This is a genomic window from Micromonospora marincola (assembly GCF_056150385.1).
The window spans coordinates 110,812-168,482 of sequence record NZ_JAXCFT010000007.1; the positions used below are offsets into that span (position 1 = coordinate 110,812).

Annotated in this window: 50 protein-coding genes (2 of these 50 only partly in view); 22 read left to right on the plus strand and 28 right to left on the minus strand. The window is 72.7% G+C overall.

Going from position 1 to position 57,671, the window contains the following annotated elements; translation table 11 throughout:
* Together SM450_RS17890 and SM450_RS17895 are read right to left on the minus strand one after the other, a co-directional pair.
* Window positions 1–153, minus strand: partial view of an acyltransferase gene (locus SM450_RS17890; RefSeq protein WP_474620868.1) — the 5' portion only. It extends 366 nt beyond the left edge of the window; 153 of the gene's 519 nt are visible here — the first part of the coding sequence; the start codon lies at window positions 151–153; the stop codon falls past the left edge of the window.
* Window positions 154–291: 138 nt separating this feature from the next.
* Complete coding sequence (locus SM450_RS17895; RefSeq protein WP_474620869.1) at window positions 292–1,506, minus strand: glycosyltransferase family 4 protein; 1,215 nt, start codon at window positions 1,504–1,506, stop codon at window positions 292–294.
* A 112-nt stretch (window positions 1,507–1,618) separates the two neighbouring features.
* On the opposite strand from SM450_RS17895, the gene SM450_RS17900 reads away from it, so the two are divergent.
* A complete protein-coding gene (locus tag SM450_RS17900) occupies window positions 1,619–2,347 on the plus strand; it encodes a NeuD/PglB/VioB family sugar acetyltransferase (protein ID WP_474620870.1) in 729 nt (242 codons plus the stop codon).
* Here SM450_RS17900 and wecB read toward each other — a convergent pair.
* Together wecB and SM450_RS17910 are read right to left on the minus strand one after the other, a co-directional pair.
* A complete protein-coding gene (gene wecB / locus SM450_RS17905) occupies window positions 2,276–3,400 on the minus strand; it encodes a non-hydrolyzing UDP-N-acetylglucosamine 2-epimerase (RefSeq protein WP_474620871.1) in 1,125 nt (374 codons plus the stop codon). The two genes, SM450_RS17900 and wecB, sit on opposite strands and share 72 nt — an antisense overlap.
* Window positions 3,397–4,566 (minus strand): glycosyltransferase, encoded by a 1,170-nt coding sequence (locus SM450_RS17910; protein ID WP_474620872.1) that lies wholly within the window; start codon window positions 4,564–4,566, stop codon window positions 3,397–3,399. The genes wecB and SM450_RS17910 overlap by 4 nt, the downstream gene beginning before the upstream one ends.
* A 324-nt stretch (window positions 4,567–4,890) precedes the next feature.
* On the opposite strand from SM450_RS17910, the gene gmd reads away from it, so the two are divergent.
* From gmd to SM450_RS17925, 3 genes are read left to right on the plus strand one after another with little or no spacing between them, the layout of a single operon-like run.
* Entirely contained in the window at window positions 4,891–5,904 is a 1,014-nt protein-coding gene (gene gmd / locus SM450_RS17915) for a GDP-mannose 4,6-dehydratase (protein ID WP_474620873.1), read from the plus strand.
* A complete protein-coding gene (locus tag SM450_RS17920; protein ID WP_474620874.1) occupies window positions 5,901–7,103 on the plus strand; it encodes a glycosyltransferase in 1,203 nt (400 codons plus the stop codon). The genes gmd and SM450_RS17920 overlap by 4 nt, the downstream gene beginning before the upstream one ends.
* Window positions 7,100–8,224 carry a DegT/DnrJ/EryC1/StrS family aminotransferase gene (locus SM450_RS17925; RefSeq protein ID WP_474620875.1) on the plus strand — a complete coding sequence of 375 codons (1,125 nt, stop codon included), beginning with the start codon at window positions 7,100–7,102 and terminating at the stop codon, window positions 8,222–8,224. The genes SM450_RS17920 and SM450_RS17925 overlap by 4 nt, the downstream gene beginning before the upstream one ends.
* A 9-nt stretch (window positions 8,225–8,233) precedes the next feature.
* Here SM450_RS17925 and SM450_RS17930 read toward each other — a convergent pair whose 3' ends face one another.
* The 5 genes from SM450_RS17930 to glgC form a co-directional block, all read right to left on the minus strand.
* Entirely contained in the window at window positions 8,234–9,568 is a 1,335-nt protein-coding gene (locus SM450_RS17930) for an MATE family efflux transporter (protein WP_474620876.1), read from the minus strand.
* Entirely contained in the window at window positions 9,565–10,800 is a 1,236-nt protein-coding gene (locus SM450_RS17935) for a hypothetical protein (RefSeq protein ID WP_474620877.1), read from the minus strand. The genes SM450_RS17930 and SM450_RS17935 overlap by 4 nt, the downstream gene beginning before the upstream one ends.
* The gene (locus tag SM450_RS17940) at window positions 10,800–12,086 is read right to left on the minus strand and encodes a hypothetical protein (RefSeq protein WP_474620878.1); all 1,287 of its coding nucleotides are present in this window, start codon (window positions 12,084–12,086) and stop codon (window positions 10,800–10,802) included. The genes SM450_RS17935 and SM450_RS17940 overlap by 1 nt, the downstream gene beginning before the upstream one ends.
* A gap of 145 nt (window positions 12,087–12,231) precedes the next feature.
* Window positions 12,232–13,869, minus strand: a complete 1,638-nt coding sequence (pgm, locus tag SM450_RS17945) for a phosphoglucomutase (alpha-D-glucose-1,6-bisphosphate-dependent) (protein WP_474620879.1) — start codon at window positions 13,867–13,869, stop codon at window positions 12,232–12,234.
* A 32-nt stretch (window positions 13,870–13,901) separates the two neighbouring features.
* The gene (gene glgC, locus SM450_RS17950; RefSeq protein ID WP_474620880.1) at window positions 13,902–15,134 is read right to left on the minus strand and encodes a glucose-1-phosphate adenylyltransferase; all 1,233 of its coding nucleotides are present in this window, start codon (window positions 15,132–15,134) and stop codon (window positions 13,902–13,904) included.
* A 93-nt stretch (window positions 15,135–15,227) separates the two neighbouring features.
* Here glgC and glgA point away from each other — a divergent pair, with 93 nt between their 5' ends.
* Window positions 15,228–16,433 (plus strand): glycogen synthase, encoded by a 1,206-nt coding sequence (gene glgA, locus SM450_RS17955; protein ID WP_474620881.1) that lies wholly within the window; start codon window positions 15,228–15,230, stop codon window positions 16,431–16,433.
* A gap of 152 nt (window positions 16,434–16,585) precedes the next feature.
* Here glgA and SM450_RS17960 read toward each other — a convergent pair whose 3' ends face one another.
* The 5 genes from SM450_RS17960 to SM450_RS17980 form a co-directional block, all read right to left on the minus strand.
* Window positions 16,586–16,981 (minus strand): type II toxin-antitoxin system VapC family toxin, encoded by a 396-nt coding sequence (locus SM450_RS17960; protein ID WP_474620882.1) that lies wholly within the window; start codon window positions 16,979–16,981, stop codon window positions 16,586–16,588.
* 49 nt (window positions 16,982–17,030) lie between these two features.
* Complete coding sequence (locus tag SM450_RS17965) at window positions 17,031–17,267, minus strand: AbrB/MazE/SpoVT family DNA-binding domain-containing protein (protein WP_474620883.1); 237 nt, start codon at window positions 17,265–17,267, stop codon at window positions 17,031–17,033.
* A gap of 79 nt (window positions 17,268–17,346) precedes the next feature.
* Complete coding sequence (locus SM450_RS17970; protein ID WP_474620884.1) at window positions 17,347–17,652, minus strand: hypothetical protein; 306 nt, start codon at window positions 17,650–17,652, stop codon at window positions 17,347–17,349.
* Window positions 17,592–18,449, minus strand: a complete 858-nt coding sequence (locus SM450_RS17975) for a helix-turn-helix domain-containing protein (protein WP_474620885.1) — start codon at window positions 18,447–18,449, stop codon at window positions 17,592–17,594. The genes SM450_RS17970 and SM450_RS17975 overlap by 61 nt, the downstream gene beginning before the upstream one ends.
* Window positions 18,446–18,604: a hypothetical protein gene (locus SM450_RS17980; protein WP_474620886.1), complete on the minus strand. Its 159-nt coding sequence runs from the start codon at window positions 18,602–18,604 to the stop codon at window positions 18,446–18,448. Before SM450_RS17980 ends, SM450_RS17975 begins: the two co-directional genes overlap by 4 nt.
* 197 nt (window positions 18,605–18,801) lie before the next feature.
* Between SM450_RS17980 and SM450_RS17985 the strand changes: the two genes are divergently transcribed.
* The 6 genes from SM450_RS17985 (at window position 18,802) to glgB (ending at window position 26,226) form a co-directional block, all read left to right on the plus strand.
* Window positions 18,802–19,029 (plus strand): winged helix-turn-helix domain-containing protein, encoded by a 228-nt coding sequence (locus tag SM450_RS17985; RefSeq protein ID WP_474620887.1) that lies wholly within the window; start codon window positions 18,802–18,804, stop codon window positions 19,027–19,029.
* 137 nt (window positions 19,030–19,166) lie between these two features.
* Entirely contained in the window at window positions 19,167–19,817 is a 651-nt protein-coding gene (locus SM450_RS17990) for a DUF433 domain-containing protein (RefSeq protein WP_474620888.1), read from the plus strand.
* A complete protein-coding gene (locus SM450_RS17995; RefSeq protein ID WP_474620889.1) occupies window positions 19,780–20,193 on the plus strand; it encodes a PIN-like domain-containing protein in 414 nt (137 codons plus the stop codon). Before SM450_RS17990 ends, SM450_RS17995 begins: the two co-directional genes overlap by 38 nt.
* Before the next feature lie 162 nt (window positions 20,194–20,355).
* Window positions 20,356–21,951 (plus strand): FAD-binding oxidoreductase, encoded by a 1,596-nt coding sequence (locus SM450_RS18000; RefSeq protein ID WP_474620890.1) that lies wholly within the window; start codon window positions 20,356–20,358, stop codon window positions 21,949–21,951.
* A gap of 88 nt (window positions 21,952–22,039) precedes the next feature.
* On the plus strand, window positions 22,040–24,136 hold the full coding sequence (locus SM450_RS18005) for an alpha-1,4-glucan--maltose-1-phosphate maltosyltransferase (RefSeq protein ID WP_474620891.1): 2,097 nt from the start codon (window positions 22,040–22,042) through the stop codon (window positions 24,134–24,136).
* Window positions 24,124–26,226 (plus strand): 1,4-alpha-glucan branching protein GlgB, encoded by a 2,103-nt coding sequence (glgB, locus tag SM450_RS18010; protein ID WP_474620892.1) that lies wholly within the window; start codon window positions 24,124–24,126, stop codon window positions 26,224–26,226. Before SM450_RS18005 ends, glgB begins: the two co-directional genes overlap by 13 nt.
* Before the next feature lie 328 nt (window positions 26,227–26,554).
* Here glgB and SM450_RS18015 read toward each other — a convergent pair whose 3' ends face one another.
* Entirely contained in the window at window positions 26,555–27,592 is a 1,038-nt protein-coding gene (locus SM450_RS18015; RefSeq protein ID WP_474620893.1) for an App1 family protein, read from the minus strand.
* A gap of 79 nt (window positions 27,593–27,671) precedes the next feature.
* Here SM450_RS18015 and SM450_RS18020 point away from each other — a divergent pair, with 79 nt between their 5' ends.
* From SM450_RS18020 to SM450_RS18035, 4 genes are all read left to right on the plus strand, one after another.
* On the plus strand, window positions 27,672–29,300 hold the full coding sequence (locus SM450_RS18020; RefSeq protein WP_474620894.1) for a hypothetical protein: 1,629 nt from the start codon (window positions 27,672–27,674) through the stop codon (window positions 29,298–29,300).
* A gap of 21 nt (window positions 29,301–29,321) precedes the next feature.
* The gene (yaaA, locus tag SM450_RS18025; protein WP_474620895.1) at window positions 29,322–30,119 is read left to right on the plus strand and encodes a peroxide stress protein YaaA; all 798 of its coding nucleotides are present in this window, start codon (window positions 29,322–29,324) and stop codon (window positions 30,117–30,119) included.
* Window positions 30,120–30,215: 96 nt separating this feature from the next.
* Window positions 30,216–30,869 carry a hypothetical protein gene (locus tag SM450_RS18030; RefSeq protein ID WP_474620896.1) on the plus strand — a complete coding sequence of 218 codons (654 nt, stop codon included), beginning with the start codon at window positions 30,216–30,218 and terminating at the stop codon, window positions 30,867–30,869.
* Window positions 30,870–30,923: 54 nt separating this feature from the next.
* Window positions 30,924–31,877: a TAXI family TRAP transporter solute-binding subunit gene (locus tag SM450_RS18035; protein ID WP_474620897.1), complete on the plus strand. Its 954-nt coding sequence runs from the start codon at window positions 30,924–30,926 to the stop codon at window positions 31,875–31,877.
* A gap of 6 nt (window positions 31,878–31,883) precedes the next feature.
* Here the strand turns inward: SM450_RS18035 and SM450_RS18040 are convergent, their stop codons facing one another.
* Both SM450_RS18040 and SM450_RS18045 read right to left on the minus strand, forming a co-directional pair.
* A complete protein-coding gene (locus SM450_RS18040; RefSeq protein WP_474620898.1) occupies window positions 31,884–33,344 on the minus strand; it encodes an ATP-binding protein in 1,461 nt (486 codons plus the stop codon).
* A gap of 10 nt (window positions 33,345–33,354) precedes the next feature.
* A complete protein-coding gene (locus SM450_RS18045) occupies window positions 33,355–34,011 on the minus strand; it encodes a response regulator transcription factor (protein ID WP_474620899.1) in 657 nt (218 codons plus the stop codon).
* Between the two features lie 169 nt (window positions 34,012–34,180).
* On the opposite strand from SM450_RS18045, the gene SM450_RS18050 reads away from it, so the two are divergent.
* Complete coding sequence (locus tag SM450_RS18050) at window positions 34,181–34,723, plus strand: acyltransferase (RefSeq protein WP_474620900.1); 543 nt, start codon at window positions 34,181–34,183, stop codon at window positions 34,721–34,723.
* Window positions 34,724–34,780: 57 nt separating this feature from the next.
* Here SM450_RS18050 and SM450_RS18055 read toward each other — a convergent pair whose 3' ends face one another.
* The 4 genes from SM450_RS18055 to SM450_RS18070 form a co-directional block, all read right to left on the minus strand.
* On the minus strand, window positions 34,781–36,529 hold the full coding sequence (locus tag SM450_RS18055; RefSeq protein ID WP_474620901.1) for a CDP-glycerol glycerophosphotransferase family protein: 1,749 nt from the start codon (window positions 36,527–36,529) through the stop codon (window positions 34,781–34,783).
* A 204-nt stretch (window positions 36,530–36,733) separates the two neighbouring features.
* Window positions 36,734–38,017 (minus strand): nucleotide sugar dehydrogenase, encoded by a 1,284-nt coding sequence (locus tag SM450_RS18060; protein ID WP_474620902.1) that lies wholly within the window; start codon window positions 38,015–38,017, stop codon window positions 36,734–36,736.
* Window positions 38,014–39,594 (minus strand): glycosyltransferase family 2 protein, encoded by a 1,581-nt coding sequence (locus tag SM450_RS18065; protein WP_474620903.1) that lies wholly within the window; start codon window positions 39,592–39,594, stop codon window positions 38,014–38,016. The genes SM450_RS18060 and SM450_RS18065 overlap by 4 nt, the downstream gene beginning before the upstream one ends.
* On the minus strand, window positions 39,591–41,186 hold the full coding sequence (locus SM450_RS18070; RefSeq protein WP_474620904.1) for a glycosyltransferase family 4 protein: 1,596 nt from the start codon (window positions 41,184–41,186) through the stop codon (window positions 39,591–39,593). The genes SM450_RS18065 and SM450_RS18070 overlap by 4 nt, the downstream gene beginning before the upstream one ends.
* Window positions 41,187–41,358: 172 nt before the next feature.
* Here SM450_RS18070 and SM450_RS18075 point away from each other — a divergent pair, with 172 nt between their 5' ends.
* Entirely contained in the window at window positions 41,359–42,528 is a 1,170-nt protein-coding gene (locus SM450_RS18075; RefSeq protein ID WP_474620905.1) for a hypothetical protein, read from the plus strand.
* Window positions 42,529–42,541: 13 nt separating this feature from the next.
* Here the strand turns inward: SM450_RS18075 and SM450_RS18080 are convergent, their stop codons facing one another.
* The 4 genes from SM450_RS18080 to SM450_RS18095 all read right to left on the minus strand — a co-directional run bounded on the left by SM450_RS18080 (window position 42,542) and on the right by SM450_RS18095 (window position 49,137).
* A complete protein-coding gene (locus SM450_RS18080; RefSeq protein WP_474620906.1) occupies window positions 42,542–44,398 on the minus strand; it encodes a hypothetical protein in 1,857 nt (618 codons plus the stop codon).
* 75 nt (window positions 44,399–44,473) lie between these two features.
* On the minus strand, window positions 44,474–45,730 hold the full coding sequence (locus SM450_RS18085; protein WP_474620907.1) for a nucleotide sugar dehydrogenase: 1,257 nt from the start codon (window positions 45,728–45,730) through the stop codon (window positions 44,474–44,476).
* A gap of 79 nt (window positions 45,731–45,809) precedes the next feature.
* A complete protein-coding gene (locus SM450_RS18090) occupies window positions 45,810–47,399 on the minus strand; it encodes a glycosyltransferase (RefSeq protein WP_474620908.1) in 1,590 nt (529 codons plus the stop codon).
* A 76-nt stretch (window positions 47,400–47,475) separates the two neighbouring features.
* The gene (locus SM450_RS18095) at window positions 47,476–49,137 is read right to left on the minus strand and encodes a glycosyltransferase family protein (RefSeq protein WP_474620909.1); all 1,662 of its coding nucleotides are present in this window, start codon (window positions 49,135–49,137) and stop codon (window positions 47,476–47,478) included.
* A gap of 473 nt (window positions 49,138–49,610) precedes the next feature.
* Between SM450_RS18095 and SM450_RS18100 the strand changes: the two genes are divergently transcribed.
* Together SM450_RS18100 and SM450_RS18105 are read left to right on the plus strand one after the other, a co-directional pair.
* The gene (locus SM450_RS18100) at window positions 49,611–51,032 is read left to right on the plus strand and encodes a glycosyltransferase (protein ID WP_474620910.1); all 1,422 of its coding nucleotides are present in this window, start codon (window positions 49,611–49,613) and stop codon (window positions 51,030–51,032) included.
* The gene (locus SM450_RS18105) at window positions 51,029–51,883 is read left to right on the plus strand and encodes a hypothetical protein (RefSeq protein ID WP_474620911.1); all 855 of its coding nucleotides are present in this window, start codon (window positions 51,029–51,031) and stop codon (window positions 51,881–51,883) included. The genes SM450_RS18100 and SM450_RS18105 overlap by 4 nt, the downstream gene beginning before the upstream one ends.
* Before the next feature lie 78 nt (window positions 51,884–51,961).
* Here the strand turns inward: SM450_RS18105 and SM450_RS18110 are convergent, their stop codons facing one another.
* The 3 genes from SM450_RS18110 to SM450_RS18120 all read right to left on the minus strand — a co-directional run bounded on the left by SM450_RS18110 (window position 51,962) and on the right by SM450_RS18120 (window position 54,865).
* Window positions 51,962–52,990, minus strand: coding sequence for a Gfo/Idh/MocA family protein (locus SM450_RS18110; RefSeq protein WP_474620912.1), 1,029 nt, complete (start codon window positions 52,988–52,990; stop codon window positions 51,962–51,964).
* Window positions 52,987–54,099 (minus strand): DegT/DnrJ/EryC1/StrS family aminotransferase, encoded by a 1,113-nt coding sequence (locus SM450_RS18115; RefSeq protein WP_474620913.1) that lies wholly within the window; start codon window positions 54,097–54,099, stop codon window positions 52,987–52,989. The genes SM450_RS18110 and SM450_RS18115 overlap by 4 nt, the downstream gene beginning before the upstream one ends.
* Before the next feature lie 133 nt (window positions 54,100–54,232).
* Window positions 54,233–54,865: a TetR/AcrR family transcriptional regulator gene (locus SM450_RS18120; protein WP_474620914.1), complete on the minus strand. Its 633-nt coding sequence runs from the start codon at window positions 54,863–54,865 to the stop codon at window positions 54,233–54,235.
* Between the two features lie 154 nt (window positions 54,866–55,019).
* On the opposite strand from SM450_RS18120, the gene SM450_RS18125 reads away from it, so the two are divergent.
* From SM450_RS18125 to SM450_RS18135, 3 genes are all read left to right on the plus strand, one after another.
* Complete coding sequence (locus SM450_RS18125; RefSeq protein WP_474620915.1) at window positions 55,020–55,922, plus strand: ABC transporter permease; 903 nt, start codon at window positions 55,020–55,022, stop codon at window positions 55,920–55,922.
* Window positions 55,915–56,715, plus strand: a complete 801-nt coding sequence (locus SM450_RS18130) for an ABC transporter ATP-binding protein (RefSeq protein ID WP_474620916.1) — start codon at window positions 55,915–55,917, stop codon at window positions 56,713–56,715. The genes SM450_RS18125 and SM450_RS18130 overlap by 8 nt, the downstream gene beginning before the upstream one ends.
* A gap of 124 nt (window positions 56,716–56,839) precedes the next feature.
* Window positions 56,840–57,671 carry the 5' portion of a D-ribitol-5-phosphate cytidylyltransferase gene (locus tag SM450_RS18135; protein WP_474620917.1) on the plus strand. It continues 671 nt past the right edge of the window, so 832 of the gene's 1,503 nt are visible here — the first part of the coding sequence; its start codon is at window positions 56,840–56,842; its stop codon lies beyond the right edge, outside the window.

The following is a 57,671-nucleotide window of genomic DNA, read 5'->3' on the forward strand; positions in this document are numbered from 1 at the left end:
GTCGCCGATGGTGATGAGCCACGGTTCCGAGCCGAACATCGCCCGGTTGACCCCGTAGAACCTGACCCGACCGGTCAGGTTGACCCCCAGGGACCTGACGAACGCCTCGGGGTCACGCGACGCGGCCAGATGGTCCCGTACGCGGCGGGCCATCGTACGAACACGACTGGGCACTGACTGTCCTCGATCGCAGGGTCGGCTGTGGAGAACCGGACCGGGCCGGTGGGTCCGGTCACCGGGAAAACGAGTCGGCTCCGGCCACGGTGACGGCGTCACCGCCGGGCGCGGGGATCAACGGCAGAAGCGGCGGGCGTGCTCCAGCACGTTGGGTTCCCGGCGGCCCTGCCGCCAGCGCCGGTACCGCCGCCCGGCGGTCTCCTTCGCCTCGGCCCGCTCCTCGGGCGTCCGGTCGGCAAGCAGGTCGAGCACCCGGCTGAGGCCGGCCGCGGTCGCCGGCCGGACCACCGTCCCGCCGGTGTCGAGGATCAGCTCGCTGAACGGCGTGTTGTCCGAACAGACGACCGGGCAGCCGGACGCCAGGCTCTCCAGGATCACGTGGCCGAAGTTCTCCCCGAGGGTGGGGAAGAGGAAGGCGTCGTACCGGCTGAACGTCGGGATGACCTCCGCCGCCGCGAGTTCGCCCAGGTAGCGGACCCGGACGTGACCCGGCATGGCCGCGATGATCCGCTGGCAGCGTGACCAGTAGTGCGCGTCCTCCGGTGGGCCGAAGATGTCGAACTCCACCGGCCGGGTGGTGCCGGCCACTGCTTCCAGCGCCCCGGACAGGTTCTTCATCGGCGAGATCCGACCGACGAAGACCAACCGCAACGGCCCGTCGTGCGCGACGACAGGCGGGGCCGGTTGCGCCGGGATCGGGCTCTCGTTGCCGTTCACCATCACCCGCGCCCACGGCACGTTGGCGCGGATCTGTTGTTCCTCCAGCCGGCTGCACGCCTGCCAGCGCACCCCGAGCCGGCGCAGCATCGGCGCCCACAGCGCGAGGAAGAGCCGCTTCTTGGCGGCCCTGATGGCGAGGGCGCCGGGCGACAGCTCACCGCGCGGGGCGACCAGGATGGCCCCGACGCGCACCAGCCGCAGCGCCACCGCCAGGATGGACAGCACCGAGAACAGCGACCAGACGCTGTTGACGTAGAGCAGGTCGACCGGGCGGGCGCGGACGTGCCGGATCAGTCGGGCCCAGTGCCGCGGCGCACCCGGATTCAGGTAGAAGACGGCGGAACGCTCGTCGCGCCGCAGCAGCCGTCCGGACAGACCGGGGTACGGTGCAGACGAGCCGAGGTCCCGGTCCCGGGTGACCAGGGTGACGTCGAGGTCCCCCGGGAGGGTGTCCAGGATGAACCGCAGGGAGCGGATCGGGCCACCGCCCCGGAAGCCCGGCTCGAACACCCCCGCGGTGGCGATCACCCGGTAGGCGCCCACCGCGCCGGCGGACGGTCGCGGCGTCGCGGCGTCGTCCAGGGAGGGCGTCCTTGTCAGCTTGCGCACTACCGGCCCACCTCCGCCGTGCCGCTCGGAGGCCGGCACCCCACAGGAATGTCTGGAACGTATGGACAGCGATGGGGGCGAGCGGCGTTCACCATGGTCGAGGGAGAACCGGGTGACCACCGACGTGGTGATCGTAGGCGCGGGTGGAATGGGCCGTGAGGTTTTCGGGGTAATTCGGCTGCTGAACGCCCAGGCGGTCGACGGGGCGCGGTGGCGTGTCCTCGGCTTCGTCGACGACTATCCCACCGACTCCAATGTGGCGCGGGTGCGGCGGCTCGGTGTGCCCTTCCTCGGCCCGACCCGCTGGCTGGCCGGGCGGCCGGCCAGTACCCGGGTGGCGCTTGCCGTGGGGGATCCGCGGCGGCGCCGCGAGACGGACCACGTCCTCGCCGGGTACGGCCTCCCCGCCGCCACAGTGGTGCACCCGGCGGCGGAGATCGGCCCGGACTGCGTCTTCCAGGAGGGTCTGTTCGCCGCCGGTGGCGCGCGGGTGACGACGAACGTGGTGCTGGGCCGCCAGGTGCACCTCAACCAGAACTGCACCGTGGGGCACGACACCGTCCTCGGTGACCATGTCTCGGTGAACCCGCTCGCCGCGGTTTCCGGCTACTGCCGGCTTGACGACGGCGTGATGGTCGGCACCACCGCCGCCGTCCTGCCGGGACTGCGGGTCGGCCGGGACGCCGTCGTGGGCGCGGGCGCGTGCGTGACCCGGGACGTCCCGGCGGGCACTGTGGTGACGGGCGTGCCCGCCCGGCCGATGCGCCGGTCAGCGGCGGATGCCGGCCCAGTCGTGATGCCGGCGTACGGTCGAGAGGATGAAGTCGACCACCCGGCGTGACGTGTCCGGCACCTGGTAGTCGCGCGGGCAGGTGACCGGGCCGGCCGCCGTCTGGGCCAGCACGACCCGGACGGCCTCCACCACCCCGACCGGGTCCAGCCCCGTCATCACGATCGCACCGCAGTCCAACGCCTCCGGGCGCTCGATGGACTCCCGGAGGGTCACCGCCGGAAATCCGAGGATCGCCGCCTCCTCGCTGACGGTGCCACTGTCGGACAGCGTGCACCGGGCGTGCCGTTGCAGGGTCACATAGTCGAAGAAGCCGAACGGCTCGTGGAAGGTGATCCCGTCCAGGAGCGTGCCGTCGACGGCGAGCGACTCCAGCCGCTTGCGGGTACGCGGGTGGGTGGAGACCAGCAGCGGCAGTCGCCACTCGTCCCGTACGGCGCAGAGGCAGTCGAGAAGGCGGCGGAGCCGGTCCGGGTGGTCGACGTTCTCCTCCCGGTGCGCGCTGACGACGAAGTAGCCGCCCGGTTCGAGGGCGAGCTGCGCCAGGATGGTGGACCTGTCGACCTGTGGCCGGTAGTGGTCGAGCACCTCCCGCATGGGTGAGCCGGTGTGCAGGATCCGGCGGGGGTGCAGACCCTCGGCGAGCAGGTTGCGCCGGGCGTGCTCGGAGTAGACCAGGTTGAAGTCGGCGACGTGGTCGACAAGCCGCCGGTTGGTCTCCTCCGGGACGTTGAGGTCGAAGCAGCGGTTGCCCGCCTCCATGTGGTACACGGGAACCTTCATCCGCCGCGCCATCAACGCCGAGATGGCGCTGTTGGTGTCGCCGAGCACCAGCAGCGCGTCCGGCCGCAGCTCGCCGATGGCCTTCTCGGTGCCGACCAGGACCGCGCCGAGCAGGCTGCCGAGCGATCGGGTGTCGGCCCGCAGGAAACGGTCGGGTGCCCGTACGCCCAACTCGGTGAAGAAGATGTCGGACAGCGCGGGGTCCCAGTTCTGTCCCGTGTGCACAAGCGTGTGCTCCACGGTCCGGTCCAGCATGTCGATCACCCGGGCCAGGCGGATGATCTCCGGCCTGGTCCCGACGACTGTCATCACCCGGGTCACGTACGCCTCCTCGTGGTTGCTCGGGGTTCTTCGGACACCGCCCGGTGGACGGCTCGGCCGGCGTCCCCCGGGGTCCGGCCCTGTGGGGGCATCCGGCGCCCGGGGATGGTGATCGCCTGCCACGCCTCGTCGAGGGCGCTGACCCGGGGTCGGCCGAGCCGCCACCGGCGATAGGCCTCCCCGGCCGCCACCCGGGCCGCCCACCGCTGTGCGGGCGGGGCGGCGGCGACGCGGGTGACGAGCGCGCCCAACGCCTCCGGGGTCAGCTCGGTGAGGACCTGCCCGCCGCCGTCGCGCAGCACTGACGTCCACGGTGTCCGGTCCGAACAGATCACCGGGCAGTACGCCGCCAGGCTCTCCGCGATCGCGTGGCCGAGGTTCTCACCCCGGGTCGGCTGGACGGACGCGTCGTACCGGGAGAAGGTCTCGCCGACCTCCCCGGGGCGCAACTCACCCCGGTAGGTGACCACGGAGGGGTCCGGCAGGACCGCCCGCAGGTCCAGACACCGCTGCCAGTATCTCGGGTCCTCCACCGGGCCGTAGATGTCGAGCCGGACCCCCGCCCGGACATGGGCGAGCGCGGCGAGCACCAAGTCGAGGTTCTTCATCGGTGAGATCCGACCGATGAAGACGAGGCGCGTGTCGTCGCCGGCCGGCGGTTCGGCCGGAGCGTGGCGCGGTTCGGGGCCGACGCCGGCCGCCTCGACGGCGATCCGCGCCCCGGGCAGCATCCGCCGGATGTCACTGGCCTCCTGCGGACCGGTGGCGTGCCACCACACCCGGGGTCCCCGCAGCATCCATCGCCAGCCGGCCAGGAACACCCGCTTGCGGGCCCGGTGCAGGCCAAGGGCGGCGGCGCCGAACTCGCCCCGGGGGGCCACCAGGATGCGGTCCACCCGCAGCAGACCGAGCCGGGCCGCGACGATGGGCAGGATCGAGAAGACCGACCAGACGCTGTTCACGTAGAGCAGGTCGAACCGCGTCGACCGCAGCGCCCGCCAGAGCCTCCACCAGTGCGCCGGACGCCGCGTCCCGAGATAGAAGACATTCGTCCGGCCGCGTCGCACCCAGGTGCCGGACAGCCCGGGGTAGGCGGCGCGGTCACCGAGATCCCGGTCGCGGGTCAACAGGGTGGTGGAAACGTGGGCGCTGGCCGTTTCGAGCACGTCGGAAATGGATCGGACGGGCCCGCCGGCACGCCAGCCGGGGCTGAAGTAGCCGGCCGTGACAAGAACCCGAAAATTGCTTCCGTCAGTGCCCGTCAACCGCTTGTCGCCTTCGGTCGCGGGGCTGGTGTCGCCGGCCATCCTCGCTCCTCGCTTCAGACACGAAACTGAGTGGGATAACGAGCGGCGGCCAATTCAGTGACTCCGCTTCGCAATTTAGGCGAATTCGTAGAACATTACCCGGAAATACATGATCAGCAGCACGGAACCCGGTATAAGGAAGTCGCGCGAAAAACTCCGAACACACGGCACGAGAGGAACTCCATGTCGCGAGTGGCACTCATATCCGGCACGACCGGGCAGGACGGTAGCTACCTTTCGGAGTTCCTGCTCAACAAGGGCTACACGGTGCACGGGATCAAGCGAAGGTCCTCCTCGTTCAACACCGAGCGGATCGACCGCCTCGACGTCCATCCTCGCGAGGACGAGGCGCGTCTGTTCCTCCACTACAGCGACCTCTCCGACCCGGCCTCGTTGACCTCGCTGATCCGCGACATCCGGCCGGACGAGATCTACAACCTCGGCGCGCAGAGCCACGTCCGGGTCTCCTTCGACATCCCGGGCTACACCGCTGACGTGACCGGGCTCGGCGCCCTGCGGATGCTTGAGGCCGCGCGGGCGGCCGACGTCGGCTGCCGCTTCTACCAGGCGTCCTCCTCGGAGATGTTCGGCTCCACCCCGCCCCCGCAGCGTGAGGAGACGCCGTTCCACCCCCGCAGCCCGTACGCGTGCGCCAAGGTCTACGCCTACTGGTCGGCGGTCAACTACCGCGAGTCGTGGGACATGTTCTGCGCCAACGGCATCCTGTTCAACCACGAGAGCCCCCGGCGGGGCGAGAACTTCGTCACCCGCAAGGTCACCCGTGCGGTGGCCCGGATCGAGGCCGGCATCCAGGACAAGCTCTACCTGGGCAACCTCGACGCGGTGCGGGACTGGGGCTACGCCCCGGAGTACGTCGAGGCGATGTGGCTGGCCCTCCAGCAGGACACCCCGGACGACTACGTGGTGGCCACCGGCGAGGGCCACTCGGTACGCGAGTTCGTCGAGGCCGCCTTCGACCGGGTCGGGCTGGACTGGGAGCGGTACGTGGAGATCGACCCCGCCTACTTCCGTCCGGCCGAGGTCGACGCCCTCATCGGAGACTCCACCAAGGCCCGGCGTCGGCTGGGCTGGGCGCCGAAGACCCTCTTCAGCGACCTGGTGCGGGTGATGGTGGACGCCGACCGGCAACTCCTCGAAGACGAGCGGATGGGACGCCTGGTGCGGGTGGACCGATGAGGATCACCGTCGACGCCACTCCGATCCGTCCGGGCCACGCCGCCGGGGTCGAGGCATTCACCTACGGTCTGCTGTCCGGCATGGCCGCCGACACCTCCTGCGAGCTGCGGGTGAACGTCCTGCGTGGCACCCTGCCGCAGTGGCGCGGCCACGTGCCCGCCCCCCGGGTGGGCTGGGCCGAGGTCGCCCAGCCGTTACGCTCCGACACCGCCCCGGGTCAGTTGCTGCGCCGCTGGACACCGACGCGGGTCCGCGACTCCCTCGCCGTCCGCCGGGCGGTCAACGCGGTCCGGCAGCGTTCGGTCCCCCGCCAGCGGGGGGTGGACGTCACGTTGTACCCGTTCCACAGCAACCCGATCGGCGCCGGCCCCTCGGTCGTCGTCGTGCACGACCTGCGGCACCTGCGGGCCGCCTTCCACGCCCCCGGCTTCGCCGCCGTGGTCCGGGAGAACGTGGCCCGCGCGTCCGCCATCGTGGTCACCTGGCCCCACCCGTACCGGGAGACCCTGCGGCTGTTTCCCGAGGCGGCGGAGCGGACCGCGCTCATCCCGACCCCGACGTTCCAGCCCGCGCCCGAACGCGCCGCCACCCGACCGGAGCCGGGTCTGCTCGTCTACCCGTCCTCCACCGCGAGCCACAAGAACCACGCGACGCTGCTGGAGGCGATGGCGCTGCTCCCGGAGTGCCGGCTGGTCTGCCCCGGCCCGCTCGTCGAGCCCGAGGCCAGTCGCCTGCTCGCCCGCGCCGCGCAACCCGACCTCGCGGGCCGGGTGTCCTTCCCCGGCTTCGTCACCCTCGACGAGCTGAACGCCCTCTACGCCCGGACCGACGCCGTGGTGATCCCGTCGCTCTGGGAGGCGGCGAGCGGCGCGATGCTTGAGGCGTTCAGCTGGGGGCTTCCCGTCGCCTGCGCCGACGCCGAGCCGTTGCTGGCGCAACTGGAGTTCACCGGCGCGGAAGCGGCGGTCTTCCGGGCCACGGACCCGGCCTCCCTGGCCGAGTCGGTCCAGCGGCTGCTGGCCGACCGGGCACGCTACGCCGCCGCCGCCCGGCACGCCAACGGCCGGTTGGCCGCCCGCACCTGGGCGGCGACCGGTGGCGACTACCTCGACGTGCTGCGGTGGGTGGCGGAGGGACGACCGGGACCGATGCCGAGATCCGCGTTCGCCGCCGAACTCAGCGGGGAGGAAGCGTCATGAGCACGGCGGACGACAGGTATCCGGTGGCCCGACCGAGCCTCTCCGACCTGGAGGAACGGTACGTGGTCGATGCCCTGCGCAGCGGCTGGGTCTCCTCCCAGGGGCCCTATCTCCACGACTTCGAGGACCGCTTCGCCAGGCGGTGCGCCGCCGGCACGGCGGTGACCACCGCCAACGGCACGGTCGCCCTGCACCTGGTCCTCGCCGCCGCCGGGATCGGCCCGGGTGACGAGGTCATCGTGCCCGCGCTCACCTACGTGGCGACCGCGAACGCCGTCGCCTACTGCGGGGCGCGGGCCGTCTGCGTGGACGTGCTGCCGCAGAGCTGGTGCGTCGACCCCGCCGCGGTCCGGGCCGCGATCGGTCCGCGGACCCGGGCGGTCATCGCCGTCGACCTGTACGGGCACCCCGCCGACTATCCCGCCCTCCGCGCGCTGTGCCAGCGGCACGGCCTGCTCCTGGTGGCCGACGCGGCGGAGTCCTTCGGCGCCACCGTCGACGGACGCCCCACCGGTTCGCTCGCCGACGCGACCACCTTCTCCTTCTTCGGCAACAAGGTGATCACCGCGGGTGAGGGCGGCTGTGTGACCACCTCCGACGAGGCGCTTGCCGCCCGGATGCGCCTGCTGCGCAACCAGGGCATGGACCCGCACCGGCGGTACCACTTCCCGGTTCTGGGCTACAACTACCGGATGACCAATCTGGGCGCCGCCCTGCTCTGCGCCCAGCTCGACCGGGCCGACGAGATCATCGCCCGGCGGGACGAGGTGATCGCCGGCTACGAGGCGCAGCTCGCCGACGAGCCGGCGCTGTCGGCGCAGCCGGTGGTCGCCGGCGTCCGCCGGGCCCCGTGGATGGCCGCCTTCCTGGTCGGACCGGAAGGGGACGCCACCTCCCGCGACACGCTGGCCCTGGCGCTCGATCGGCTCGGCGTGGAGACCCGGCCCTTCTTCGTGCCGATCCCCGACCTGCCCGCGCACCGCGATCCGGAGGCGCGCTGCCCGGTGACCGCCGACCTGAGCCGGCGCGGCATCAACCTGCCCACGTATCCGGAGCTGACCGAGGCGGGGCTCAAGACGGTGGTGGAGCGCGTCCGCGCGGCCCTGTCGACAATCGCCTGACCCGTCGGCTCACCCGCCGGGCGGGACCGGGTCGAGCCCGCCGGGCGGGACCGGGTCGAGCCCGCCGGGCGGGACCGGGTCGAGCCCGCCGGGCGGGACCGGGTCGAGCCGGCGGGTGAGCGGCGCGCGGCGGCGCAGCAGCAGCAGGTAGCTGCCGGCCCAGGCGACCGCGCTGACAAGCGCGAGGAAGGCGAGCGCGCCGGCCGCGCCGGTCGCCCCGAACAACACCGCCGCGACGACGACCACCGGCACCCGCAGCCCGCCCAGCAGGACGCCGAGCAGGATCGCCCGCCGGCTCGCCTGCTCGACCCGCAGCCCGGCGAAGCCGACGGCGGCCGGCACCGCGAACAGGCTCTCCAGCGCCAGCAGCACCAGCAGGCTGCGGGCCAGGCCCCAGTTGGCGCCGAGCAGCGTCCGGCCGACCGCGTCGGGCAGGAGGGCGACCGCGACCGTCATCGGCAGAACGCCGGCGGTCACGAGCAGCGTCACCCGGACGGCCGCCCGGGCCCGCACCGCCCGCGACCCGGTGCGGCTGCGGGCCAGGTACGGCAGGGTCAGTGTGGCGGCGGTGGACAGCACCAGGTTCACCGGCCCCAGCAGGGTCCGGCCGGCGCTCAACGCGCCGACCACCGAGGTGCCCGCGAAGGCGGCCACCGCGCTCAGCGACAACTGCGCCGATCCGGTGGTCAGCAGGAACTGCGTGCCGAACCCCACCGCGACGCGGCTCTCCGCCCGGCCGGCACGCCAGCCCGGCCACAGGGCGTAGCCGCGGCGGACCCCGACCACCACGCCGATCAACGCGCCGCCGAGCGCCCAGCCGGCGACCACGGACGGCGCGTCGACCAACCGGAACAGGCCGGCAAGCGCGGCGCAGCCGGTGACCGCCGCCCAGGTGGCCTCCTGGAACAGCGCCCCGGACGGGGCGCCGACGCCGACGGCGATCGCCTTCGTGTAGTCGTAGAGCACCAGCCCCGGCAGGGCGAGGCCGACGAGCACCAGGTAGGGCGAGCCGTACGCCGCACCCGCGGCGCCGAGCACGGCGCCGCAGGCCGCGCCGAGCAGGGTGACCCGCCGGGCGGCGGACGGGACGCCAGTCCCCGCCGCCAGCACGGCCTCGGTCACCATGCTGCGGACCAGCCCGGAGCCGAGGACGTAGAACGTGAAGGCGAGGGCGAACTCGCCCACCCCGCCGATCGACTCCAGCCGGGTGACGGTGATCGCCACCAGCAGGTTGCCGCCGCTTGACAGCCCCCCGACGAGCAGGGCGAGCACGGCCCGACGGCCGCGTCGGGGGACACCTGGGACGTCTCCGCGGCCGACCCGGGAGCGGACCCGGACGGTCACCGGACGGCACCCACCGGCAGCGACACCTCGTGGTCGCGCCAGGCCGGGACGCTGCGGGTCAGCCCCAGCAGCAGGAGGACCGGTGCGGCCGACACCACGTGTTGCAGGAACCCGATCGTCGAGTCGGGATAGGTACCGGACCAGAGCAGCACATCGGAGAAGACCAGGCAGAACAGGCTCAACCGGGCCGGGCCGGGCCGACCCCGCCACCGCAGCAACAACGCCGCGAAGCCCGCCCAGAACGCGTGCACGGCCACCACACCCACCGGCCCGTCGAAGAACCAGATGTTGCCGAGCAACAGGAACGTGTAGGACGACGTCGGCCCACCACCGAGGAACTGGTTGATCCGCTGCCCGGTGGACAGCGCCGGCCGGTCCGGATCGAGCACCCGCGGCACAATCCCGTACCTGACGTACTCGGCGACCCCGGGCTGGCCGATCTCGACCGGCACGTCGTAGCCCGCCACGGCGGTGAGCTGACTGTCCAGACGGAGCCGGTCGGCGGCGGTGACCCCGGTGTCCACCGCCACCCCCTGCGCGTCCCGGATGGTGTTGCGCTGCGCGAACATGGCGGGCCAGGCGAGGAGGAGCACCACCGTCCAGAGCAGGAGGTGACGCAGCCGGAAGACGCCGCCGACCGCCCCGGCGGCGGCCACGAAGAACACCAGGGCGATCAGGGGCGCGGACCGGGCGGTGAGCACCGTGACGTACGCCTCCACGCCGACGAGCACGGCCACCCAGCAGTACAGCTTTCGCGAGGCGAGCCGACCGCCGAGATGGCTGCCCACCAACAGGGCGAAACCCAGGGTGCCCCAGCCCGAGAAGAGCGCGCACACCATCGCGAGGGGGGTGTCGGACAGTTCGCCGGACACCTGGCTGACGATGGTCCCCCGGCCGAGGTGGGCCCCGACGACGTTCGCCACGATGCCGGTCAGGGTCACCAGCCGGGCCACCTGGTAGATCCGGGGATAGCGGGCGGTCGCCTGTCGCATACCCTGCCGCCACTGCGGATCGGGACGGCCGAACAACAGGCCGACCGTCTCCACCGAGACGCTACCCAGCAACGCCAGGCCCACCAGGAGCACGATGAAACCGGTGTGCGGATTCTCGTTGAGCACCGCCATCGGAAGGATGAGCAACGCGTACGGCGCGAGCACCAGGAAACTGACCGGATAACAACGCAGCAGCCCGCCGACCAGCTCCCGGCGGACGACCACCCTGGACCCGGTCATCAGACCTTCCTCTCACCGTGCGTAACGAGCCGGGGGATGCCGCGGGCCAGCCACATCAGGAAGAAGACAGTCATGGCCGATACCGCGTGTTGCAGGAACCCGATCGTGGAGTCGGGATAGGTGCCGGACCAGAGCAGCACATCGGAGAAGACCAGGCAGAACAGGCTCAACCGGGCCGGGCCGGGCCGGCCCCGCCACCGCAGCAACAACGCCGCGAAGCCCGCCCAGAACGCGTGCACGGCCACCACACCCACCGGCCCGTCGAAGAACCAGATGTTGCCGAGCAACAGGAACGTGTAGGACGACGTCGGCCCACCACCGAGGAACTGGTTGATCCGCTGCCCGGTCAACAGCGGCGGCCGGTCCGGATCGAGCACCCGGGGCACCAACCCGTACCTGACATAGTCGGCGACCCCGGGCTGACCGATCTCGACCGGCACGTCGTAACCCGCCACGGCCGTGAGCTGTCGGTCCAGACGTAGCCGGTCCGCCGCCGTCACGTCGCCGCTCACCTCGATGCCCTGATCCTGCCGGATCTCGTTGCGGTGCGCGAAGATCGCCGGCCAGAGCAGGAGCAACACCACCGTGCCGAACAGCAGCGCCCGCAGCCGGAACACGCCGCAGACCGTGCCGGCGGAGACCGCGAAGAAGACGAAGGCGATCAGTGGGGCGGTGAGGGCGGTCATCAGGGTGACGAGCACCTGGGTGGCGACGAGCGCGGCGAGCCAGCCGTACAGCTTCGCCCGGGACAGCCGGCCGCCCAGGTGGCTGGCCACAAGCAGCGCGAAGCCGAGCGCGCCCCAGCCGGAGAACAGTTTGGTGAGCGCCACCGACGGCGAGTCGGACAGTTGCCCGGAGATCTGCGCGACGATGCTCCCCCGGCCGAGGTGGGCGCCCAGCAGGTCGGCCGTGATGCCGGTCAGGGTCACCAGCCGGGCCACCTGGTAGATCCGGGGATAGCGGGCGGTCGCCTGTCGCATACCCTGCCGCCACTGCGGATCGGGACGGCCGAACAACAGGCCGACCGTCTCCACCGAGACGCTACCCAGCAACGCCAGGCCCACCAGGAGCACGATGAAACCGGTGTGCGGATTCTCGTTGAGCACCGCCGTCGGAAGGATGAGCAACGCGTATGGGGCGAGCACCAGGAAACTGACCGGATAACAGCGCAGCAGCCCGCCGACCAGGTCCCGCTGGCGTCCCGACCCGGCTCCGCGTGCCGCCGCCCAGGTGTCGACGACGTCAATCTCCGGTCCAGGGTCGAGGGCCGCCCTGGACTGGTTCATCAGATGCGCCCCTCACTGTTTTCCGTCGCCTCATGGGCAACGAGCCAGCCGATGCCGCGACACGCTCCCGAGGGGGAAACGTGGCGGAACGCCGTCGTGCCCCCGTCCGGCGGGCGGACGGGGGCACGACGGGCGGCGCGGAGGGCTACGACAGCACGTCGTCGACCAGGGACTTGGCCTCCTCCTGGATCCGGGCCAGGTGCTCCGGGCCCTGGAACGACTCGGCGTAGATCTTGTAGACGTCCTCGGTGCCGGACGGGCGGGCCGCGAACCAGCCCGACCCGGTGGTCACCTTCAGCCCGCCGATCGCGGCGCCGTTGCCAGGCGCGGTGGTCAGGATTGCGGTGATCGGTTCGCCGGCCAGCTCGGTCGCGGTGACCTGCTCCGGCGACAGCTTCGCCAGGACCGCCTTCTCCGCCCGCCCGGCCGGGGCGTCGATCCGCGCGTAGGCCGGCGCGCCGAACCGGTCGGCCAGCTCGGCCCAGTGCTCGCTGGGGGTGCGCCCGGTCACCGCGATGATCTCCGCGGCGAGCAGGCAGAGCAGGACGCCGTCCTTGTCGGTGGTCCAGGTGCTGCCGTCGCGGCGCAGGAAGGACGCGCCGGCGCTCTCCTCGCCGCCGAAGCCGACCGAGCCGTCGAGCAGGCCGGGCACGAACCATTTGAAGCCGACCGGCACCTCAAGCAGCGTCCGGCCCAGGTCGGCCGCGACCCGGTCGATCATCGAGGAGGAGACGAGCGTCTTGCCCACCGCCGCGGTCGGGCCCCACCGGTCCCGGGTACGGAACAGGTGGCCGATCGCCACCGCCAGGTAGTGGTTGGGGTTCATCAGCCCGCCGTCCGGGGTGACGATGCCGTGCCGGTCGGCGTCGGCGTCGTTGCCGGTGGAGACCTGGTACTTGTCGCGGGCGGCGATCAGCGAGGCCATCGCGTTCGGCGAGGAGCAGTCCATCCGGATCTTGCCGTCGCCGTCCAGGGTCATGAACCGCCAGGTCGGGTCCACCTCCGGGTTGATGACCGTGAGGTCGAGGCGGTGCCGCTCGGCGATCTCCCCCCAGTACGCCACGCTCGCCCCGCCCATCGGGTCCGCGCCGATGCGCACCCCGGCGTCCCGGATCGCGTCGATGTCGAGCGCGGCGGGCAGGTCGTCGACGTAGTGGGCGAGGAAGTCGTACGTGCCTGTGGTGTCGGCGGCGCGGGCCCGCGCGTACGGGATGCGCTTCACCTCCTTGAGCCCGGCGGCGAGGATCGCGTTCGCGCGGTCCTGGATCCACTTCGTGACGTCGGTGTCGGCGGGGCCGCCGTTGGTGGGGTTGTACTTGAACCCGCCGTCGGACGGCGGGTTGTGCGACGGGGTGATCACGATGCCGTCGGCGAGCCCCGAGGTGCGGCCCCGGTTGTGGGTGAGGATCGCGTGCGACAGCGCCGGGGTCGGGGTGTAACCGTCGCGGCTGTCGCGCAGCACTGTGACGTCGTTGGCGGCCAGCACCTCCAGCGCGCTGACCTCGGCCGGCGCGGAGAGCGCGTGGGTGTCCCGGGCGAGGAACAGCGGGCCGTCGAGGCCCTGCTCCCGCCGGTAGTCGCAGAGCGCCTGGGTCACGGCCAGGATGTGATCGGAGTTGAACGCGTTGCGCAGGCTCGACCCGCGGTGCCCGGAGGTGCCGAAGGAGACCTGCTGCGCCGGGTCGCTCGGGTCCGGGTGCTCGGCGTAGTAGGCGGTGACCAGCCGGGGCACGTCGACCAGGTCGGTGGGCTCGGCGGGCTGCCCGGCACGGGGGTGGGCCACTGCGGGATCCTCCTAGGAGACGATGGGGCCGGTCAGGGCTCGACGCGCTGACCCTTGCCGATGACGACGATGCCGTTGTCGGAGACGGTGTAGCGCTGGCGGTCCTTCTCCAGGTCGACGCCGATCTCGGCGCCCTCCGGAACGTAGACGTTCTTGTCCAGGATCGCCCGCCGGACCACCGCGTGCCGGCCGATCTCGACACCTTCCATCAGGACGGCGCCGTCGACGTGCGCCCAGGAGTGCACCTTGACCTTGGGCGAGACGATCGAGTTCTCCACGAGCGAGCCGGAGATCACCGCCCCGGGTGAGACCATCGAGCCGACCGCCCGCCCCACCCGCTCGCCCCACTGGTGGACGAACTTGGCCGGCGGGTACGGCGGCTGGTCGGTGTAGATCGGCCAGTCGAAGTTGTAGAGGTTGAACACCGGGTGCACGTTGATCAGATCCATGTGGGCGTCGTAGAACGAGTCGAGCGTCCCCACGTCGCGCCAGTAGCCGCGGTCCCGGTCGGTGCTGCCCGGCACGTCGTTGTCCTTGAAGTCGTAGACGTTGGCCTCGCCGCGCTCGACGAGCATCGGGATGATGCTGCCGCCCATGTCGTGCTTGCTGGTGCGGTCCTCGGCGTCGCGCTCGACCGCCTCGCAGAGCGCCTTGGTGGAGAAGACGTAGTTGCCCATCGAGGCGTAGATCTCCTCCGGCGCGTCGGGCAACCCCACCGCGTCGGTGGGCTTCTCCCGGAACGCCCGGATCCGCTTGCCGTCCTCGCCGACCTCGATCACGCCGAACTGGTCGGCCATGGCCAGCGGCTGGCGGATCCCGGCCACTGTCACCCCGGCGCCGGAGGCGATGTGGTCCTCCACCATCTGCCGGGGGTCCATCCGGTAGATGTGGTCGGCGCCGAAGACGATCACGTGGTCGGGCTGCTCGTCGTTGATCAGGTTGAAACTCTGGTAGATCGCGTCGGCCGAGCCGGCGAACCACCACGGGCCGCGGCGCTGCTGCGCCGGCACCGGCGTGACGTAGTTGCCGAGCAGCGTCGACATCCGCCAGGTCTTGGTGATGTGACGGTCCAGGGAGTGGGACTTGTACTGGGTCAGCACGACGATCTTGAGAAAGCCGGCGTTCGCCAGGTTGGAGAGGACGAAGTCGACCATGCGGTACATCCCGCCGAAGGGGACGGCCGGCTTCGCCCGGTCGGTGGTCAGGGGCATGAGGCGCTTGCCCTCCCCGCCGGCCAGGACGATCGCGAGCACCTTGGCAGCCATGGTCAGACGCTATCCACCCCGACGCGACTTCACCACTCGGACAGCGCACTTGCGCACCCGGTGAGATCCGATCCTCTGCACTAGGGTGCGGGCATGGCACCGTTGCGCGTCGACCTGCTCACCCGTGAATACCCGCCGGAGGTCTACGGCGGCGCCGGGGTGCACGTGGAATACCTGGCCCGGGAGCTGCGCCGCCTCGCCGAGGTGCGGGTGCACTGCTTCGGCGGGCCACGTGACTCCCCCGGCGTGACCGCGTACGCCGAACCGGCCGCGCTTGCCGGCGCGAACGCCGCGCTGCGCGTCATGGGCGTCGACCTGGAGATGGCCGCCGGCACCGCCGGCACCGACGTGGTGCACAGCCACACCTGGTACGCGAACCTGGCCGGGCACACCGCGAAGCTGCTGCACGGGGTGCCGCACGTGGTGACCGCGCACAGCCTGGAGCCGCTGCGCCCGTGGAAGGCCGAGCAGCTCGGCGGCGGTTACGCGCTCTCCTCCTGGTGCGAGTGGACCGCGTTCGAGGCCGCCGACGCGATCATCGCGGTGAGCGAGGGAATGCGGCGGGACGTGCTCACCGCCTACCCGGGCGTGAACCCGGACCGGGTCCGGGTGGTCTACAACGGCATCGACACCGCGCAGTACGCCCCCGACCCGGGCACCGACGTGCTCGACCGGCTCGGCATCGACCCGGCCCGGCCCAGCGTCGTCTACGTCGGGCGGATCACCAGGCAGAAGGGGCTGCCCTACCTGCTGCGGGCGGCCCGGGAGCTGCCCGCCGACACCCAGCTCGTGCTGCTCGCCGGCGCGCCGGACACCCCGGACCTCGCCGCCGAGGTCGAGGAGCTGGCCGCCGAGCTGCGGGCGAAGCGCTCCGGCGTGGTCTGGGTGCCGACGATGCTGCCCAAGCACGAGGTGATCCAGGTGCTCACCCACGCCACGATCTTCGTCTGCCCGTCCGTCTACGAGCCGATGGGCATCGTCAACCTGGAGGCGATGGCCTGCGAGACGGCAGTGGTCGCCACCGCCACCGGCGGCATCCCCGAGGTGGTCGCCGACGGCGAGACCGGGCTGCTGGTGCCGATCGAGCAGGCCGGCGACGGCTCCGGCACCCCGCTGGACCCGGAGCGCTTCGTGGCCGACCTGGCCGCCTCCATGAACGAGCTGCTGGCCGATCCGCAGCGGATCGCGGCGTTCGGCGCGGCGGGCCGGCGACGCGCGGTGGAGCACTTCTCGTGGTCCGCCATCGCCGAGCAGACGCTCACCCTCTACGACTCGGTGCAAGGAGGGGCCCCCGCTTAACGCTTTTGGTAGAGGCGGGGCCCCCTTTTAACAGGTCGCCATGCACCGCCTGGACGGCGAGCGCGACGACGTGCGGGCGACCATGCCGCTCGCCTGGGTTCTCAAGACCGACCCGGCCGAGTACGACCTCGGCTGACAGCCGCGGCCGGAGATCAGTCGTCGGGCGCGACCAGGGTCAGCCCGGGGAAGTAACCACGGTAGCGGCTGCTGTCCCGGGTCAGCAGACGGTAGTAGCAGACCGCCGCGTGTGCGCCGATGTAAAAGTCGGCGATCGGCGAACGCTTGGCACCCCCACGTGACCGGTACCGCGCGTACGCCTTTCCCGCCAGGAAACCGGCCGGGTAGGGCAGTTCCTCGCGGAGGAAGTCGGTGGCCGGCAGCGCGTCATCAAGGTCCTCTACACGCGCGAACCGCACGGACACCTCCGCGTAGACGATCGGATTGATCACCAGAAGGCCGGCGTCACGAGCAGCCGCCAGTGCCTCACTTGACCAGTCGGCCCACTTCGGGTCGTCGGTGAAGATGTCCAGCAGGACGTTCGTATCCACCAGGGTGGCGACGGTATCGTTCGCTCGGCCCGCCACGGCCCGGATCCGCTCACTCACGGAGCAGTTCCATCAGCTCATCCGTCGACATGCCCTCGACCTCTCGCGCAGCGCCGCGCCCACGCATACGTCGGACCAGGCGTCGCCCACGGGTTTCCGCGTCGTCGACGCGCACGATGCGAAGCGCGCCGCCCTCCTCGACCACGTCCACCTCGTCACCCTCATGCAGGTTGAGCCGGGCGCGAAGCTCGGCCGGAATGGTCACCTGCCCCTTGCTGTTCAACCTCATCGCGGTCCTCCCGTCACGTAATACAGATGATACGTGTCACAAGCGGAGATAGGGTTCCCGGATGCGCGCGGCGGGCAGGCTAGACGCGGAGCGCTGCGGCCAGGCTGGTCAGGCCGGGCGGGGCGGCCGGCGACCGAGCCACCACCGCGACCAGCTCCCGCGCCGCCGGCCGGTCGTGCACCTCGCCGCGCGCGGTCCGCACGGCCTCCAGCAGCGCCCGTCCCGCGCGGAGTCCGTCCCCGGCGCGGGCGTGCATGCGGGCCACGTCGAGCAGGTACGCGGCGCGGTGCTCGGCCGGCAACCACCGCCACTCGTCGCCGGTGGTCAGCCGCTTTTGGCGTACCGTCGCGGCCCTGACGTCGCCGAGGGCCGCCTCGGCGACCACCCCCGCGGCCTCGACCGCCGCCCCGGCCCTGTCGTCGGCCTGCGCCGCCCGGCGAGCAGCTTGCGGGCGGCGGGCCCGTCCCCACGGCCGGCGGCGGCGAGCGCGTCCTGCGCGAGCAGCGCACCGCGCAGGCCGGGGTCGCCGACGCGGCCGGCGGCGACGAGCGCGGCGTCCAGCGCGGACCGCCATCGGCCGACCGATCGCAGGGCCTGGACCAGCGGTACGGAGGCGACGGCGACGAGCCGCGCGTCGGAGGCGGAGCGGGCGACGGCGATCGACCGGTCGGCGGCCAGCCAGGCGAGTTCCACCCGGCCGAGCTTCACCAGAGCCAGGGCGACCAGCCCGTACACCGGAACCAGCATCTCGTCGGCCGCCGGGGCCGGGTCGGCGGCGCGGGCGTCGTCGAGCAGGTCGGGCAGGAGCGCGAGCAACGGCGCGTAGCGGGCGTGCCGGTAGCTCTGCTCCGCGTACTCCAGTCGGGCGCGCAACCGCGCGGGGTCGGTCGGCGCGGCGGCGGCCGGGAGGTGGTAGCGGGCGAGGGCGGCGCGCAGGCGCTCCACGTCGGTGCGGGCCGAGGCCGACCGGCGCGGCTGCTCCGGCAGCAGGACGTCCAGGTCGATCCGGAGCGCGTCGGCGATCTCGCGGAGGTTTGATACCCGTTCCAGCCGGCGTACCCCGCGTTCGACCTTGTCCACCCAGCTCTTCGACTTGCCGAGGCGGTCGGCGAACTGCTGCTGCGTCAGGTTGCGGCGCACCCGCCACTGAGCGACCCGCCGGCCCACCGGCAGCTCGTTCACCGGCACAACCCCAGCACAAGCAGAGCGAGTACGAGCAACGCCACCGTCGCGCCGTAGGCGTACTGCCGCCGGGTGAGCGCCGGGCGCTCGGGCCGGCGCGGCCCGGGCACCCGGTCACCGTCCGGTATCCGCCCCTCATACGGTCGCTCACGCATCCACGCCTCCTCGGATCTGTGGGTACGGCGGGCGGGATGCCATCGGAGGCCACCCCGCCCGGGTGAGGCGCTCCGCTGCTGACGAGAGGACCTCAACGCGCAACTTATAGTGCAGTGAGTACACAGTCAACACTGAATGCAGAGCATGGCGTGTCGGGTGGCATGCTCGAAGGGCTGACGAGAGGTGGCCCACTGCCATGCCCAGACAACCGGTGTACGAGCAGGTCATTTCCGACGTCATCGCGTCGATCCAGTCGGGCGCGTTGAAGCCCGGGGACAAACTGCCCTCCATCGCGGAACTCTGCGTGCAGTACAGCGCCAGCGCCACGCCGATCAGGTTCGCCCTGCGGATCCTGGACGAGCGGGGCTGGATCATCACCCACCAGGGCAAGGGCTCGTTCGTCGCGCCGAAGCCACCCGCCTAGCTGCCCGGTGACTCCGGCAGCACCGCGTCCGCCACTTCGGTGTCGAGCACCCACGCCGAGCGGCGGCGCGGTTTAGCCTGACGGGGCCGCAGATCCTGTGCTCGGTGTGGGATCCTCGACGAGGAGGAGGTGAGGGCATGATCGACCGATTCACCGTGCCGCTGCTGACTCCGCTGGAGGCGTCCGAGCACCTCCAGGTGCCGGAGCGCACCATGCACCGCTGGCTGAGCGAGAACGCCGCCGGGCATCCCCTGGTGCACAGCATCAAGCCGCAACGCCGAGGCTACCCCTCGGTGCCGTTCGTGGCGCTGGTCGAGGCCTACGTGCTGCGCTCACTGCGCAAGCTCGGCCTCCCCACGGACAAGATCCGCGCAGCCGCGACCGACATCCGACGGCAGTTCGACACCGAGTACGGGTTGGCAAGCCGGCGCATCGCGACGGACGGCGTCGACGTCTTCATCCACTACCTGGACACCGACGAGCTGGCCCGCGCCGGTGACCGGCAGATGCCCCTGCGCCAGGTCATCAACGACTACCTCCGCTACATCGCCTGGACCGACGACGACGAGTTTCCCACCAGACTCACCCTTCGTCGATACGATCCCGCGATCGCGGAGGTGGTGATCGATCCGCGCTTCGCCTGGGGCGCACCGATCATCGAAACCGCAAAGGTCCCCGTTTCCGCCGTGCTGGGCATGTGGAGAGCTGGAGAACCACTGGATGTCGTCGCCGACGAGTACGGTCTGACCGTTGACCAGGTCGAAGCGCTCGTCCGGGTCGCCGCCTGAGTTCTTTGCCGATCGTTGTCTGGGCAAGGGCGCGCCGCGCCTCCTGATCAGCAGGGGTTGGCTCATCCACGTCGTCGGCGACCACTTCCAGGACGATGCGCAGCACGTCAGCGACCCGGACTGGATCGAGTACGGCCTGAGTCGAGGCTGGGCGCTCCTCACCCAGGATCTGCGCATCTCCACCCAGGTCGAGGTGCATGCTCTGCTCCGCCGGTTCAAAGCGTGCATTCACTGCCTGGACAGCTCCGAGCTACCGGTGCAGGTGCGGGCTGATCGTTTCGACGCCCAACGTGGAGCCATTCACCAGACGGTGCTTGACCGGCGCACCGGCTTCTTCGTCATCCACGAGAAGGGGCCACCCCGACGCAAGCGGTGAGCAGCACCGCGAGAACGCCGCCCTAAGTCGCACGTCCCAGAGCGTCCGCACGGGTCGCCACAACAGGTGAAACCTTCTCAACCCGCACGAGAAGTCACCATTCACGCCGAAGTATGAGCGGAGAGGCGATCGCCTCCCGGAGCACGGTGTGAGGGCAGCGGAATGATCAACAGGCGGGATGTGCTGCGGGCAGGCGCGGCGGGCGCGTTGGGGACCGGTCTGGTGGGTGTGCTGTCACCGGCCACCGCCGCCACCCCGGACCCGGAGGCGGCGGAGCGGGTCAGCCGGCGGGACTGGGAGCGGCTGGCGCGTGCGCTGTCGCCGGCGTCCACTCTCTACCGGCCGCCGGACGCCAGCTATCCGCCGCTGGCGCTCCCGTTCAACCACAGGTACGCCGGCACCCACCCGGCGGGCATCGTGACCTGCGCCAACACCCGGGACGCCCAGACCGCGATCCGCTGGGCCCGCGCGGTGGGGCTGCCCACGGTGCCGCGCTCCGGGCTGGGCCACAACTACGCCGGCTACTCGGTGACCCCCGGCCTGCTGCTCAACATGGCCCGGATGAAGGGGATCGTCACCAACCCGCTGCCGGCCGCCCCGCCGGCCCGGACCTACGGGCCGATCAAGGTCACCCACGGCGCGGGCACCCTCACCGTGGGGGCCGGGGTCATCAACGCCGACCTGCACCCGCTGCTTGAGGACCGGGGCATGTTCGTCCCGACGGGCCGCTGCCCGAGCGTCGGCGTGGCCGGGCTGGTGCTCGGCGGCGGCATCGGGTTCAGCGACAAGATGTTCGGCCTGACCTGCGACCGGCTGGTCTCGACGACAGTGGTGCTCGCCGACGGCAGCGTCGTGGAGGCCAGTCAGGAATCGCACCCCGACCTGTTCTGGGCCTGCCGGGGCGGGGCGGGGAACAACTTCGGGGTGAACACCTCCTTCACGTTCCAGTACGAGCGGTTCGAGGGGAACGTCGGCGTCTACCGGTTGCGCTGGAGCCTGGACTCGGTGCTGCCGGTGCTCGCCGCCGCGCAACGGGCCGCCGTGGACACCCTGCACGACAGGCGGTTCCACATGCGCGTCGGCATCGGGACGAACGGGTTCACCCGGGAGCAGATCCGCGCCAACGCCAACGTCAACGCCATCGGCCAGTTCTACGGCCCGGTCGAGGAACTGCGCGCCATCCTGGCCCCGCTGCTCGACATCGGCACCGCCGAGGAGCGCGCCCGCAACAGCGCGACGGTGCGCGAGGTCACCCCCGCCGAGGCGAGCGCGTTGCTGAGCGCCACCACGCCTGTGGAGAAGTTCGCCGCCAAGTCGGCGGTGCTGCACCTGGCGACCCTGCTCACCGACGACCAGGTAGCCGCCGCCGCCGAGCGGCTGTTGGACTGGCCGGGCAGTGGCAACCCGGACGGGGCCGGGTTCGCGATGTTCGCCCTCGGCGGCGAGATCAACCAAGTGCCACCGGGCGCCACGGCGTTCGTGCACCGCGACGGCGTGTTCATCCTCGCCGCCGAGACCTCCTGGGCGGACTACGACTCGCGTCGCGTCGCCGCCGCCAACCTGCGCTGGCTCGACGAGTTCTACCACGACATCTTCGGTGCCACGCCGCCCCGGCACGCCTATCAGAACTTCCCCGACCCGACGCTGCGGGACTGGCGGCGGGCCTACTACGGCACGAACTATCCCCGCCTCGTACGGGTGAAGCGGAGATACGACCCGACCGACTACTTCACCTATCCGCAGGGGATCGGGAGCTGACCGGCGGCGCGCGCCGGCCGCCGACCCGGATCCGGTGCTTCGGCGGCGCGGCCGAGCGCGAGACGATCTCGCGCAGTAGGTTGGGCGGGTGACTGGACGGTTCCCGATCGAAGACGTCTCCCCCGTCGTCGCCTGCGGTCGCTACCCGGCCAAGGCGGTGGTCGGCGAGGTCGTACCGGTGTCGGCCCGGGCCTACCGTGAGGGCCACGACGCGCTCGGCTGCAACGTGGTATGGCTCGGCCCGGACGGCGCGGCCCGCCCGTTCACCCGGATGCGCCCCGGCGAGCCGGGGCAGGACCGCTGGCACGCCACCATCCGCCCGGACGCGGTCGGCGAGTGGCGGTTCACCGTCGAGGCGTTCGGAGATCCCTACCTGACCTGGCAGAACGCGGTGACGAAGAAGCTGGCCGCCGGTCAGGGCGCGGCCGAGCTGGCGAACGACCTGGCCGAGGGCGCCCGCGTGTTGACCGCCGCGCTCGACCTGGTGCCGAAGGCCGACCGGAAGCGCGTACGGGCAGCCGCGAAGGCGCTGCGCGACGGCAAGGCGGACCTGCCGCGCCGGGTCGGCGCGGCGCTCGACCTGGCCGACCTGCTCTGGGAGCACCCGGTGCGCGAGCTGGTCACCACGGGCGACGAGCGCACGCTCTGGGTGGACCGGCCGCGGGCGCTCTTCTCCGCCTGGTACGAGTTCTTCCCCCGCTCCGAGGGCGCGGTCGCGGCCACCGTCGACGCGCCGGCCCGCTCGGGCACGTTCACCACCGCGCTCGACCGCCTGCCCGGGGTGGCCGCGATGGGCTTCGACGTGCTCTACCTGCCGCCGATCCACCCGATCGGCCGGGTCAACCGCAAGGGCCGCAACAACGCGCTCACCGCCGGGCCGGACGACGTCGGCTCGCCGTGGGCGATCGGCGCGGCCGAGGGCGGCCACGACGCCATCCACCCCGACCTGGGTACGCCGGAGGACTTCCGCGACTTCGTCACCGCCGCCGCCGAGCAGGGCCTGGAGGTGGCGATGGACCTGGCGTTGCAGTGCGCGCCGGACCACCCCTGGGTGACCGAGCACCCGGAGTGGTTCACCACCCGGGCCGACGGCAGCATCGCGTACGCGGAGAACCCGCCGAAGAAATACCAGGACATCTACCCGGTGAACTTCGACAACGATCCGGAGGGCATCCGGGCCGAGGTGCTGCGGGTGGTGCGGCACTGGGTCGGCGAGGGCGTGAAGATCTTCCGGGTCGACAACCCGCACACCAAGCCGTTCGACTTCTGGCACTGGCTGATCGCCGAGGTCAAGCGCGTCGACCCGGATGTGCTGTTCCTGGCCGAGGCGTTCACCCGCCCGGCGATCATGCACGGGCTCGGCAAGATCGGCTTCACCCAGTCGTACACCTATTTCACCTGGCGCACGACGGCCGCCGAGATGCGGGAATACTGCGAGGAACTGGTCGCCTCGGCCGACTGGATGCGGCCGAACTTCTGGCCCAACACCCCCGACATCCTGCACGAGTCGTTGCAGCACGGCGGCCCGCCGATGTTCAAGATCCGGGCGGTGCTTGCCGCGCTGCTCTCCCCCTCCTGGGGCATGTACGCGGGGTTCGAGCTGTTCGAGCACACCGCCCGCCCCGGCGCGGAGGAATACCTCGACAACGAGAAGTACGAGCTGCGCCCCCGGGACTGGGACGGCGCGTTGGCGCGGGGGCGGTCGCTGGCGCCGTTCATCACCACGCTGAACCGGGTCCGCCGCGACAACCCGGCCCTGCACCAGCTCCGCAACCTGCGTTTCCACGACATCGACAACCCGGCGCTGCTGTGCTGGTCGAAGCACGACCCGGACACCGGCAACGCGGTCATCGTGGTCTGCTCGTTCGACTCGCGCGCCGTGCAGTGGGGCAACACCACCCTCGACATGCCGGCGCTCGGCTTCGACTGGCACGAACGGTTCACCGTGCGCGACGAGCTGACCGGCGCGGAATACGACTGGGGGCAGCGCAACGCGGTGCGCCTGGATCCCTACCTGCAACCGGCGCACGTGCTCACGGTGCGCCGCCCCACACCCCCGCCCGCCACCGGGCCGGAGCACCCGGCCGCGCCCGACCTGACCGTCGAAGACGTACCCGCCGACCTCTCCGGCGGCGCCGCACCCACCGCACCGGCCGAGAAGGGCGACCCACGATGGACCAGCTGATCGCCGGTGAGGCGCACGACCCGCACGCCGTGCTCGGCGCGCACCCGGCCGACGGGAGCACCACCATCCGCACGCTGCGCCGGGGCGCGGGCGAGGTGACGCTGCTCGTCGACGCCGACCGGCACTCGATGAAACGGGTGCACGATGTGGGCGTGTTCGAGGCGGTCGTCCCCGGCGAGGTGCTCGACTACCGGGTCGAGGTGGACGGTGCGGCGCTCGACGACCCGTACCGTTATCCCCCCACGCTCGGCGAGCTGGACCTGCACCTGATCGGCGAGGGGCGACACGAACGGCTCTGGGCGGCACTCGGCGCCCGGGTCTTCGACGAGGGCGTGGCGTTCACCGTGTGGGCGCCCAACGCCCGCGGCGTGCGGCTGGTCGGCGACGTGACCGGCTGGGGGCCGGACGACGGCTGGCCGATGCGCTCGCTCGGATCCAGCGGCGTGTGGGAGATCTTCGTACCGGGCCTGCCGGCCGGCAGCCGCTACAAGTACCGCATCCTCGGCGCCGACGGGCAGTGGCGGGACAAGGCCGACCCCCTCGCCGCCCGCGCCGAGGTGCCGCCGGCCACCGCGTCGGTCGTGCACGATTCCCGGTACGAGTGGGGCGACGCCGACTGGATGGAACGCCGGGCGGCGCGGCAGCCGCACCAGGAGCCGATGAGCGTCTACGAGGTGCACCTGGGTTCCTGGCGGCCCGGCCTGAGCTACCGCGAGCTGGCCGAGCAGCTCACCGCGTACGTGCTCGACACGGGCTTCACCCACGTGGAGTTCCTGCCGGTGATGGAGCACCCCTTCGGCGGCTCGTGGGGCTACCAGGTCACCGGCTACTACGCGCCCACCGCCCGCTTCGGCGACCCGGACGACTTCCGCCACCTCGTCGACCGGCTGCACGCCGCAGGCATCGGCGTGATCCTCGACTGGGTGCCGGCGCACTTCCCCAAGGACGAGTGGGCCCTGGCCCGCTTCGACGGCACCCCGCTCTACGAACACCCCGACCCGCGCCGCGGCGAACACCCCGACTGGGGCACGTACGTCTTCGACTTCGGCCGCAACGAGGTACGCAACTTCCTGGTCGCCAACGCGCTCTACTGGCTCGACGAGTTCCACGTCGACGGGCTGCGGGTCGACGCGGTCGCCTCGATGCTCTACCTCGACTACTCCCGCCAGGAGGGACAGTGGGCCCCCAACGTGCACGGCGGCCGGGAGAACCTGGAAGCCATCGCGTTCCTCCAGGAGGTGAACGCCACCGTCTACCGGCGCCACCCGGGCGTCCTGATGATCGCCGAGGAGTCCACCGCCTGGCCGGGCGTGACGCGGCCGACCTCCGACGGCGGGCTCGGCTTCGGGTTCAAGTGGAACATGGGCTGGATGCACGACAGCCTGCTCTACACCTCGAAGGACCCGATCTACCGCCAGCACCACCACCATCAGCTCACGTTCTCCCTGGCGTACGCGTGGAGTGAGAACTACGTGCTGCCGATCAGCCACGACGAGGTGGTGCACGGCAAGGGCTCGCTGACCGGCAAGATGCCCGGCGACACCTGGCAGCGGCTGGCGAACGTGCGGGCGCTGCTGGCGTACATGTGGGCGCACCCCGGCAAGCAACTGCTCTTCATGGGCTGCGAACTCGCCGACGACCGGGAGTGGAGCGAGGAACGCGGCCTCGACTGGTATCTGCTGCACGACCCGGCCCGGGCCGGCGTGCAACGGCTGGTCGCCGACCTGAACCGCGCCTACCGGGCCACGCCGGCACTGTGGGCGCAGGACACCGACCCGGCCGGCTTCCGCTGGATCGCCGGCGACGACGTCGCCCACAACGCGGTGTCGTTCATCCGGATCGCCCCGGACGGGCAGACGCTCGTGTGCGTGGCGAACTTCTCCGCCACGCCACTTGAGGACTACCGGATCGGCCTGCCGGCCGGCGGGACGTGGACCGAGGCGTTGAACACCGACGCCCACCACTACGGCGGGTCGGGGGTGGGCAACCTGGGCGAGGTGCACGCCGAGAACGTCCCGTGGCACGGCCTGCCCGCGTCGGTCTCCCTGCGCGTCCCCCCACTGGCCGTGCTCTGGCTCCGCCAGGACTGACAAGGGTCCCCAATACTGGTCCTCGTTCCCCTACCGAGTGGGCCCATCGCTCGCACGTCTGCACCTGCCGCTGACCGCGCGCCAAACGTAGTCGAAGGCGCACAGCGAACTCTCGGAGAACCGGTCCGGGTCCACGAACATGGGTGCCGCCAACTCCATGATCGCCCCAGCCCAGACCGGAATGGCGGCCGAGATCGTGGAAGGAATTGGCCCCTGGAGGGGCACTTTCCTTCCAAGATCTCTCGGCGTTCACGACGGTGGCGGCAGCACAGGGCGCCCGCTTCGTCGCCGCCGACTTCATGATCACCGAGGTCGTCCGGGAGCGGCGTTAGACGAGGTCGGCTTCTCGGAGGAGTTTCCAGAGGCCGGCGCCGTCGGGGGCGCTCAGCCACTTCTGGCCCACCGGGCCCGATGAGGCGCGGCCGGCGGGGGCAGGCAGGCTGCCGGCCAGCACCGCCTGGGTCGGCGACAGCCGCCGGATCGCCACGCCCGCCACGTTGTCCGGGTGGGCGGCGGCGAACTCCCGGTAGATCTCCTGGTCGTGCTGCCCGTCGTCGCCGATCAGCAGCCACCGCACCTCGGGGAACTCGCGGGACAGCCGGGCCAGCGTGGCCCGCTTGTGTTCCCGCCCGCTGCGGAACCAGCGGTCGGCGGTCGGCCCCCAGTCGGTGAGCAGCAGCGGCCCGGCCGGGTAGAGGTGGCGGGACAGGAACCGGGTGAGCGTCGGCGCGACATTCCACGCGCCGGTGGAGAGATAGAAGACCGGTGCGCCGGGGTGGGCGGTGGCCAGGCGCTCGTAGAGCACCGCCATGCCGGGCACGGCAGTGCGGGCGTGCTCGTCGAGGACGAACGTGTTCCACGCGGCGAGCATCGGCCGGGGCAGCGCGGTCACCATGACCGTGTCGTCGATGTCGGAGAGGATGCCGAACCGGACGTTCGGGTCGAGGATGCGGACCAGCGCCTCCACCGGTTCGGCGTCGGCCACGCGCAGGCGTACGCAGCTCCAGCCGGGGGTGAAGTCGCCCTCGACGACGGTGTCGACGAAGCCGCTGCGGTCCGCGGTGACCTCGTGGCGTACGCCGTTGACCTCGATCGTCACCCGGGCGTGCTTGGCCGGAAGGGTGGCGAAGCTGCGCCAGCCGCGCACCTTCTCCAGCCGGCCGCGACGGGTGTCCGGGCGGCCCAGCAGCACCCGGCAGAGCACCCGCGCCCAGCCCGGGGCGCCGTACCCGGCGTACGCGATGATGTTGGGCTGCCACCCGGTGCGCCGCAGCCGGCGCTCCACGAACCCGTGCAGCGCGTCCTCGATGCGCGCGGCGCGGTGCAGTTGCGGCACGGCGAGCTGGTCCGGTGGTGTGGGTGGCACGTAGCAACCCTGCCACACCCGGCGGGGGCCGGCCACGCGAGTGATCTGGACCGATCCGTCCGGGAACGCGCCGGCCGGCGTGTCAGACTGCGGTCGGGGCGACGACGGGGGCGGGGTCGTGTCGACAGCGAAGCGCAGCCCGGACGTGCCGGCGCTCGTGGCGCTGCTGCTCGGCGCGGCCGGGGTCGGCTACCGGCTGGTGCTGACCCTGCTCACGGTGCCGGCCTCGAACAGCGACGAGGCGACGTTCGGCCTGGCCGCCCTGCACATCGCCGGCGGCCACGAGCGGCCGGTCTTCCTCTACGGCCAGCGGTACATGGGCGTGCTGGAGTCGTATCTGGCCGCGCCGCTGCTGGGCTGGGCCGGGCCGAGCTGGCCGCTGCTGCGACTGCCGTTGCTCGCGCTCTACGCGATCTTCCTGTGGTTGGCGTACCGGTTGACCCGCCGGCTCTTCTCCCCCTGGCTGGCCGTGGTCGTGGTGGGCCTGCTGGCGCTCGGCTCGGAGCGGGTGGTGCGCGACCAGCTCACCGCCGTCGGCGGCCGGCCCGAGGTGAAGCCGGCGGTGCTGGCGTTGCTGCTGATCGCGGTCGCGCTCGGGGAGCGGCGGGTGCGGCACCGCTGGCTCGCCACCGGGGCGTTCGGGCTGCTCGCCGGCCTGGCGCTGTGGTCGGACTGGCTGATCGCGCCCTACCTGCTGGTGGCCGTGGTGGCGCTGGTCCTGGCCGTCCCCCGGGACCTGGTCGGCTGGCCGGGTGTGCTGCTTGTCGCCGGTTTCGCGGTGGGGATCGCCCCGGTGGTGAAGGACAACATCGTGGCACCGGCCGGGCAGGACTCGCTGTCGGTGTTCCGGGAGATCAGCACGAAGGAGGGAGTCGCGCCGTCGCTCGCGGAGCGGCTGCACGGCGGGCTGCTGGAGGGGGTGCCGCTGGCGTCCGGGCTGTGCCCGATGGACGGCTGCGCGCGCGGGGCGCAGTGGTTCGGCGTGCTCTACCCGGTGCTGCTGGTGGCCGCCGCCGGGCTCGGCGTGGTCGCGTACCGCCGGGCCGTCGACCCGGCCGCCCGGGTGCGGGCGGTGGCGATCCTCGCCCTGGTCGTCGGCGCGGCGTTGACGCTGCTGGCGTACGTGCGCAGCCCGCTCGCCGCGACCGATCCGCTGGCGAACGCCCGCTACCTGTCGGTGCTCCAGATCTCGCTGCCGGCGGTGCTGTGGCCGCTCTGGTCGGCCGCCGCGCACGCGCCGCGGGCCACCGCGTCCGTCGCGGCCCGGCTGCGGGGTGTCGCGGCCACCGGGGTGCTGGCCGGGCTGACCGTCGCCACGCTCGCCGGCACGCTTGCGTTCCTGGCCGGCGTGCCGGGGGTACGGGCCGAGGAGCGCTCCGCCCGCCGGCTCGCCGACGCGGTGCTGCGCGCCGGCCTGCGTGAGGTGTACGGGGACTACTGGACCTGTGGCCGGCTGATCTTCAACACCGGGGAGGCGGTGGCCTGCGGGGTGCTCGACGGCGACCTGAGGCCGGGGCAGAACCGCTACCCGGCGTACTGGCGGCGGGTGGGCCTGGCGGCGCGACCCGGGTACGTGGTGGCGGCCGGCTCACCCGCCGAACGCGCGTTGCGGCGGCTGCTCGGCGGGCGGGCGGACGCGGCGATGGTGGCCGAGGTCGGCGGCGCTCGCGTGTACCACCCGGAGCACGCGGTGCGGCCGTGGCGCTGAGCCGGCCCGTACGCTGTGCCGATGCTCATCCTGCTCCCCCCGTCCGAGGGAAAGGCCGAGGCCGGCACCGGTCGGCGGCTGGACCTGTCGCGGCTGTCCCTGACCGAGCTGAACCCGGCCCGGGAGGCGGTGCTGGCCGCGCTCGTCGACCTGTGCGCGGGGCCGGACGAGGCGGCGGCCCGCGACGCGCTGGGCCTGAGCGAGGGGCAGCGCGGCGAACTGCGGCGCAACGCCCGGCTGCGGGCGGCGGCCACCGCGCCGGCCGGGCGGCTCTACACCGGGGTGCTCTACGAGGCGCTGGACCTGCCCACGCTGCCGGCGGCGGCGCAGCGGGCGGCCCGCCGGTCGGTGCTGATCAGCTCCGGCCTGTGGGGCGCGGTCCGGCTGACCGACCGGATCCCGCCGTACCGCTGCCCGATCGGGGCGCGGCTGCCGGGCGTCGGGGCGCTGTCGGCGTACTGGCGCTCGGTGCTGGGACCCGCTGTCACGGCGGCGGCGGGCAACGGCCCGGTGCTGGACCTGCGCTCCGGCGCGTACGCGGCCACCTGGGCGCCGCGCGGGGCGGTCGCCGAGCGCACCGTGACGGTGCGGGTGCTGCACGAGCGGGTCGTGGACGGGACGCCGACCCGGTCGGTGGTGAGCCACTTCAACAAGGCGACGAAGGGCCGGCTGGTCCGGGACCTGCTCCTGGCCGGCGCCCGGCCGCGCGGCGCGGACGCGCTCGTGGGGGCGTTGCGGGAGCTGAAGTACACGGTCGAGGAGGCGCCCCGGGCGACCGGCCGGCCCCGGCAGGTCGACGTGGTGGTGGCCGACCTCTGAGCGCAAGTTTTGCTCAAGGCTCGGACGCAGCGGTTCCCCGGCCGGCTGTCGGGGGCCACGGTAGAGGCACCACGACGCCGACAAGGAGCTGTGCCGATGCTCTCCGAGCCCACCACGCTGCTCGACCGGCCCCGCCCGTCGTCGCCGCCCCCGCCGCTTGACTGGCTGACCCTGGCCGACGCCTTCGAGGTCGCCTGCCTGGTGCGCTGCACCCCACCCCCGGCCGCCGACGTCCGCCGGCTCGACCCCGATCCGTACCGGGGCGGGACCGCCGAGTTCAACCGGGAGGACGCGGCGCGCCGGATGCGGCAACTGCTGCGCCGGCTCGACGTGCCGGTGGGGCACGAGCTGACCACGGGTGGCCTGCGTCGCCGCTACGAACTGCACCGGCTGTCGGTGGCCCCGGAGCACCGGTCGGCGTACGCGAACCTGCTGGCGGCCGGCTGGCGGCAGGGCCGCCGGGAGTTGCTCGGCGGTCCGGTCCCCGGCGCCTCGACCGCGCGCCGGCTCTGGCGGCCCCGGCTGGCGGCGGCGGCCTGGCGGGCGGCGCTGCTCGCCGGCGGCCGGCACGTACGCCGGCACTGCCTCGGCATCCGGCTTGCCGACCGGGACCTGGCCGCGGTGCTTGTGCGCGGCGCGGCGCTGCTGGAGGTGCCGGCGGTGCTGCGGCCGGGTTCGGGCTGCTTCCTGGTGAGCGTCTCCAACGGCGAGCACCGGGTCCGCATCACCGAGAGCGCCACGCTGGGCTGACCCCGGTACGCGCGGGGTTGCGCGGCGGCGGGTGCACGGCGCAGAGTGCAGCCCGTGAGCCGACACTGGTCTGTGCGCGGCCGGCGCCGGACCGCGGCCCCGCTGGCGCTGCTGCTGCTCGTCACCGCCGGCATGGCCGGTTGCCGGGACGAACCCGCGAGCCCGGTGCCGATCCGGATCGCCACCGGCAGCCCCACCGCCGTCTACCACGCCTTCGGCAAGTCGCTTGCCGCCCTGCTCAACCGGGAACTGCCCGGGGTGCGGGCCGAGGTGATGGTCACCGCCGCCTCCGCGCAGAACGTCCGGCTGGTCGCCGCCGGTGACGCGGAGCTGGGCTTCACCCAGGCCGACGTGCTGCCGGCCCGCGAGCCGGAGCACCCGGCGGTGCTCGCCGTCGCCCGGGTCTACGACGACCTGCTGCACCTGGTCACCACCGCCGGCGGCCCGGTCCGCACGCTCGCCGACCTGCGCGGCCGTCCGGTCTCGGTGGGCGCCGACGGTTCCGGCACCGAGATCACCGCCACCCGGCTGCTCGCGGTGGCGCAGCTCGGTGGCGACCGGGTACGCCAGGAGCACCTGGGACTCGACGACTCGGTGGCCGCCCTGCGGGAGGGCCGGATCGACGCGTTCTTCTTCTCCGGTGGTCTGCCGGTGCGCGGCGTCGCCGACCTGGCCCAGGGGACGTCACTGCGGATGGTCGACCTGGGTGACTGGACGGAGCCGCTGCGACGCGCGTACGGACAGGTCTACGTGACCCGGGACATCCCCCGCTCGGTCTACCGGACGGACCCGGTCAGCACCGTGGCGAACCCGAACTACCTGATCGTCAACGCCAACCTCCCCGCCGAGCTGGTGCGCGAGGTGACCCGGCTGCTGATGGATCGCCGGGAGGAGTTGGCCGCGGCGCACCCGGCGGCCGGCCGGATGAGCCCCCGGTCGGCGATCGTCACCACCCCGCTGCCGCTGCACCCGGGCGCGGCGCAGTGGTATCGCGACACCAAACCCTGACCGGGGTCAGCCGCCGACGGGTTCGCCGTGGCGCTCCGGCGGGGCCGGCCGGTCCGACGCGTCGGGGGCGTCGGAGACGTCAGGGGCGCCCGGGTCGTCGGGCGGCGCCGGGAACCACAGCTCGGCGACCAGCCCCCGGGGGTCGCCCTGACGCATGCTGAGCCGGCCGTCCGACGCGTCGACGAGCACCGCGGCGATGGTCAGCCCCAGGCCCGCGCCGTCCACGTTCTGCGCGTCCGGCGCCCGCCAGAACCGCTCGGTGGCCTGGCCGAGCTGGCTGGCCGTCATGCCGGGGCCGGTGTCCCGCACGGTGAGCGTGGTCCCGCCGTCGCCGGGGCGTACGGTCACCGTCACCTCTCCCCCGGCGCCGCTGAACTTCACCGCGTTGTCGATCAGGGCGTCGAGCGCCTGGCCGATCGCGGTCGGCACGGTCCGGGCGTACGCCGGCGCGTCGCCCGCGTCGAGCCGGAGCGTGACCGACCGGTGCCGGGCCAGCGGCAGCCACGCCGTGACCCGGGACGCGGCCGTCGCGGCGGCATCCACGGTGACCCGCTGGTTCTCCTCCCGCTCCGCCCGGGCCAGGGTGAGCAGCGCGTCGAGCACGGTGGCCAGCCGGTCGGTCTCCTCAAGCGCCAGCCGGTGCTCGGCCCGGCCGTCCGGGTCGGTGAGGCTCGGCCCCAGCTCCTCCACCCGCAGCCGCAGCGCGGTCAACGGGTTACGCAACTGGTGGCTGGCGTGCGCGACGAAGGCCCGCTGCCGGTCCATCACGTCGGAGACCGCGTCGACCATGTCGTTGAAACTTGTCGCCAGCCGGCGCAGCTCGGGCGGGCCGAGCCGGGGCCGGACCCGGGCGGTGCGGCGCCCCTCGGCGATCTCGTGGGTCGCGGTGTCCAGCTCGGTGACCGGGCGCAGCACCCAACCGGCCAGCCCGAACGCGGTGGAGACGCAGGCCAGCACCGCGAACAGGCCGATGCCGGCAAGCGTCACCCACCACAGGGTGACGGCCCGGCGCACCCGGTCCGCCGGGGTGGTGGTGACCACCGCGCCGAGCACCTCACCCCCGTCGTTGATCGGCACCGCCGTCACCACCGGCCCGTCCACCCAGGGCCACACCGACTCCGGTCCGCTGAACTGCTGCCCGGACAACGCCGTGTCGAGCGCCGGGCCGGTGCCCACGCCCGGCTCCCAGCGGGTCGAGGCGGCCACGGTCCGGCGGTCCCGGTCCACCACTGCCGCGCCGATGCGGTAGAGGTCGTCGTAGGCGGCCAGCTCCCCACCCAGCGGGCCGGGGCTGCCGCCGCGCAGCGCCGGGCCGGCGAGCGAGGCGAACCGGGTGGCGTCGGCGAGCCGGTCGGCGCGTACCCGATCGGTCTCCCGGGAGGCGAGCGTGACCGCCAGCGGGGTTTCCAACGCGAACAGCACAAGCACCATCAGCAGCAGGTAGCTGATCACCAGCCGGCGGCGCACCCGGGCCCCCTCACGCGCCGCGGAGCCGGTAGCCGACCCCGCGTACGGTCTCCACCAGGGTCGGGTCGCCGAGCTTGCCGCGCAGCGACCCGACGTGCACCTCGACGGTGTGCCGGTCGGCCCAGGTGGTGCCCCAGACGTCGAGCAGGATCCGGTCCCGTGGGACGGCCACCCCGGGCTGGCGGGCCAGCGAGAGCAGGATGTCGAACTCCTTGCGGGTCAGGGTCACCGACCGGCCGGCGACGCGCACCGTCCGGCCGCCCACGTCGATGTGGACCGCGCCCGCCTCGATCAGGTTGCGCTCCGGGACGGTGTGCGACGCCCGGCGCAGCACCGCCTCGATCCGGGCCTGCAACTCCACCATCGAGAACGGCTTGACCACGTAGTCGTCGGCGCCCAGCCGCAGGCCCAGCACCCGGTCGCGTTCCTCGCCCCGGGCGGTCACCGCGATGATGCCGAGCTGGCTGCTGCGGCGGCGCAGCTCGCGGCACAGGTCGGTGCCGTCGCCGTCGGGCAGGGTCAGGTCGAGAAGCACCAGGTCGCAGGGGGCGGCGGAGAGCGCGGCGGCGACGGTGGCGGCGTGTTCGACCTGGTAGCCGCGCCGGGTCAGCGCGGACGACAGCGCCGCGGCGACCCGACGGTCGTCCTCGACCAGGAGGATCCGCACCCGTGCCTCCGTCCGCTCGCGGTGTTGCCCAGGGAATGGTGGCAGACGCGCCGCCGGGACGCGAGGCTACCTGCGCCACGGTGGCCGAACTGCTCACCCGGGGGTGCTCGCTATGCTGCGTCGAGCCCCGCCCGACGGCGCGACGCGCCCCGCCACGATGCGAGTTGAGATGACTGACAGCAACGACCCGTCCGCCTCCGTCTTCGTCCACCCGACGGCCGACGTGGAGTCCGGCGCCCGGGTCGGCGACGGCACCAAGGTGTGGCACCTGGCGCACATCCGGTCCAGCGCCCAGGTCGGCGCCGGCTGCGTGATCGGCCGCAACGTGTACGTCGACGCGAGCGTCACCGTCGGCGACCGGGTGAAGATCCAGAACAACGTCTCGGTCTACCAGGGCGTGACCATCGAGGACGAGGTCTTCGTCGGCCCGTGCGCGGTGTTCACAAACGACTTCCGGCCGCGCGCCCAGAATCCGGACTGGACGATCACCCCGACGCTCGTCCGCCGGGGCGCCTCGATCGGCGCCAACGCCACGCTCGTGTGCGGCATCGAGGTCGGCGAGTACGCGATGATCGCCGCCGGCTCCGTGGTGACCCGCGACGTCAAGCCGTACCAGTTGGTGGCCGGCAACCCGGCCCGGCCGAAGGGCTGGGTGGACGCCAAGGGCGAGGTCGTGTCCCGGGACGTCGACAACCCGCCGCACCAGGGCTGAACACGCGACGGGGGCGACGACCGGTCCGGTCGTCGCCCCCGCGCGTCGGTGCGCCGGTCAGCCGCAGAGCCGGCCGATCTCGTCCCGGAACCGGTCCATCGGGTTGGACCCGGCCGGGCCGAGCAGGTATTCCTTCAACTCCCGCCGCGCCTCGGCCATCGGGTCGTCCCCGCCCCGGGTCACGTCGAGGATCTTGGCCAGCTCGCCGCCGTCCGCGGAGAGCAGGTACGCCGCCCGCGCGGTCGGGAACTGCCGCCGGAACTCGTCCTCGGGCAGGCCGGCCGGGTTGGCCACCACGTACGGCCGCTCGCTCTGCACGAAGTCGGAGACCACACTTGAGACGTCGCTTACCAGCAGGTCGGTGACGTTGAAGCAGTCGAACAGCGACGGCGTGCGGCCGGTCACCACCAGGTGCGCGGCGCCGTCGAGCGAATCGGGATCGATCTCGCCCCCGGCCGCGCGGATCCGGGCGACGATCCGCTCGTGCGCCGCCTTCGCCTTCGGCGCGCGGCTGCCGGTCAGCGGGTGCGGCTTGTAGACCACCCGCAGGTTCCCGGCGGACAGCAGCCCGGACACGATCCGCTCCCCCATCAGCACCAGCGAGGTGTGGAACGGGTCGTCGTCCAGCCAGCCCTCCCAGGTGGGGGCGTAGAGCACGGTGAACAGGTGGTCGGCGGCGCCGGAGCCGAACGTGTGCACGCCGGCGAGCTGCGGGCGGCCCACCTCCACGATGTCGCGGTCCAACACGCCGACGTCGGCCCGGGCGTACCGCTCCCGGCCGGCCGGACCGGCCACCCACACCTCGTCGTACACCTTGCTGTAGGGGTTGACGCTTGCCGCCTTGTCGCTGTCGCCGTGCCCGACGAAGACGTGCGTCACGCCCGGCTCACGCAGCAGGTGGATGTTCGCGCCGACGTTCGCCGCGTACAGCGCGACCCGGAGCGAGCCCAGGTCGAGGTTCATGAAGTCGACCCCGGCCGGCACACAGATCACCGGCAGTCGGGTGTCGGCCAGTTGGTGGAACGCGTCCGCGGCCCGCAGCAGCACCACCGCCCGCCGGCCTGTCGCCGCCAGCGGCGCGAGCCACATGTTGGCCTGGTAGACGTCCTTGGCCGGGCCGGCGAAGTAGAGCGCCACCTCGGGCTTCTCCCGGGCCAGCCAGTCGTGCACGGCGGGCAGCACGCCCGGGCTCGTGCCCCGGCCCCGCAGCACGGTCAGCGCCAGCACCGCGGCGGCGACCAGACCGACGGCCAGGGTGACCAGACCGGTGACCACCACCGGGGTGACCCGGTCCGCCGCGGCGGCCACCACGGCGGCCGGCACCAGCAGCACGTTGAGCAGCGGCATCCGCAGCCCGGCGAGGTGCCGCGCCCAGGCCGGCGGAACCGGGACGCGGCGCAGCGCGCCGAGGTCGATGTTGCGGGTGAACGCCGGCGGGTCGACCCGCCCCTCGACCGACTTGGTGACCGCGGTGGTGCCCACCGCCAGGGTCCAGAGCGCGGCGGGCAGCAGCAGCACCGCGATCGTGCCGGCCACCCCGGGACGGACCGTGGCGATCACCAGCAGGGCCACCGACAGGTCCCGCACCAGCCGCCGGAACGTCCACCCGACACCGGCCTTGGCCAGCAGTTGGGCGGTCTCGCCGTACCGGGTCGCGAGCGCCAGCTCACCGCCGAGGGCGACCGCCGCGGCCACCGCGTACGGGAACACCAGGCCGAGGACACCGGCGAGGATCATGACGCCGTACCCGAGGAGCGTCGCGCCCACCGTGGCCAGGCCCTGCTGGCTGCGTACTCTGCTGAACAACTACATGCTCCCTGTCTGCCCGGCAATGTCGGCGAGGCCCGATACCGACGGCTGCGACCCTAAACGGGTCAGATGACGCAAGTATTGCCGGGGTGTCCGGCAGGTGAACGGCGGACGACTGCTTCTTCCCCCGATGCCGGATCGGACACACCACACGGCAGGCCCCGGTCGTTCCCGACCCGGGGCCCACCGCGCATCAGTGGGTCAGCCGCCGATGACCACCCGGCGAACGCCGGTCCAGCGGGCCGGGTCGGTGACCCGCCGCCCGTCGACGAGCACCGTCACGCCCGGCAGGTCCGCCGGGGCGAGGTTGCGGTATTCGGCGTGGTCGGCCTGGATCACCGCGGCGCCGACCGGCTCACCGTCGTAGCCGGGCAGGCCGTGCGCGACCAGCTCCTCGTTCGAGTACATCGGGTCGGAGACGTAGGGCGTCGCGCCCCGCCGGCGCAGCGCCTCCACGGTCGGGAAGACACCGGAGAAGGCGGTCTCCTTCACCCCGCCCCGGTAGGCGGCGCCCAGCACCAGCACGCCCACGCCGGTCAGGTCGCCGTACGCGGCGGCGAGCAGGTCCACGGCGTAGTCCGGCATGGCGGCGTTCGCCTCCCGCGCCGAGCGGACCACAGTGGCCGCCGGGTCGTTCCACAGGTACATCCGCGGGTAGATCGGGATGCAGTGACCGCCGACCGCGATGCCCGGCGAGTGGATGTGGCTGTACGGCTGAGTGTTGCAGGCTTCGATGACCTTCGTGACGTCCACGCCCACCGTGTCGGCGAAGCGGGCGAACTGGTTCGCCAGGCCGATGTTCACGTCCCGGTAGGTCGTCTCGGCGAGCTTGGCCAGCTCGGACGCCTCGGCCGAGCCCAGGTCCCACACGCCGTTGGGCTGCTTCAGGTCGGCCCGCTCGTCGAAGTCGAGCACCGCCTCGTAGAACCGCACGCCGTGCGCGGCGGAGCCCTCGTCGATGCCGCCGACAAGCTTCGGGTAGCGCCGCAGGTCGGCGAAGACCCGGCCGGTGAGCACCCGCTCCGGGCTGAACACCAGGTGGAAGTCGGTGCCCGCGGTGAGACCGGAGCCCTCTTCGAGCATCGGCGCCCAGCGCTCGCGGGTGGTGCCGACCGGCAGCGTGGTCTCGTAGCTGACCAGGGTGCCCGGCTTCAGGCCACGGGCGATGGCCCGGGTGGCGTCGTCCATCCAGCCGAAGTCCGGCACGCCCTCGGCGTCCACGAACAACGGCACCACCACCACGACCGCCTTCGACTCGGCGACCGCGGCGGCGGTGTCGGTGGTGGCCGACAGCAGCCCGGCGGCCACCGCCTCCTTCAGCTTGACGTCCAGGTCGGCCTCGCCCGGGAAGGGCACGGCACCGTCGTTGACCAGCTGGACGACCCGCTCGGAAACGTCGGCCCCGAGCACCCGGTGCCCCTTCGAGGCGAACTGCACGGCGAGCGGCAGGCCGATCTTGCCGAGCGCGACGACGCAGATGTTCATGACTGCTTCTTTCCTCCAATGGGGAGCCTGCGTCGCAGGCCGGTCATCATGCGGCGCAGCGTCACCGGGAAGACGACAAGCACCAGGTCGCCCTTGCGGTTCGTGCTGCTGGTGATCACGTGCAGCCGGCCGTCCTCCCGGTGCACCGACCGCTGCACCATCGACGGGTACGGGCCGCGCACCGGCGTCGAGGCGACGTCGCCGTCGCGGGTGACAGTCACGCTGACGACCCGACGCTCCCCACCGGGTTTCACCCCGGCGAGCAGGTCCTGGGCGCGGAACGACATGGTCACCGTCGCGCCCAGCGGGTCGGCCTCGATCGACTCGACCGTGCCGGCCGTCCGCCCGGCCGAGACGGTGATCCCGCCGTCGGCCATCGCGGCCAGGTCCGGGTGCGGGCCACGCGCGGTGATCCGGACCACCCGCTCCCCCGCACCGTCGACGGTCCAGCGTACGGCCATCGTCTCCAGCCGGGCCAGCCACTTCGACATCGACACGGTGATCTCGTACCAGTCGTCGGAGAGCCCGCACCGACCGTCACCGAAACCAGGGTAGCGGGCGAACCAGCCGTCGTCGCGGAGCACCGGCTGCGGCAGCCCGTGCCGGACGTCCTGGCGGATCACGGCCACCAGGTCGGCCAGGATGCCGTACGCGGCCACGCCGAGCCGGACCCGGGTGGTCACCGGCAGCGCGCGCCGGATCCGCTCGGTGAGGTGTTCGGTGACGAGCCGCCCGACCCCCGCGCGCACCCGCTCCTGCGTCTTGCGGTCCAGTTTCAGGAAGTCGGCCTGGACCAGCTTGGCGATCTCCCAGGTGAAGTGACGGAGCAGGACCGCGTCACGCCGTTCGCCCGGCTCGATGTGCTCGGCGACGAACGCGACGATCCGCTCCGCGCAGCCGAGTCGTGCCACGTGCGTGCTGCGGTAGGTGATGTTGCTCGAATTGGCGCGCTTCACCGCGTAGTAGTAGTCGTAGTCGGCGAGCACCGAGATCCGCCCGGCCCGCAGGCACGCCTCAAGCGTGAACGGCTGGTCGCTGCCGACCGGCATGTCCTCCGGGAAACGCAGACCGTACTTCTCCACCAGCTCCCGGCGGAAGAGCTTGGTGTTGGACAGCGCGAACGGCAGGGCCGAGGTGAACAGGTCCACGTCCGGCTGGGTGCTGGCGAAGACCGCCTGGTGCACGTAGCGCTTGTTCACCCCGACGAGCCGCCCGAGCAGCACGTCGGACCCCCACCTGTCGGCCGCGGCCACCATCCGCTCCAGCGCCTCCGGACCCAGGTGGTCGTCGGAGCCGATGAAGAAGACGTACCGGCCGGTGGCCTGCTCCAGACCGCGGTTGCTCGGCGCGGCCGGCCCGCCCGAGTTGGGCTGGTGCAGCACCTTCACCGTGCCGGGGTAGCGCGCGGCGAAGCGGTCCAACTCCTCGGCGCTGCCGTCGGTCGAGCCGTCGTCCACCGCCACGACCTCCAGCCGGTCCAGCCCGATGGTCTGCTCGACGAGCGAGGTGAGGCAGATGGTCAGGTCCGGCATGGTGTTGTAGACGGCGGTCACCACTGTGACGTCCGGCTGGGTCACCTCCCGGCCCCGGCGGCGAGCACCGGTGCCGATGGGGTGCCGCCGGCGGCACGCGGCGGATGATCCGGCAGCAGCCGGGAGTAGACGCCGTCGAGGATCTCCGCCTGCGCCGCCCAGGTCCAGTTCGCGAGCAGCCCCGGCTGGTCGTACGCGGCGCGGTACCGCTCCCGGTCCGCCAGCACCGCCCGCACCGCGCGCACGTAGTCGGTGACGTCCTCGGCGGTGAACACCTCACCCTGACCGGTCGAGCGGACGGTCTCCGCCATGGTGCGGACGTCGGAGACCACGAGCGGCAGCCGGGCGTGCGAGTACTCGAAGAACTTGGTGATCAGCGCGATCTCGTGGTTGGGCCAGTGCTGGATCGGGATCACGCCGACCTGGGCGCCGGAGAGGAAGGGCACCACCTGGTCGTGCGGCACGTAGGGCAGCACGTGCACCCGGTCGCCGGCGTCCAGCTCCCGGGCCCGGGCGACAAGCCCGCGCACGTATTCGGAGTCGGGCTTGTTGACCACCAGGGCGACGTGCGCCCCGGCCAGCTCCGGCAGCGCCTCGATCATCACCGCGAGACCGCGCTTGGGCGCGGCGACGCCGCTGTAGACAAGCAGCGGCACGTCCGGCGCGAGGCCGCCGCACCGGACCCGGATGTCCGGCGCCTCGGCCCGGCCGCCGGTCAGCTCGTCCACCGCCGGGGCGTTGAGCACCACCGCCGGCCGCTCGGCCAGGCCGTGCTCGGCCTGGAGCAGGTCGGCCAGCCCGCCGGAGACGGTCATCGTCGCGTCCGCGTACGGCACGAACTCGCGTTCGTGGGCCATGTTGCCGGGCAGCCAGCGGGCGTTGTCGCGCCACGGCTGCACGCCGGGCAGGTATTCGTGGGCGTCCCAGACCAGGGCGACGCGCCGCCCCTTCGCGGCGGCGCGGATCTTGGCGCGGGCACCGACGCCGAGCATGCGGAAGTCGTTCGCGTGGATGAGGTCGGGCTGGAGCTTGTCGATGACCGGGCCGTAGCCGAGCTCGTAGTCCCACAGGCCCGGCTCCAGCCGTCGCCACGCCCCGCCGCCCTGCACCCTCTGCCAGAACAGCGCGAAGGCGCGGTCCCACGGCCCGTCGAGCTTGCGCGCCTTGGCCCGGCCGAGTTGCCGCTGGCGCAGCGACACCCACCGGCGGGTCAGGCCGGAGAAGCGCTCCTCGGCGCGCAGCAACTGCCAGCGCAGCGCGGGCGGCCGGTCGGCGACGGTCAGCTCGGCGCGGCGGACCCGCAGGTCGGCACGCCAGGCGCGGACCGCCTGCGCGCGGTGCGCGGCGATCCCGGTCGGCGGGTACGCAAGCGGCGCGCGCAGCCACGAGCGGCGGTATTCGTGCGGCCGCTTGGACATCGGCAGGGGGACCTTGAGCAGGCGGACCTCGGCCGCGCCCAGCTTCCAGGTCTCCGGCGTGCCGCCGGGAGCCCGGCCGAGCAGGATGACCTCCCAGCCGGCGTCGGCCGCGGAGCGGGCGGCCTTCTGCACCCGCGAGTCGCCGTTCACACCGTTGTCCACCAGCATGACGACCCGTCCCCGGGTGCGCTCCGTCATGTCTGCGCCGTCAGCTCCCATTACCGCCCGTCTCCGTCCCCTCGGCCCCGCGGCCCGAGGACCCCGGCGAGTCTACGACAATGCGTGGCGGGCATCGGGCCCGCCGCCGCCGTGTCCCCGGTACCGATGGGCCCGATTGCTAACCTCCATCCCGGGCCGGCCCGACCTCGCTGCGAACAGGACGAAAATGGACATGGTGACGACAGACGAGCGCCCGCCGGCCGCACCGGAGCCGGCCGACCCGCCGGCGCCGGCGGGGCCCGCCGCGCGGCTCCGCGCCGCCGTCCGGTACGCCCTGCCCGCGCTCGCCGCGTGGACCGCGGTACGCCTGCTCGGCCTGGTGAGCATCTGGCTCTGGGCCCGGAGCACGGGGCGCGGCGCCGTCGGCGAGCTGACCCGCGCCGACGGCAGTTGGTATCTGGGCATCGCGCGCAACGGGTACGACGGCGCCGAGCAGTTGCACAGCAACATGGCCTTCTTCCCGCTGTATCCGGGCCTGACCGCCGCGCTGGACACGGTCACGCCGTTCGACCTGCGGCACACCGCCCTGCTGGTGTCGTGGGTGGGCGGGTTCGCCGCCGCCTGGGGTCTGTTCGCCGTCGGCGCCCACGTGTACGACCGCCGCGTCGGGGTGGTCCTCGCCGTGCTCTGGGGCGTGCTGCCGCACGCCGCGGTGCAGCTCATGTCGTACAGCGAGGGGTTGTTCACGGCGCTTGCGGCGTGGTCGCTGTACGCGCTGCTGCGCCGGCACTGGCTGACCGCCGGCGTGCTCTGCCTGTTCGCCGGCCTCACCCGGCCGACCGGCTCCTCGCTCATCGGGGTGGTCGGCCTGGCCGCGCTGATCGCGGTGATCAGGCGTCGGGACGGGTGGCGACCGTGGGCGGCGATGCTGCTCGCGCCCGCCGGCTGGCTGGGCTACCTGGCGTGGGTCGGCTGGCGCACCGGCCGGCCGGACGGCTGGTTCCGGATCCAGGGCGAGGGTTGGGGTTCCTCATTCGACCTCGGCGTGAACACCGTCCAGCGCGCCCGTGAGGTGCTCAGCAAGCCATCGGAGCTGGAGTTCTACGTGGTGACGCTGGTGGCGGTGCTGGCGATCATGCTCTTCGTGCTCAGCCTGCTCGACCGGCAGCCGTGGCAGTTGCTGCTCTACAGCGGGCTGCTGTTGCTGACCACGCTCGGCGCCGCCGGCTTCTACCACTCGAAGGCCCGGTTCCTGCTTCCCGCGTTCCCGCTGCTGCTGCCCGCCGCGGTGGCCCTGGCGCGCGCCGGCCGGGCCCGGGCGGTGACAGTGCTTACCACCCTCGCGCTGGTGTCCGCCTACTTCGGCGGCTACCTGCTGCTGATCTGGCGTTTCTCGCCGTGATCCGGCGGCGGGCTCAGCGGGTGTGTCGGCGGACGTCCCAGAGCCACACGTCGTCCACCCGGGCCCCGGGTCCGTAGAGCGCGTCGAGCACGGCCCGCAGCGGCGTCGCGTGGGGGTGCGCCGCCGGCAGCGCCAGCGCGTCGGCCCGCCAGTAGCGCGCGTCGGCGAGCGCCCGGTCCCGGTCCACCGGGCCAGGGTCCGGGGACCGCGTCCCCTTGTCGACGGCGGTGAGCAGCGCGGCGGTCGGCCGCGGCCGGACCCCCCACCGGCCGGTCGGGTCGGTCCCCGACACCGGGCCCAGGAAATAGCCCTGCGGCACGGCGAAATCGGTGCGCGCGGCGGAACTCCACCACACCGACGTCATGTTGTCCACCGGGACGGGCACCAGGGTCCGTCCCGGGGTGACGTGGTCCCGCCACGCGCCCGAGGTGACGAACGCCGGCACCGGCGCCCGCCGCTGCACCGGCAGCGGCGTCGGGGCCACCGGCACCAGCGCCGCCAGCAGCGCGACGCCACCGAGCGCGGCGACCAGCCGGTCCGCCGGCGCGGGCCGCCGGGCGAGCCCCGCCAGCCGGTCGACGGTGAGCGCCAGCAGCACCCCGACGGCCGCCGTGGTGATCAACCCGAACCGGGCGACCACGAGCGAGTCGACCACCGGCAGGTTCTGGACCAGGGCGAAGGGCGCGGGCACCGAGGAGTGCCGGGGCCCCCAGGTCCACCTGGTGCCCATGGAGAGGATCGCGGCCCCCACCGCGACCAGGGCGAGCACCCGGACCAGCGGCTCCCGGCGCTGCCAGAGCACGGCCGCGACCAGCAGGATCACCAACGGCCAGCCGAAGCTGCTCGCCTCCTCGGTGGTGTTGGCGACCAGGCCCCGCACGCTGTCCGGACCGCCGCCCACCGACTCGGTGGCGTAGGTGACGTACGACTTCAGCGCCAGGACGAACTGGTCCGGCGAGCCCGGGTGACCCACCCGGTGCTGCGGGCCGGCGAACTGCATCCACAGCGGGTACGCGCCGGCCAGCAGCACCAGCAGCCCGGCTACCGCGATCCCCCCGGCCAGCGGCCGGGCGGCGGCCACCACCCGCCGGGGCCGGACCAGCAGCCAGCCCAGCAGCCCGGCCAGGCAGGCAAGCGCGGTCAGGAAGAGAACCTCCAGGCCGATGAGGAGCTGCGCCGTGACGAGCGCGCCGAGCACCAGCCCGTCGCGGAGCACCCGGCCACCGCGGGCCAGGCACACCACCCGCCAGATGAGGAACGGCACCAGCCACTGGGCGGTGATGTGCGGGTGGCCGTTGCTGTGCGACACGAGCGCCGGGGCGAAGCCGCAGAACAGCCCGCCGACCCCGGCGGCGAGGTGGCGGCGGACCAGGTGCCGGGAGAGCACGTGGTACCAGGCGTAGGCGGTGCCGGCCAGGTTGAGCGTGACGAATAGCAGGTACGCCGCGGGCGCGCCGACGAGCACCGTCACCGGGGTGAGCACCAGGCCGGGAAGCTGCATCCCGACGTTACTCATCAGGTTCACCCCGTCCGGGGCGTTCTGGAGCGTGGTGAAGAACGGGTTCTGCAGGTGCGTGACGGCGTGCGCCGCGTACGCCAGCATCCACTCGTTGAAGCCCTGGTCGGACGGCCGGCTGCCGAGCAGCCGGCCGTGCACGTCAAGCCAGCCCCGACCGGTGACAAGCACCGCGCCGGCCAGGTAGACCAGGGCCGCCGCCAGGTCGTACCGCCGCTCCGGCCCGCCGGTCGGGGCGTCCTCGGACCGGTCGGCCGGGCCCGGGCGGTCCTGGACGGCGGCGACCCGGTCGCCGGCCGGGCCGGCGAGGGCGGGGCCGTGCGGACCTCGGGCGTCGGACCGGAAATCAGTCATGACGCCCGATGCTACGAGCGACAGTGATGCCGTTACCGTAACCGGGCAATCACGGAGTGTCGCGGCACCTGCGGGTCAGAGCCGGTGCGCGGCGTCGCCTGTCGTCACGCCACGGGTGTCGAAGAACCGCTTGGCCCGCCCGACGAGCGCGTCCACGTCGTACGAGCGGTGGTTCTGCACCAGGATGACCAGGTCCGCCGCGGCGACGGCGGCCTCCAGGTCCTCGGCGCGGGGCACGCTGCCGCCGAGGGCCTGCCAGTGCTCCACGTGCGGGTCGTGATAGCTGAGCTTGGCGCCGAGGCCGTGCAGCAGGCGGGCCAGCGGCACGGCCGGGGACTCGCGCTGGTCGGCGATGTCCGGCTTGTAGGTCACGCCGAGCAGCAGCACCGAGGAGCCGTTGGCGGCCAGGCCGGCGTCGTTGAGGATGTCCTGCGCGCGGCGGACCACGTACGACGGCATGGTCGCGTTGATCTCCTGGGCCAGCTCCACGAACCGGAACGGGTAGCCCAACCGGGCCCGCACGTTGTGGCTGAGGTAGTTGGGGTCGATCGGGATGCAGTGCCCGCCGACGCCCGGACCGGGATAGAACGCCTGGAACCCGAACGGCTTGCTGCTCGCCGCGTTGATCACGTCCCACAGGTCGATGCCGAGCTGGTGGCAGAACCGCGCCATCTCGTTGACGAGTGCGATGTTGACGTGCCGGTAGGTGTTCTCCAGCAGCTTGGCCGTCTCCGCCTCGCGGGTGCCCTTGGTGCGCACCACCGTGTCGACGAACCGCCCGTAGAACGCCGCCGCCCGGTCGCCGCAGGCCGGGGTGTGGCCGCCGACCACCTTGGGGGTGTTGCGGGGGCCGAAGCGCTCGTTGCCCGGGTCGATCCGCTCCGGCGAGAACGCCAGGTGGAAGTCGGTCCCGGCGCGCAGGCCGGACTCCTCCAGGATGGGCCGGACGATCTCGTCGGTCGTCCCCGGGTAGGTGGTCGACTCCAGCACCACGAGCATGCCGGCGCGCAGGTTGCGGGCCACCGCACGGGTGGCCGACTCGACGGCGGCGAGGTCCGGCCCGCCGTCGTCGGACAGCGGCGTCGGCACGCAGATCACCGCCGTGTCCGCGGTGGCGATCTCCGCCTCGTCGCTCGTCGCCCGGAAACCGGCGGCAAGCATCTCGGCGATGTCGGCGTCGGCGAGGTCGTCGACGTGGGACCGGCCGGCGTTGAGGGCGTCGACCACGCTGCCCTTGACGTCGAACCCGAGCACCGAGGCACCGGCGCGGACGGCCTCCCGGGCCAGCGGGAGCCCGACGTAGCCCAGGCCGAGAATCACCACATCTGTCATTTCATGTCCCTTGCGCGTCGCTGGTCCGGCGGAGGAGAGGTGGTCGAGCGAGCCGTGGGCATGCTACCCGCTGCCGCCCTCACACCCGGGTCAGCTCGTCGGTGGCGGGCCGCCCGTCCGACGTCGGCAGCGCCGGGCGCCGGCCCGCCGGAGCCAGCCGGTGGTAGAGGCCGTTCTGCACCTTGGCCTGCTCCTCCCAGGTCCACGCCGCGAGATCCATCGACGCGTACGCCGCGCGGTAGCGCTGCGGATCGGCAACCACCGCCTCGATCGCCCGGACGTACTCGTCGGTGTCGTCGACCCGGAAGACCTCGCCCTGCCCGGTCTGCCGCACCGTCTCGGCCATCGTCTCGACGTCGCTGACCACGATCGGCAGCCGCGCGTGCGAGTACTCGAAGAACTTGGTGATCAACTGGATCTCGTGGTTGAGCCAGTGGTGGATCGGGATGACCCCGACGGTGGCGGTGGAGAGGAAGCCGACCACCTCGGCCGGCGACACGTACGGCAACACGTGCAGCCGGTCGGCCGCCCCCAACTCCTCGGCCCGCTTCTTCAGGCTGGTCAGGTAGGGGCCGTCCGGCGCGTTCACCACGAACGCCAGGTGCGTCCCGGGCAGCCGGGGCAGAGCCTCCACCATCACGCCCATGCCACGGTGCGCCGCCGCGGCGCCGCTGTAGACCACGAGCGGCACGTCCGGGCCGAGACCGCAGGCGCTGCGGATGTCCGGGCCGGCGCCGGCGGCGCCGAGCGCGTCGGCCGCGTGCGGGGTGTTCAGCACGACCGAGGGCAGCTCGGGCAGGTCGTGGTCACGCCGGAGGAACTCGGCGAGCCGCTCGGACACCGTGATGACGGCGTCGGCGTGCCTGGCGTACTCGTGCTCGTGGGCGCGGTTGGCCACCATCCACCTGGCGTTGTCCGCGCGCGGCTTCACCCCGGGCAGATACTCGTGGACGTCCCAGATCAGCTTGATCGGGTGGCCCTTCGCGGCGGCCCGCAGCTTCGCCCGGGCGCCCACCCCGACCATCCGGAAGTCGTTGGCGTAGATGATGTCCGGCTTGAGCTCGTCCACGGTGCGGCCGTAGGCCAGCTCGTAGTCCCACAGCGCCGGCTCCAGCTTCCGCCACGCCCGGTCGCCGTGCAGCCGCAACTGCGACCAGGTGTAGAAGCGGTCCGACGGGGTGCGCAGCGGCTTGCGCTGCTTCTGCGCCCGGGTGAGCTGCCAGTGGCGGAACGACACCCACTTCCGGGTCGCCTTGGCGGCGAGTTCCTGCACCCGTACGGCACGGCGCGCCAGCGGGGAGCCGCCGGTCGAGACGAGCTGCGCCCGGCGTACCCGCAGGTCGGTCAGCCACGCCCGGACCTCCTGCTGGCGCAACGCCGCCACACCCGTCGGCGGGTACGCAAGCGGCCCGGTCAGCCACCGCCGCCGGAACTCGTGCCGCCGCTTGAGCAGCGGGGTCGGCATCGGCAGCAACCGCACCTGCGCGGCGCCGAGCTGCCAGGTCTGCGGCTGGCCGTTCGGGGAGCGGCCGAGCAGGATCACGTCCCAGCCGGCGTCGGCGGCCGACATCGCGGTCTTCTGCACCCGCGAGTCGCCGTTCACCCCGTTGTCGACCAGGATCACGATCCGGGCCGGCGCCGTCGACGCGCTGTCCCCCGTCGCCACCATCGCACTCTCCTCTGCAAGGACCACCCGCACGTCGAGCACGGGAGGAATGTTCTCAGCCCACGGACCGGCTGTCGGGTCAGCCCCGGTCACCCGCGACGAGCCGGTCGAAATCATGCCGGACGCGCTGCCAGTCCCAGGTCTCGACCGCGTGTTCGGCCGCCTCCTCGGCGGTCTTGCGCCAGGCGTCCTCCGTCGCGGTGACCGACAGGATCCGCTCGGCCGCCTGCGCCGGCGTGTCGACCACCCAGTCCGCTGGGAACAGCGTGCGGGCCGAGGCCGGCTTTCCGGCGAAGAACGGCCAGTCCCGGACCACCGGCACCGCGCCGCTCGCCACGCCCTCGACCAGGCCGCAGTGGAAGCTCTCCCGCACCGAGCTGCTCAGGATGACCCCGACCTGCGCCAGCGCGCCGGGCACGTCGTCGGTCTGCCCGAGGCGGACCACGGCACCGGTGGCCTCCAGCTCGGCGACGTCGGCGAGGAACGCGTCCCAGTAGCGGCGGCTGTCCGGGCTGGCGTCGGGATTGTCCAGGTCCCGCCCGATCAGCACGAGACGGTACCGCTCGTCCCGGGCGCGCAACTCGCGCAGCACGTTCACCGCCCAGCGCGGATCCTTGGCGACCGCCTTGATGCCGACCAGCCCGAGGGTGAAGCGGGCGTCGTCGGTCTTGGGCCGGCGGTAGGCGCGCAGGTCCATCGCGTTGCTGATGACGTGCCGGCGGGTGTCGGCCGCCGCCAGCGCCGGGACCGCGGCGACGGTGAGGTCACGCAGGTGGTCGGAGACGAAGACCATGTCGTCGACCCGGCTGTAGTCGACCAGGTGCGGCCACGCGGCGAACGCCTCGAAGCTGTGCAACCGGACGATCACCCGGGTCGTGCCGGGGTCGACCATGGTGAACAGCACGGCCAGCGCGGCACACCAGTCGACGAAGACCACGTCGGCCCACTCGACCTCGGGCGCCAGCCACTCGGCCACCGAGTCGCCGAACGCGGAACTGCCGGCCAGCAGATGCTCGACCATCGAACGTTGGTCGCCAAGCAGCGGGACGTGCTCGCCCGTGTCGCCCGGGTCGAGGAACCGCAACTCCACGTCCGGGCGTTCGTCGAAGTGGCGGCGGACGGGCTCGATGAAGCCGTGGTTGCCGTACGTCACCAGGAGCAGCCGCAGCGGCCGGTCGGCCGGGGGCGCGACGGCCGGCGACCGGCGACCGTGTGGCGCCGAGCAGGCGCGCACGGCGGCCGAGGCGTGCCACTGCGCCAGGAACCCGGCCGGGTCCTGGGCGAGCGGGGAGGTCATCCGGTCGAAGTGCAGCCGGCGGTCGAAGACCCGCTGCTGGGCCGCGCGCACGGAGGCCGCCGCGGCCCGGACGTCGCCCCGGGCGAGCGCCCGGTCGGCAAGGGTCAGCTCGGCGGCGACCGCGGCGTCGAGGCTCGCCGGGGTGTCCCGGTCCAGCTCCGCGGCGGCCCGGCGACCCAGCGCGGTGGCCAGCGGACGGGGATCGGCGAGCCGGCTCGCCGCCGCCCGTACCGTCGCGGTGGCCCGCTCGGGACGACCGGCGCGCAGGAGGCCGGCGTGCACCGCGTCGGCGAGCCGCACCCGGGCGCGGTCGGGGATGGCCGGCGCGGCGAGCACAGCGTTCCAGAGGCCGGCGACCGGGCCGAACCGAAGGGCACGCGGGGAAGTGCCGGCCCGCAGCGCCCGGTCCAGCACCCGCCGGGTGGCCGGACGTGCGGGGCTCATCGCGTGACCCGCGACTGGTGCCCGCGGTCACGGGGAAGATCGAGAAACATCGGGCGAGTGCCCCCTGCTGCCGAAGCGATGGCGCCACACCGTTGCTGGGCGCGAACCGGACCGAGTTTGCCATAGCGCCGGAGCGTCCGGCAAACGCCCGAACCGGGCATCCGGCCGGTCCGTTCGCGGCCCGGCTCCGGCCACCCGGACGACGCTTACGGCGTGGCCGCCGGGCGTCCCGAGCGGCAACGCGCCGTGTGCGTGGTCCGCCCGGCCACCGGGCCGGCGCTATTGTGGGTAACGCTCCGGGCGCGACCACGCGGCCCGCGGGTCGATCGGCCGCGCGGCGCCTGGTCCCGCGCGGGCGGAGGACGGCGGCGGCGACGTCCCGGCGGCGGATCGGCTCGGCGAACTCGCGCTCCGCCGTCACGTCGAGTCGGCGTCCGGGGCCGCGTCTGCCCACCCTCTGAGGATCGGAAGCGATGAACAACGGAAGAACACTCGGGGTACCCCGGCAACCCTCCCCCGGGGGCGACCGACCGCACGTGATCTACCTGGCGATCGGGTTCCCGCCGGCGGCGAAGAGCTGCGCGTACCGGATGCGGGAGACCGCCAACGAGTTCGCGGCGGCCGGCTGGGACGTGACCGTGGTCACCATCGCCGACGAGGCGTGGGAACGGGAGTACGGCCTGGACCACACCCTGACCGAGGGCCTGGACCCGTCGCTGCGCGTGGTCAAGCTGCCGTTGTTCCGGGACGACCTGGAAACCGACATCCGCACCTTCTCCGAGTCGCGCACCCTCGCCCACCGCCGTTGGCTGTCCGACCTGCGTCGCCGGACCCTGTCCGTCTTCCCCGAGCCGATCTTCGGGGGCTGGCGGCCGGAGCTGGAGCGGGCGCTGGTGCGGCTGCACCGGGAGCACCCCGCCGACCTGCTCGTGACGACCTGCTCCCCCTACGTGAACCTGGCCGCCACCTGGAAGCTGTGGGAGACCCACCAGGTCCCGTACGTGATCGACTTCCGCGACGGCTGGTCGGTCGACGTGGTCAACGGCGGCGAGGCGTTCTCCCGCGACTCGGTCGCCGGGCGGTGGGAGCAGAAGGTGCTGTCCCAGGCGCTCGCGGTCTGGAACGTCAACGAGCCGATCTCCCGCTTCTACCGCGAGCGCTACCCCGAGCTGGCCGACCGGATGCGGGTCGTGCGCAACGGGTACGACGACGCGGCCGTGCCACCGCTGTCCGGGCCGGCCCAGGGCCGCCCGCTCGTCTTCGGCTACCTCGGCGCGCTCAACCTGCCGGTGCGACTGCTCGACGCGGTGCTCCAGGGCTGGCGGACGGCACGCCGGGCGGACCCGCTGCTGGCCGACGCCACGTTCGAGGTGCGCGGGCACATCGGCGCGGCCTGGGCCCGCGGCGACAACGCCCACGCCGAACTGCTCCGGGCCGCGGCCGAGGACGGCGTCGTGGTGGGCGGCTCCGTGCCGCGCGCCGAGGTGCCCGGCCTCTACCAGCGCTGGGACGCACTCGTGCTGATGGTCACCGGCGGTAAGTACATGACTTCCGGCAAGGTCTACGAATACATGGCCACCGGCCTGCCCGTCGTCTCCGCCCACGAGGCCGCGCACGACGCGTCGACGGTGCTGTCGTCGTACCCGCTCTGGACCGGGGCGGTGGGGCTGGCGCCGGCCGACCTAGCCGGTGCGTTCCGGCACGCCGCCGACCTGGCCGCCCACACCACGCGCACGGACCGGGAGACCGCCCGGGAGCAGGCCCGCCGGTACGCCCGCCGGGCCCAGCTCGACCCCGCGGTCCAGGAGATCACCGCGATGATCCGGCCCCAGCCGGCGGCGGTGGTGCCGGCCCAGACCCGCAGCAGCCGCGTACCCGCCGGGGGCGACCGATGACGATCGAGGTCCTGATGATCACCGGGAACGTCCCCGGGCGGGCGGCGGTCCTGATCGACGCGCTGGAGAAGTTCCGGGCCGCCGGAGCCCGGGTGCGCATCGCCAGCACGTTCGAGACCGAACTGCTCCCCGACATCGGGGATCTCGCCGAGCTGCACATGTTGCCGCGCAGCGCCGAGATGACGCCGCGGCTGCGGCGCAAGTTCGCGCGGACCAGCCCCTCCCGCCGGCCCTGGCTGCGCGCCCAGCACGACCCGTGGGTCCGCCGGCACGCCCGGCACGCCGACGTCCTGGTCGCCCTGGACGGCCGCGCCCTGCACACGGTGTGGCAGCTCGCGCACCGGCACCGGACGGCCGACGCGGTCTACGGCATCGCCCCGGGGCTGCGCGCGGTCGAGAAGCGGACGGCCGACCCGGCCGCCTACCGGCGTCGGAGCCTGGCCACCACCGGGCCGTCCCCGGTGCTGGTGGCCGCGACCGCGCGGGGTCAGGCGCGCGACGCGGCCAAGGCGTTGCTCCAGACGGTCAGCGGGAAACGGGCGATGCGCAGCGGCGCGGTGCGCTGGTTCTGGGAGCGGGCCGTCGCGGCGCCGGGCCTGCCGGAGCGGTACCGCGCCGAGGTGGCCCGCCGGGTGCAGACAAGCATGCACCGGGTGGGATATCCGGAGAGCGCGGACCGGGTGGTCGGCGCCGCCAGCACGAAACTCGCCGACCCGGCGCTGAAGGCGAAGCTGCTCGTGCCGCTGGCCGAGTCGGAACCGGTCGAGGGCAACGTGGCGGATCAGCTGTCACCCGAGGTGAGTGACGACGTGACAAGCGGGGCCGATCCGGTGCCGCCCGCGCAGACCTGACCGACCCCACCGGACGGCGAAGCGCCGGCACCCTGTCGGGGTGCCGGCGCTTTCGTCGTCGCGCGGTCGCCGATCGGGTCAGCGAGCGGCCGCGGGTGACCCGAGCGCGGTCGAGGAGACCGAGACGACCTTGCCGTCCGCGGCGGACTCCAGCAGCCCGGCGGCGACCTGCACGGTACGCAGGCCCTGCCGCAGCGTCACGATGTCGCTCTGCTTGCCCTCCACCGCGTCCCGGAACCGCTCGTGCTCGACGAGCAGCGGCTCCCGCTTCGGGATGGCGTAGCGGACCATGTCGCCCTCGGCCACGCCACGGAAGGCGCGCAGCGCCTCCCACTCGGTGTCGATGGCGGCGTTGGCGTAGAAGGTGAGGTCGGCGGTGAGCGTGTCGGCCACGAAGCAGCCCTTGTCGCCGGTGACCACCGTGGACCGCTCCTTGAGCGGGCTCAGCCAGTTGACCAGGTGGTTGACCATCGTCCCGTCGGAGAGCTGCCCGACGACCGCGACCATGTCCTCGTGCAGCCGGCCGCTGCGGGAGATCGTGCGGGCGGCCACCGAGGTGTATTCCTCGCCGGTCACCCAGGCGGTCAGGTCGATGTCGTGGGTGGCCAGGTCCATCACCACGCCGACGTCGGCGATCCGGTGCGGGAACGGGCCCTGGCGGCGGGTGACGACCTGGAACACCTCACCCAGCTCGCCGGCCTCCAGGCGGGTGCGCAGGCTCTGCAACGCCGGGTTGTAGCGCTCGATGTGACCGACGCCGGCGACCAGGCCGGCGGCCTCGAACGCCTCGACCAGCTTGGTGGCGGCCTCGACCGACTGGGCAAGCGGCTTCTCGATGAGCGCGCTGACACCGTTGGCGGCCAGCTCCAGGCCGATCGACTCGTGCAGCGCGGTCGGGCAGGCGATCACCGCGTAGTCCACACCCAGGGCGAGCAGGTCGCTCACCTCGGGCACGACCGGCGCACGCAGCGTGCCGGTGGTGTCGCCGGCCGGGTCGACCACGCCGACCAGCTCGACGCCGTCCAGGCTGGACAGCACCCGGGCGTGGTTGCGTCCCATGGCGCCGAGGCCGATGAGCCCGGCCCGCAGCTTGCGCGCCCCCGTCATGCGGCACCCCCGGCGGGCGAGTTCGCGCCGTCGGCGATCCGCTCCAGCTCGGCAGCGCTCAGCGACGGGTGCACCGGCAGCGAGAGCACCTCGGCGGCGGCCCGCTCGGTCTCCGGCAGGTCCCACGGGCCGGGCGTGCCGGCCTCGGTCAGGTAGGGCTTGAGCCGGTGGATCGGCGTCGGGTAGTAGACCGCGTTGCCGATGCCCAGCTCGGTGAGGCGGGCCTGGGCGGCGTCACGGTCGCCCCGCACCCGCACCGTGTACTGGTGGTAGACGTGCTTGGCGCCGTCGGCGACCGGCGGGGTGACCATGCCGGTGATCGCGGAGTCGAGGACCTTGGCGTTGGCCCGGCGCTGCTCGGTCCATCCGTCGAGCTGGCCGAGCTGCACCCGGCCGATGGCGGCGGCCACGTCGGTCATCCGCATGTTGGCGCCGACGATCTCGTTGGCGTACCGCTGCTCCATGCCCTGGTTGCGCAGCAGCCGCAGCGTGCGGGCCAGCCCGGCGTCGGCGGTGGTGATCATGCCGCCTTCGAGCGCGTGCATGTTCTTGGTCGGATAGAAGCTGAAGCAGCCGGCGGTGCCGAAGGCGCCGACCGGGGTGCCGTTCAGCTCGGCGCCGTGCGCCTGGGCGGCGTCCTCGATCACGGCCAGGCCGTGCTGCTGCGCGATCGCCATGATCCGGTCCATCGCGGCCGGGTGGCCGTAGAGGTGCACCGGCATGATGGCGACGGTCTTCGGCGTGATCGCGGCGGCGACCGCCTCGGGGTCGACGCAGAAGCTGCCCGGTTCGATGTCCACGAACACCGGCTCGGCGCCGACCAGCCGGACCGCGTTGCCGCTGGCGGCGAACGAGAACGACGGCACGATGATCTCGTCGCCGGGGCCGAACCCGAGCGCCATCAGGCTGAGCTGCAACGCCGAGGTGCCGGAGTTGACGGCGACGCAGTGCCGGCCGGCGACCAGGTCACCGAACTCCTCCTCGAACGCCGCGACCTCCGGGCCCTGCACGACCCGGCCGCTCCGCAGCACCCGGACAGCCGCCTCGATCTCGGCCTCGCCGATGATCGGTCGTGCTGGGGGAATGAACTCTGGATGCGGCCCGACCATGGGGCTTCCTCCTGTCGACACGTGGTGCACGGGGGACGTCTGGGGATGGTAGCGGTTTGTGACGAAAACCAGGCGGTCGCGATGATTGTCCGCCCACTGTTCATGATCGCGTCGGCCGGCGCGGGGGCGGGGCTCAGATCTCCACCTCGTCGCGAACGGGCCTCACGCATGCTACCCGCAGCGCCGCGACGATCGCGGTGGCCATCCGCGGCACCTCGGCGGTCTTCAGCGGGGCCCGGGAGATGGCCATCCGCCAGTAGATCGGGCCGACGATCAGGTCGACCGCCGCACGCCTGTCGGTGTCCGGCGAGAGTTCGCCGCGCTCGACCGCCCGGCCGATCAGGATCCGGCCGACGGCCTGCTGGTAGTCGTCCAGGGCGGCCTGGAGCTTCTCCCCGATCTGGGGGTTGCGGGCCGCCTCGGCGAGCAGGTCCGGAATGATCTGGGCGGCCAGCCGGTGACGTAACGCACGCGCCATCACGTGCAGCAGGATCTCCAGGTCGCCGAGCAGGCTCCCGGTGTCCAACAGGGGCAGGTTGCGTCCGGCCACCGCGGATACCATGTCCAGCACCAGATCGAGCTTGGAGCGCCACCGACGGTAGATCGCGGTCTTGCTCACCCCGGCCCGCCGGGCCACCGCCTCGATCGACAGGCGTCCGTAGCCGACCTCGGCCAACTCCTGCATCACGGCGGCGCGGATGGCGCTGGTGATCTCCCCACGCAGCACCGCCGCGCCGGCCGGGGGGCGCCTCTTCTCGGTCGTCACGTGTAACAATGTAGCGCAACGACGGTACGGTTGCGTCCCGACGTTCGGTGGACTACTTTCCATGCAGCAGCGAGGCGGCTCCTCCCCGCCCGGCCACGCTGGACGACTTCACCGCACTGCTCCCCATCAGCACGAAAGATCGGAGCGCCTGATCATGGCCGACACCGCGGTGGCCGACCCCGAATCCGGACTGACCCGGGCCCAACTGGCCCGGCGGTACGGGCTTCGGGTGGCCGGGGAACGACCGCCCCTGGCCGAGTACGCCCGCCGGTTGTGGGCGTACCGGCACTTCATGACCGCGTACTCGCGGGCGAAGGTCGCGTCCTCGCTGAGCAACACCCAGCTCGGCCAGCTCTGGCAGGTGCTGACCCCGCTCACCAACGCGGCGGTCTACTACCTGATCTTCGGCCTGATCCTGGCGCAGCACCGGAACGTGCCGAACTTCATCGCGTACCTCTGCACAGGTGTGTTCATCTTCATCTTCACCCAGACCGCGGCGTCCAACGGCACCAACGCGATCAACGGCAACCTGGGCATGATCCGGGCGCTCCAGTTCCCCCGCGCCGCGCTGCCGATCACGGTCACCCTGGTGCAGCTCCAGCAACTGCTCATGTCGATGGTGGTGCTCGCCGCCATCGTGCTGCTCACCGGCGAGCCGATCACCTGGCGGTGGGTGCTGCTCGCCCCGATGCTGCTGCTCCAGACCATCTTCAACATAGGGCTGACCATGGTCACGGCCCGGCTCGGCTCCAAGGCCACCGACCTCAAGCAGATCATGCCGTTCGTGATGCGCACCTGGCTGTACGCCTCCGGCGTGCTCTACCCGGTGTCGCTCATCCGCGAGCACCTGCCCGGGTGGGCGGCGAACATCCTGGAATGGAACCCGCCGCTTGTCTTCATCGAGTTGGCCCGCTACGCGCTGCTCGACTCGCACCAGCCCAACCTGGTGAGTTCACCGCTGAAACTGTGGTCGCTCGGCCTGTTCTGGGCCGTCGTGATGGGTGTCGGCGGATTCGTCTACTTCTGGCGCGGAGAGAAGGAGTACGGCCGTGGCTGAGCAGACCCTGCCGGCGGGCGCCGGCACCGTGACCGACTCGGGCCGGATCCCCACCGTCGTGGTGGACGACGTGCACGTGATCTACCGGATCCACAAGGGCGCGTCCAGCGGCACCACCCCGGTCTCCGCGCTGAAGCGCCTCGCCTCCCGCACCAAGGCGCCCAACATCCGCGAGGTGCACGCGGTCAAGGGTGTGAGCTTCACCGCCTACGAGGGCGAGGCGATCGGCCTGATCGGCAGCAACGGCTCCGGCAAGTCGACGCTGCTCCGGGCCATCGCCGGCCTGCTCCCACCCGCCCGCGGCGCGGTCTACACCCACGGCCAGCCGTCCCTGCTCGGCGTGAACGCCGCGCTGCTCAACGACCTCTCCGGCGAGCGCAACGTGGTGCTCGGCTGCCTGGCCATGGGCATGGCGCCGGACGAGGTCAAACGGCTCACCCCGGAGATCATCGAGTTCTCCGGCATCAACGAGCGCGGCGACTTCGCCTCGCTGCCGATGCGCACCTACTCCTCCGGCATGGGCGCCCGGCTGCGCTTCGCCATCGCCGCGGCCAAGAAGCACGACGTGCTCCTGATCGACGAGGCGCTCGCCACCGGCGACCGGAAGTTCCGGGCCCGCAGCGAGCAGCGGGTCCGCGAACTGCGCGCGAGCGCCGGCACGGTCTTCCTGGTCAGCCACTCGATCGGCTCGATCCGCGACACCTGCGAGCGGACCATCTGGCTGGAGAGCGGCGTGCTGAAGATGGACGGCCCCACCAAAGAGGTCTGCGACGCGTACGAGAACCAGAAGTAGCCCACCGGAGCGCACCGGCCGGGTTCCGCCCGGACGGTGCGCTCCGTCGTTCGCGTTAAGGTTTGCTGGGCCGTCGGTCAAAGTTCACCAACCGGTCACCCTTCCACCAGAGTGAGGTACGGCAATGACGCAGGACCACACCACCGCACCGGACGCCGCGCCGGCGAACCCGGCACCCTGGCGACCCGCGCGTACGGTGGCCGTGATCCTCGCCGGAGGCACCGGGACCCGCCTCGGCCTGGGCATCCCGAAGCAACTGCTGAAGATCGCCGGCAAGCCGATCATCGAGCACACACTGGCCGTCTTCGAGGCCGCGCCGGAGATCGACGAGATCGTCGTGCTGATGGCCACCGGCCACGTGCCCGACGCGGAGCGGATCGTCGCCGACGCCGGCTTCCGCAAGGTCACCAAGGTGATCGAGGGCGGCGACACCCGCAACGACACCACCCGGATCGCGCTCGACGCGGTCGGCGAGGGCGACGTCAACATCCTCTTCCACGACGCGGTCCGCCCGCTCGTCAGCGCCCGGATCGTGCGCGAGTGCGTGAACGCGCTCTGGAGCTACTCGGCGGTCGACGTGGCCATCCCCTCCGCCGACACGATCATCCAGGTCGACGCGGACGAGTGCATCACCGACATCCCGGTCCGGTCCCGCCTGCGCCGCGGGCAGACCCCGCAGGCGTTCCGCTCCGGCACCATCCGGGAGGCGTACCGGCGGGCCGAGGGCGACCCCGACTTCGCCGCCACCGACGACTGCGGCGTGGTGCTGCGCTACCTGCCCGGCACGCCGATCAAGGTGATCGACGGCTCGGACGAGAACATCAAGGTCACCCACCCGGTCGACGTGCACCTCGCCGACAAGCTCTTCCAGCTCGCCGCCGCCCAGGCGCCCCGGCTGACCGACCACCGCAGCTACGCCGAGGAACTGACCGGCCGGACCATCGTCGTGTTCGGCG

What these genes read in the sequence shown, in the direction of transcription:
- SM450_RS18080 (WP_474620906.1), bottom strand. Translation starts at nt 44,398, where the DNA reads ATGACTGATTTCCGGTCCGACGCCCGAGGTCCGCACGGCCCCGCCCTC.
- SM450_RS17965 (WP_474620883.1), bottom strand. Translation starts at nt 17,267, where the DNA reads ATGAGGTTGAACAGCAAGGGGCAGGTGACCATTCCGGCCGAGCTTCGC.
- SM450_RS18050 (WP_474620900.1), top strand. Translation starts at nt 34,181, where the DNA reads ATGACTGACAGCAACGACCCGTCCGCCTCCGTCTTCGTCCACCCGACG.
- yaaA (WP_474620895.1), top strand. Translation starts at nt 29,322, where the DNA reads ATGCTCATCCTGCTCCCCCCGTCCGAGGGAAAGGCCGAGGCCGGCACC.
- SM450_RS18110 (WP_474620912.1), bottom strand. Translation starts at nt 52,990, where the DNA reads ATGACGGGGGCGCGCAAGCTGCGGGCCGGGCTCATCGGCCTCGGCGCC.
- SM450_RS18090 (WP_474620908.1), bottom strand. Translation starts at nt 47,399, where the DNA reads ATGGTGGCGACGGGGGACAGCGCGTCGACGGCGCCGGCCCGGATCGTG.
- glgB (WP_474620892.1), top strand. Translation starts at nt 24,124, where the DNA reads ATGGACCAGCTGATCGCCGGTGAGGCGCACGACCCGCACGCCGTGCTC.
- SM450_RS18060 (WP_474620902.1), bottom strand. Translation starts at nt 38,017, where the DNA reads ATGAACATCTGCGTCGTCGCGCTCGGCAAGATCGGCCTGCCGCTCGCC.
- SM450_RS18075 (WP_474620905.1), top strand. Translation starts at nt 41,359, where the DNA reads ATGGTGACGACAGACGAGCGCCCGCCGGCCGCACCGGAGCCGGCCGAC.
- SM450_RS18125 (WP_474620915.1), top strand. Translation starts at nt 55,020, where the DNA reads ATGGCCGACACCGCGGTGGCCGACCCCGAATCCGGACTGACCCGGGCC.
- SM450_RS18000 (WP_474620890.1), top strand. Translation starts at nt 20,356, where the DNA reads ATGATCAACAGGCGGGATGTGCTGCGGGCAGGCGCGGCGGGCGCGTTG.
- SM450_RS17985 (WP_474620887.1), top strand. Translation starts at nt 18,802, where the DNA reads ATGCCCAGACAACCGGTGTACGAGCAGGTCATTTCCGACGTCATCGCG.
- SM450_RS17920 (WP_474620874.1), top strand. Translation starts at nt 5,901, where the DNA reads ATGAGGATCACCGTCGACGCCACTCCGATCCGTCCGGGCCACGCCGCC.
- SM450_RS18070 (WP_474620904.1), bottom strand. Translation starts at nt 41,186, where the DNA reads ATGGGAGCTGACGGCGCAGACATGACGGAGCGCACCCGGGGACGGGTC.
- gmd (WP_474620873.1), top strand. Translation starts at nt 4,891, where the DNA reads ATGTCGCGAGTGGCACTCATATCCGGCACGACCGGGCAGGACGGTAGC.
- SM450_RS18030 (WP_474620896.1), top strand. Translation starts at nt 30,216, where the DNA reads ATGCTCTCCGAGCCCACCACGCTGCTCGACCGGCCCCGCCCGTCGTCG.
- SM450_RS17940 (WP_474620878.1), bottom strand. Translation starts at nt 12,086, where the DNA reads ATGAACCAGTCCAGGGCGGCCCTCGACCCTGGACCGGAGATTGACGTC.
- SM450_RS17925 (WP_474620875.1), top strand. Translation starts at nt 7,100, where the DNA reads ATGAGCACGGCGGACGACAGGTATCCGGTGGCCCGACCGAGCCTCTCC.
- glgA (WP_474620881.1), top strand. Translation starts at nt 15,228, where the DNA reads ATGGCACCGTTGCGCGTCGACCTGCTCACCCGTGAATACCCGCCGGAG.
- SM450_RS17980 (WP_474620886.1), bottom strand. Translation starts at nt 18,604, where the DNA reads ATGCGTGAGCGACCGTATGAGGGGCGGATACCGGACGGTGACCGGGTG.
- SM450_RS17990 (WP_474620888.1), top strand. Translation starts at nt 19,167, where the DNA reads ATGATCGACCGATTCACCGTGCCGCTGCTGACTCCGCTGGAGGCGTCC.
- SM450_RS18095 (WP_474620909.1), bottom strand. Translation starts at nt 49,137, where the DNA reads ATGAGCCCCGCACGTCCGGCCACCCGGCGGGTGCTGGACCGGGCGCTG.
- glgC (WP_474620880.1), bottom strand. Translation starts at nt 15,134, where the DNA reads ATGGCTGCCAAGGTGCTCGCGATCGTCCTGGCCGGCGGGGAGGGCAAG.
- SM450_RS18085 (WP_474620907.1), bottom strand. Translation starts at nt 45,730, where the DNA reads ATGACAGATGTGGTGATTCTCGGCCTGGGCTACGTCGGGCTCCCGCTG.
- SM450_RS18115 (WP_474620913.1), bottom strand. Translation starts at nt 54,099, where the DNA reads ATGGTCGGGCCGCATCCAGAGTTCATTCCCCCAGCACGACCGATCATC.
- SM450_RS17935 (WP_474620877.1), bottom strand. Translation starts at nt 10,800, where the DNA reads ATGACCGGGTCCAGGGTGGTCGTCCGCCGGGAGCTGGTCGGCGGGCTG.
- SM450_RS18100 (WP_474620910.1), top strand. Translation starts at nt 49,611, where the DNA reads ATGAACAACGGAAGAACACTCGGGGTACCCCGGCAACCCTCCCCCGGG.
- SM450_RS18105 (WP_474620911.1), top strand. Translation starts at nt 51,029, where the DNA reads ATGACGATCGAGGTCCTGATGATCACCGGGAACGTCCCCGGGCGGGCG.